We start from the raw sequence: 50,851 nt of genomic DNA, 5'->3' as shown, positions 1-50,851 counted from the left end.
TAGACAGGTTCAGCTCGCCACACGCGTTGACAGGCGCGTGAAACGCGCTGTCGATCGCTATTGCGAGGGCCACGGCGTGAAACTCGGCCGTTTTGTCGAAGACGCACTGCTCGACCGACTCGAAGAGTTGGAAGATATCGAGGATCTCAAGGCGCTGCGAGCCGAGACCACCCGACCACTCGAAGATATCCTGCGCGAGCTCAAGCTGGATGGGCTGCTATAGCGTCGAGCTCTCGCGCTCGGCCGAAAAGGCGCTTCGTAAGCTACCCCGCGATGACCTGCGGCGCATCGCTGCAGCGCTCAAACAACTCGAGTCAGACCCGCGACCACAGGGCAGCCGGAAGCTCTCGGGCTACGATGACGTGCTGCGCATTCGCGTCGGCCGCTACCGAATCATCTACAACATCATCGAAGAGCGAGTCCTCGTCATCGTCCTCAAGATCGGTCACCGGCAAGACGTTTATCGCTAGCCTGAACTTCGTTGCAGGTCGAGTGCTCGCAACGCGAGCGTGCGGCGCAACAGCGCCGCACGTCAAGCGCGCCCGGCCTACTTCGCCAGGATTCTGCCATCCGCATCAAGCGTTGTGACCTTGCCGGCACCGATGGGGACGCTGCGGGCAAGCTCCTTGAGCGAGGCCAGCAGCGTAACCGGCTTGCCCGCAGCATCGAGCAGCGGCACATCCTTGCCGTCCTGGTTGCGCTGGATCATGGGGGCCTTCGCGTCGCCCACCACGAGCACCAAGGCCGCCTCGGGCCTGAGGTGGGCACTTGCCGACGCCGCCGCCTGCTCCAACGTCACCTCGCGCACATGGCCCACGTAGTTGTTCCAGTAGTCGAGCGGCAGGCCGAAGTACACGAGCTCGCGGTACATCCACAGGGCCTGCGGCGCCGTGGCAAAGCGAGCCGGCAAGCCGAGGATGGCGCCGTTCTGCTCCCGGGTCAGCTCGGCCTGCGTGATGGGCTTGCCGGCTGACTGAAGGCCCTTGATCTCGTCCATGAGCTCGATCACGGACTGGTAGGTCGCGTCACTGCGCACCGACGAGCCGGCAACGAACGTGCCGTGGTTGCGCTTGTACTGGAACGTTCCGAACGCTCCATACGAGTAGCCCTTGTCTTCGCGCAGGTTCATGTTGACGCGCCCGCTGAAGCCGCCGCCCAGCACCGACGACATCATGCTGTTAGCAAAGTAGTCGCGGGCGTTGCGTGTGGGGCCGAAGTGCATGATCCGAATCGCGGACTGAGCCGATCCGGCCACGTTGACGAAGTAGAGCTTGCTGCCCCGCGACTTCGGGGTCCGTGCGCTCGCACGCCCCTTGGGCTTGCCATTCCAGCCTGCGAGCCCCGTGTCGAACTTGGCCCGCACCTGGCCCTGGGTCATATCGCCCACCACGAACAACGTGGCGCCCCTGGGTCTGACGGTGCTGCGGTGATAGCGCTTGCAGTCGCCCACGCGCAGTCGTTTCAGCGTCTTGTCGGTGACGATGCGACCCAGGGGGTGCCGAGCACCGTACAGGACGTGATCGGCAAGTCGTCTCGCCACCGAGGTGGCCGAGCCCTTCTCCTGCTTCAAACGCTCGAGCCGCTGCCGGACGACGCGGTCGAAGTCTACCTTGCGCATCCCGGGATTGCGCACCGTATCTGCGAACAGCTCGAAAGTTCTATCGAGGTGTTTGCTGAGGGTGCGAAAGGAGACCTCCTGCGTGTCGCTGCGCGCGTGGCTGCTCACGTCCGAGGCGATGTCGGCCAAGGCCTCGTTGAACGCCATCCGGTCGAGCTTCTTCGTGCCCTCGGACATCATGTCCATGCACACACTCGCCAGTCCTATCTTGTTGCTCGGGTCGTTGATCTCGCCGGCGTCGAACGACAGGCTGCCCGATATGATGGGCAGGTCGTGCTTTTCGACCAGATACACCTCGATGCCGTTCTTCAACTGGAAGTTCTGCACCGCCGGAAGCTGGAAAGGGCGCGGAACGGCGGCTGCCGGCTGGCTACGCCGAAACGCCTCCTGGGGAAAGGCTTGCTGCTTGGGGGCAGCCGGAACGGTGGGGGCCGCAGCGGCTTGCACGGCAGAGGCCGAGCCCGCTCGAGCCGCGCTGCTGGCCGGAGGCGGCGCGGCCCCCGCACATCCTGCCAGGGTCAACAGCAAGGCGGACAAGGCGGCGGGGACCGGCGCCGATAGGCTGAAAGCGGCCGCCCGCACCGATGGGCTGAAAGCGGCGGAGACCGCCGATGGGTTGCTGGTGCTGGCTTTCATGATGGTTAGGCTCCGCCACAAAGTAACCACAAAGTAAATGGATGAGTTGTTCTTCCGCGGGCCCTTAGCTCGTGCTTGCAGCGGCGGTGGGCAGCGTGAGGATCTCGATCCGTTTGTCCTTGGTCAGATGCTTGGCGGCAAACGATTGGACCTTCGACGGCGAAGACTTGCGGAAGCGGTCGAGGTCTCGCGTGATCGACCCGGGATCGCCGAGGTAGTGGTTGTAGCCGTGAAGCGTCTCGGCCCGGGCGATAAGCGATTCGAGCCGCCATACGAAACGCGCTTCGTAGCCCACCACCGCGCGGTCGAACTCGCGCTGGCTGACCGGTTGGGCGACTACCTTGCCGATTTCTTCTTTCATGATGCGCTCGACGAGACCGAGATCGGCGCCGGATTTGACCAGAGCGGAAACCTGAAAGTACGACCCTAGCTGTTGCGAGGTCTGACGGGCGCTGACCCGCTGGGCCAACTGCCTGTCTTGCACCAGGATCTTCTCAAGCCGTCCGGTGCGACTCGCCAGCACGTCGGCCAGTATGTCGAATTCGGCATCGCCCTCCCGGTAGGCCGCGGGGGTGTGCCAGGCGTACGTGATCTGGCGCAGCTTGGCGAACGCGTCGGGGACCTGCTTGCGCGTCCGCGTTACCTCTGGGACCGCCGCGCTGCGATGGGCGGGCTTGGAGGTTAGAGGAAAGCTGCCAAACCACTTCTGGACTGCGAGCCTGACGGCGGTGGTCTCGAAGTCCCCCGCGATTACCAGCGTCGCGTTGGCCGGCGCGTACCACGTCTCGTAGAAACCCACCACATCGGCCACGGTCGCGCTCGCGAGATCCTCGTGCTTGCCGATCACCGAATGGTGGTACGGGTGGCCTTCTGGATAGAGCGCGGCGTAGAGCTCCATGTAGCTCGACCCGTAGGGCACGTTGTCGATGCGCTGTCGTTTCTCGTTGCGCACCACATCGATCTGGTTGTCGAGGCTCTTGCGGTTGAGTATGGGAAGCAGGTAGCCCATGCGATCGCTCTCGAGCCAAAGAGCCGTCTCGAGCTGGTGCGACGGCACGACCTCGAAGTAGTTCGTGCGGTCGGTGTTGGTGCTGCCGTTGACGCCGCTCGCCCCTACGGTCTTGAGCACCTCGAAATGGCGATCCTCCCCCACGTGCTGCGAACCCTGGAACAACATGTGCTCGAAGAGGTGAGCAAAGCCGCTCTTGCCTGCCACTTCATCGCCCGAGCCAACATGGTACCACACGTCGACCGCGACGATCGGCACGCTGTTGTCCCGGTGCAGGATGACCTCGAGCCCGTTGTCGAGCCGGTAGCGCTCGAACGAAAGCTCGGGATCCTTGGCACGTGCGTCGCCCACCTGCGCTAGCCACAACGCCATTACCAGACTCGACCACGCAACCGAGCTCGAGCGCGTGGCAAGCCTCGAAGCGTGCGTCTGGCACGCTACCGGCACCTTCATGGAAGCCTCCTCGCTTTTCCGTCGCACGGACTCCATGCCAGCGACCCGCAAAACCGATGCGTAACTCTGGAGCACCGGTATCGTCAAGCCCTACTCTGGATCAAGCTTCCGGCACAGGGTACCGGGCAGCGCCAAGCCCTGGTGCTCCGGTAATCCAAGGGCCAGGTTGAGGTTCTGCAACGCCTGGGTTGCAGCGCCCTTGAGCAGATTATCGATGATCGCTACGACGACGGCTCTGCGCTCATCGGCCGCGAGGCCGCCCACGGCAACGTGGTGTTCGCCCACGATCTCCCGCACGCGAGGCACTTGCTGCTGGACGCGCACGAGAGGTTCGTTCTCGTAGCGTCGCTCGAGCCGCTGTCTCAGGACCTCGAGCGCCATGGGCCGCTTCAAGCGAAAGGCCAGCGTCAGGTGGATGCCGCGAAACCACGAAGCAACGTGGGGCGTGAAGTGTACCTCGTGGCCAAGCTGCTCGGCTGCCTCTCGCTCGTGCGTATGCCCCACCAGATGGTAGGCGAGAAGGTTGTCACGCAGCAGCTCGGGATCGTTCCTTGGCGAGGGGCTGGTGCCAGCGCCGCTAAAGCCGGAAACACCAAACACCTGCAAGGGTCCATCAAGCACCTCCAAGAACGGATCGGCGGCGAGCTGGATCCCCGTAGCGTAGCAGCCCGGGTTGGCGATGCGCCAAGCTCCACGCAGCTTGTCCCGGCAGCGCTCGGGCAGCCCGTAGACGAACCCCGCGTGCCTCCCTGCTGCGAAACGCTGGTCGCTCGACAGATCGACAATAACGCAGCCGGAGTCCCGGCTCTCGAGCGCTGCGATCCAGTCAGCGCTTCGGCCGTTGGGTAGTGCCAAGACCACGGCATCGACATCGCGGCTTTGGACGTCAGAGGGTGAAAGCGCCTCGAAGCACAGTGCTGGCTCGGTATCGAAGACAGGACGCCCCTCAAGCTCCCGTGATGAGGCGTAGGCCAACCGCAACGACGGGTGCGCGCGCAGCAATCCAAGCAGCTCCCGACCGACGTAGCCCCGTCCACCGACCAAGCCGACGCGCTTCACGCTCGTCCCCCTCGGCTGCCTCGCCGGATCGTGGGCGGCACAGCCAATGCCTGTTGGGCGCAACGTTTCATCTCGTCAAAACCCTCGAGCCCGTACCAAAAAATCACCCATTCGGCACTGCGGTACATGCCGTCGGCGCGTGCGAAATACCAGGCGTTGGTGGGGTTTCCGGCACGGGCGCGCCAGAAGAGCTTGGTGTTGTCTCGTCGCATGCGCTGCCAGATGCTGCCGCCCACGCCTCGACCTTGAGCCTCGTCGGTCACAGCGAACTTGTCGAGGTATGGGATTCCGCCCTGCCGAGTCACTATGGCCGAGCCGTGGTAGCTGTCGGCAAGATAGACGCGGCAGCAACGCCGGGTCTCGAAGTAGTCCGGAGCAAGCTCAGCATCGAAGCACGCTTCGAGCAGAACGCGCAGTCGTACACAGTCGACCCCCGAGAGACCGTCGAAGCGGCGCACCCGTTCTCCGATCCGCAGCAGGGTGCCCGCCCCGGTATGCGTGAACAACTCGCGAGCGAGGTGTTGTGGGGAAGTGATCGACACGGAGGACATGAGCGGCAGCTTGTCGAGCAGTTCCTTGATCTGCTGCAGCTTGAGCCGCATGCCCGCCTTCACCCACTCCTGAGCCATCAATTCGTCGTAGTCTTCCGCGAAATTGACGGCGCCCAAGATGCGTTTCTTATCATCCAACAACCCGCCCGTGTCCGTAAGAAACACGATCTTGTGTGGCTCGAGCGCCCAAGCCAGCTCCCGCGCCGCTACATCGGCATTGAGGTTGAGGATCTGCCCCTGTGCCGACTCACCGAGCGGAGCGATGATGGGCAGCTGACCGGCCTCGATACACCATTTCAGCGGCGCGAGCGCCACGCCCTGGACCTCGCCGACCAGCCCGAGGCGCCGATCGGGAGAGGTGCGCGCTTGAAAGACCCCGGACGTAAGCGGACGCGCGCGAGTGCCCATGCGTTCGAGCGCCATGACGATACGGTTGTTTTCGAGCTGGAATACCCGCCGCGCCACATCGAGGACTTCAGGAGTCGTGACGCGCAGCCCGTCGATCCGCTCGCTGGCGATGCCCGCCTCCTCCAGCGCTCGATTGAGCTGTGCTCCGGCCCCGTGCACGACGACCGGATACAGCCCAACCTCGTACAGGAAGCTCAAGGAAGAGGTCAGGGCATCCAGTTGCTCATCCAGGATCCGCCCTCCCACCTTGATGACCGCGAACTTCTGTGCCTCCGCGCCGGCGTAGGTCTTCAGATACTGTTCGACCTCCTTGCGGCTGCCCAGGTTCGTGAGCAGGCGCGCGATGACGTGCCGGGTCCGCGCCTCCGCGTTCACCCCATGTGCTCCGCATTGAGCAAAGTTACGCGCGACCGGCGGTCCCCTTCCCGTTCCACGAGCCCGGAGGCTCCGGGAGCGGTCGGGGCAGAGCCAAAGACGGGATCCCGAACAGCCGGAAGGAAGTGCTTGGCCAGGTCGTTCACGTAACGCTCTCCGATGCCCACTCGACACAGGGCCGCACAGCCCCGGACGCGACTCTGTGGCCTCCCCGGCACGGCGCGTCAACTCGAACGACGGTAGCGATAACCCGTGCGGACCGCAGAGGACCGGGCGTAGCTGGCATGGCACGACGAGCAGGAATACCGGGCACATGGTATCGCAAATGATTTCGGGCATCGAATATGAACCCAATGCCCCTAAACTGCGCCCTCCCCAGATAAATCGTATCCTCGATGTACAGGCCGCTCACTTGCACGCAGGCGACCCAACCGGGAAGAACCAGTAAGGAAAGGGAAAAAAGGAGGAGCGTGATCCATGACCTCGAGCGATACAGGACTTGTCGGCAGGCTGATGGAGCTGCCGATATTCGAAGCGGAATGGGTGCTTTGGCTGCTGTTTGCCCTCTCGCTTCTCTCCGTAGCCGTCATGCTGGAGCGGGCTTGGTTCTACCGTAGTCATGCGGTGGATGCCGACGCGCTGCGTGCTCGGCTCAGCCAGCTGCTGTCGCAGGGCGATATGGCGGCGGCGTCGCGCTTTCTTCAGGGCTACGACAGCCTGGAAACCAACACCGTGCTGTTCGGCCTGCGCGAGCACCACATGGGAGCCGATTCGGTCCAGGACCTCGTGGAGGGTGCCACCGCCACGGAAACGGAACGCTACCAGGCGCGGCTCGGGTTTCTGGCCACCGTCGGCAGCAACGCGCCCTTCATCGGGCTCTTCGGGACGGTCCTGGGCATCATCCAGGCCTTCTCCCAGCTTCAGTACGACCTCACCTCGGCCGGCCCCGGGCTCATGGGGGCCATCTCGGAAGCGCTGGTGGCTACGGGAGTGGGGTTGTTCGTCGCCATTCCCGCCGTGATCGCCTACAACTGGTTCGGGGGACAGGTTCAGTCACGCCTGGCCTCGAGCCAGCTGCTGGCCCGCACCCTGCTTTCTCACCTCAAGGCGGAACACGCAAACGGGCGGCAATCCCTGTCCGTGGAGCGCTGACATGGCCGGCCCCCTGGGTTCCCGAGGCCGCTTCATGGCCGACATCAACGTGACGCCCTTCGTGGACGTTGTGCTGGTACTGCTCGTGGTATTGATGGTCACTGCCGTGCAGATTGTGCGTGCCTCGATCGTGGTCGAGCTACCCAAGGCGGCGAGCGCCGGCAGCGCCGTCGCGTCGACCCTCAACATCGTGATCGAGGCCGACGGGCAGCTGCTCATCGACGGTCGCCAGGTAGATGGGCGCACGCTGGCGGACGAGGTACGGCGCCTCAAGGCCGCCGACCCCAAGCTGCAGGCGGTGATCGCCGCTGACAAACGCGTTGCCTACCAGCACGTCATGTCGGCCATCGACGTCGTCAAGAGCAACGGTGTGGCGAGCTTCGCCCTGGACATCCAGCGCAAGGCGAAAGGCCCCACTGTCCAGCAGCCGTAATCGCCTGCGGTCCCAAGCACGTGGTCACCGCTGCAGGACAGCAACCCATGTCAACCCATCGGCATCGTCTCGAAATGCGTAAGGCACGCCGCAAACGAACCGGGCGCGCCCTCAGCCCCGCTGATCGGGGTCCCGATCCGCTGCTGTCCGGAAAGCGGAAAAGCCGCATGCGCTCCGCGGGCGTAGCCGTCCTGCTGGCCGTTGCGCTCGGTGTCCACGTCGCGGTCGCGCTCGCGATCGCAGGCGTCAACCGCCTGCTGGACGACGGCGCCAAGCAGCTGCGCGAAGAGCGCATCAAGGTCGCGATAGTAGAACAAAAACCCCCTCCCCCTCCTCCCCCTGAGCCGAAGCCGAAACCAAAGCCAAAACCGGAGCAGCCAACACCCAAGCCGAAGCGCCGCCCCAAACCCAAGCCCCTGGTGCGCGAGCGACCCAGGCCACCACCACAGCCGACCCCGCCGGCGCCCTCACCTCCCCGGCGCATCGTCGGGCTGCGCTTCGAGTCCACCGTGCAGGCAGGCAAGGGACCGGGGTTCGCGGTTGGCAACACCCTGCTCGGCCAGACCGCAGGCACGGCCAGCGATCCGAAGCTGGCGAGAGCGGTACCGCCACCTGCACCGCGCGCAGCAGCTACGAACCGCCGGGCCAGCTATGTGGCGCAAAAGGGGGACAGCATCGAGCTTCCACGCTGGATCGGTCGCGTCAAACCCGAGTACCCCGAGCTGCTGCGCGCCCAGAACATCGAAGGGCAGGTGGTGCTCGAGGTGCGCATCGACAGGCGAGGTAGGGTCGTCGCCGTCAAGATCGTAAAGGCATCACCGCACGCCGAGTTCAACGCCAACGCGGTTGAAGCCGCCTACCGCCAGCGCTACACACCGGCACGCAAGAACGGAAAGCCTTTCGTCTATACGCTGGCGTACCCTGTGAAGTATCGACTCAACGACAAGGGCTAGGGCCAGGGACCCACGACACCAGGTGAACCATGCGCACGGGAGCACGACATTTAGGGGCGGTTGCGGCCATCTGCTTGGGCGTGTGGTGTGCCGGCTGCGAGCCGGATTTTGCGCCCTACAACGAGGTGCAAGGCCTGCGCGTCTTGGGGCTGCGGGCCGACCCGCCGGAGCTGCTGCCAGCTCGGTCTGCGGACCCAGGGACTGCTGCTCCCGAGGTCACGCAGCGGCCCGGACAAGCGAGCGTCGCAGTTAGCACCCTGACCGCGTTGGTCAGCGACGACCAAGCGTCCTACCGCTGGAGCTGGTGCCCGCTTGCGACTCCTGCCGGCAGCGACAGCGACTGCCCGATCGGTTCCGCCGAGCTCGACGCCTTGCGGGACGCACTGGGGCTCGATCAGGCCGCCCTGCCGCCGCTTGTGCTCGGCAACGAGCCGAGCGCGCAGTTCGCCTACGGTCTGGCGGAAGGTCAGCTGCAATGGATATGCGTACTGCTGCGGTCAGGGCTGCAGGCGTCGCTGGGCGGGAGCTCGCAGAACCTGCCCATTCCCGACTGTTCGGGCCGCGCGCTAAACGTCCGTATTCGACTGGAGGTCGAAAGCGCCACCGAGCGGGTCCGAGCCATCCGCGACCTTGCTCTGCTCTTCAGCCGCGACAGCGCTCCCAACCAGAACCCGAGGTTGATGCAGCTCCAGGTCGACCAAGGCGGGCGGCTCATGCCGCTCACCGGTGAGCCCGCCGTGGAGCTCGAACGCGGCGCCGAGCACCGGCTCGAGTTCGAGCTCGCACCCGAGAGCGTCGAGACCTACATCGGCGACAACGGTGACCCGCAACGCGAGGACCTCACAGCCACCTGGTTCACGGAGGGGGGCGAGTACGACCAAACGCGGACTTCGTTTCGGGAAGGCGAAACGAGCCTGGACAACCTGCGTTCCAACTCCTGGATCGCGCCCATGACGGCGGACTACCCGCGCGATACAGCCCGGCTGTGGGTCGTGCTGCGCGACGGGCGAGGTGGCGTGGACTGGCAGGAGCGCAGGGTCAGGTTGATCGCGCCATGATGGGGCTGCACACGGGCTCCACTGCGGCAGCAGGCCGAACGAGTTGGCGAGCCACGACGAAGCGAAGCGCAACGGGCTCGCTTGTCGTGGCAGCCGCCCTGGCGCTCGCGCTACCGGCTGCGCATGGACAGACTGCGCGCGGACAGACCGGACAAGCTGCGCAGCCGGAAACGGGCACTGCGGCGGCGGAACAGTCCGCCCAGCAGCCGCTGCTCGAGCCTCCGGTGCTGAAACGCGCCGCCGATGCGGTCTATCCCGAGAGGGCGCTGGCGGAGCGTGTTCAGGGCCGGGTGGTGCTCGAGCTCGAGATCGACGCCTCGGGCAGCGCCAGCGTGGTCGGCGTATCGCAGAGCTTGGCCGCGACCGAACAAGGCGTGGCCCTGCCCAAGGACAGCGACTACGGCTTCGAGCAGGCGGCACGCGAGGCAGCCGGCCGATTGCACTTCGAGCCCGCGCGCGAGAACGGAGTGCCCGTACCGGTTCGGATCGAGTACTCGTTCAACTTCGCCCTTCCGCCCCTGGCCGCCCCGCCGGCGGCCAGCGGCTCCGCCACGGCTGCCCCCGCGCGCTCGCCCGAGCCCCCACCCCCGAGGGCTCCGGTGGTCAACTTCGCGGGCGAGCTGCTCGAACGCGGAACGCGCAGCAAGCTCGTGGGTGTCCTGGTCAGCGTCACGCGAAAGGGAAGCCGGCCGCCCGAAGCCTACGAAGCCACTACGGACGCAAGCGGCCGTTTCAGATTCCGCGACCTAGCCCCTGGCATCTGGAAACTCCGCCTCGACGCCCAAGGCTACTACGCCCTCGACACCGAGGAACGCGTGAGCGCGGGCGAGCGCGTGGATGTGCGCTACTACGTGGAGCGCGGCTCCTACAACCCTTTCGAGGTGCTCGTGGAAGCCCCGCGCGCTCGCAAGGAGGTCAATCGTCGTAGCCTGTCGCGCGAGGAGATTCTCCGCGTACCGGGCACCCTGGGCGACCCTGTGCTCGTGGTCGAAAACCTTCCGGGGGTCGCGCGAGCGTTCGACGGGACCGGCGAGATCATCGTTCGGGGATCGGCTCCTGAAGACACGCGTATCTTCGTGGAGGGCATCGAGCTGCCGCTCGTGTACCACTTCGGCGGGCTCAAGAGCGTGCTGCCCGCCAGCATGCTCGAGAGCATCGACTTCTATCCCGGCAACTTCGGAGTGCAGTACGGGCGCGCACTCGGCGGTATCTTCGACGCACGGCTCAAGCGCCTCGAGCCCGACGGGGTGCACGGATCCCTGGACATCAGTTTGCTCGACACCGCGCTGTTCCTCGAAATGCCTCTGGGCGACAAGGCCGCCATCGCGCTGGGCGCACGCCGCAGCTACATCGACTTCGTGCTGAACGCGGCGATTCCGGACGATGCCCCCATCGGACTGATCACCGCGCCCCGCTACTACGACTACCAGGTGCTGGCGGTGTATCGCCCGGCACCGGCGCACGACCTGCGCTTCTTGTTCCTCGGATCGGACGACAGGCTCGAGTTGTTGTTCGCGGACGCCGCGGATGTCGTACCCCTCGCACAGAGCAATGGCGCGTCCTTCGCGACTCGTTTCAACCGAGCCATGCTGGAGTACCGCTACACGCCGGATCGGACGTTCTCGAATCATCTGCGCGTCGCGCTGGGCAAGGATGTCATCGACGTCCAAGGGCTTGGCATCTTCAAGCTCGATATTCGTCCCACCACGCTTCAGGTGCGCAACACCGCTGCCTTCACCTTGAGCCCCGCCGTGCGCGTCAATCTGGGCTTGGACGCGATCGCGAGCGTGACCGACGTCTTCGTGCTTGCCCCGAGCCCGCCGAGCGAAGGCTCGGGACCGCAGGACTTCGATCCTCGAACATCCAGGACCGCAAGCGAAGACAACGATATCGGCTTCAGCCTGGCTCCGTTTATCGAGGCCGAGCTGCAGGTGGGCCGCTTTCGACTCGTCCCTGGTCTGCGGCTCGATTACTTCGAGGCGGCCAGCGAGTTCAGCTTCGATCCGCGTCTTTTGGTTCGCTACGATTGGGATCGGTTTGCGCTCAAAGCCGGGGTAGCGGTCGTGCACCAAGAGCCTCAACCCTGGGAGTACTCACCCGAGTTCGGCAATCCCGACCTCAGACTGCAGGCGGGAGCTCAGTATTCGGTGGGCGTCGAAGCACGGCCCGTGGAGTACCTGCGCGCAGACTTCACGTTGTTCTACAAGTCCCTCTACCGGCTGGTGGGTCCCACAGACGCCGTCCGGGCCAGCAACGAGCAGCTCGTACCGCTCTACTTCGACAACAACCGCACCGGCCGCGTGTACGGTGCGGAGACGTTCATCGAGCACAAGTTTGCCAACAACTTCCGCGGCTGGCTCTCCTACACGCTGATGCGAGCCGAACGACTGGACGCCGGCTCGAACGACTACCGGCCGTTCGATTTCGATCAGACCCACATCTTCGCACTGGTCGCGTCCTACCGATTGCCCCGCAACTGGGAGCTCGGCCTGCGCTGGCGTATCGTCTCCGGCAATCCGTACACGCCGGTCGCTTATGGTGTGTACGTCCACGAGCGCGACGAATACGTGGCGGTTCCCGGAGCGCTCAACTCGGCCCGAGCGCCAAGCTTCCATCAAATGGACCTGCGCGTCGACAAGACCTGGGTCTACGACGTCTGGCGACTCTCGGCATACCTGAGCGTGATCAACGCCTACAACCGCAAGAACCCTCAAGGCATCGTCTACAACTACGATTTCAGCGACAGCGACGTGCAGGGCGGCTTGCCCATCATCCCCATCATCGGAGTCAAGGGCGAGTGGTAAGGGTTCGGGGCGCTGCCGGCTATGTTGCGCCTCCTCGAAATATCCCCAATATTCCTCGTCGTTGCGCCTTGCCAGCGGCGCCCGGCCCCCGGCGATACAGGCGAGTTATTCTTCCGCGGACCCCAAGGCTTGCATGCACGACATTGCACGCTGGAGCCTGATCGAGCTCTGCGAGCAGCTCAGCCGGCGCAAGCTCTCCGCCGTCGAGCTCATGCAAGCGGTGCTCGGCTGCATCGAGACCAAGAACGCCGAGGTCAACGCGCTCGTCGCCATGCGAGACCCGGATGCGCTTCTAAGCGAGGCGCGCCGGGCAGACACGCGCCTCACGAGCGGGCGCGCGCGCCCGCTCGAGGGGATTCCCTGCGGGGTCAAGGATCTCGAGGACGCGACAGGCTTGGTCACCTCGCACGGATCCAGGCTGTTCGGCAACGCGGTAGCACAACGAGACGAGATCCATGTGGCGCGGCTGCGCGCTGCCGGAGCGATTGTCGTCGGTAAGACGAACGTGCCCGAGTTCGGCACCAGCGCGCTCACGAAGAACCTGTTGCACGGAGTCACCCGCAGTCCCTGGAACCCGGAGCGAACACCCGGCGGCTCGAGCGGGGGCTCTGCCGCCGCCCTGGTGTCCGGCATGCTGCCGCTGGTCACGGCGAGCGACGCTGGCGGTTCGATTCGAATCCCGGCCGCCTGGTCCGGCGCTTTCGGTCTCAAGCCTTCACGCGGTCGCGTTCCCGTGGCCTCGCCCCGGATCTGGGACGCGAGTCAGGTGCTCGTCTGCGGCCCGTTGACCAAGACGGTGCAAGACGCTGCCCTGCTTGTCGACTTGCTGACCGGTCCTGCCCCCGAGGACCCGTCGTCGCTACCGCAGAGCGGCTATTCCTTTCTGGAGCGCACCCGCAACTGCGCGTTGCCGAAGCTGACGATCGGACTTTCCCTCGACCTCGGGCACGCGCAGGTGCAGGCCGAAATCGGCGCCGCGGTAGAGGCAAGCGCGCGCGTGTACGAGAGCCTTGGCCACGAAATCCGCACCATCACCGGGGGGCCGCCACCCGCGGGGGATGCCTGGATGAGCCTGGTCGCCTGGGAGCTGGCCGCCAAATTGCGCCGGCAGCTGCCTGCGGCGCGACCCCTGCTCGCCCGCTATCTGCAGCAGGCTCTGCGCCAGGCTCGGGAAATGGGCCCAACACGGTGGGGCGAAATCCAGGAGCGCCGGGCTGCGGTGCTCGCGTGGTGCGCCCGGACCTTTGCGGATGTGGACCTGCTCCTAACCCCCACCACCCCCTACGAGGCTCCCGCCGCAGGCGGTCCTTTCCCGGGCGAGCTCGACAGCTGGGCCCGCGATCCAAACGCCGCCGGCCTGTTCACGATTCCCTTCAGCCTGACCTGGAACCCAGGCGCGAGCGTGCGAGCAGGCATGACCGGGTCGGGCCTGCCCATTGGCATGCAGATCGTGGGACCGTTTCGCCGCGACGACGTGGTGTTGCAAGCCGCGCGCGCTTTCGAGCGCGAGCGCCCATGGCACCCCGACTGGCCGATCAGCTAGTTCGTGTCCGGTCCAAAACTCGCTCCCGTCGCCTGGCTTGCGGCGCGAAGCCGTCTGCCGCGCCGGCTCACGCTCGACCCTGCTCGATTCCAACCGCATGCGCTGCATTTCCTCGGTTCGCCAACACGCCATCCGACCCCGCGGCGCTGCGCCATGCTCGGTCCGGAGTTTCGGGACGGGCACTAGCTCATCCATGTCTGGCCGACACCTCAGCTCCTTTCCAGAATCGATGCCAGGGAGAGGACTTTTTTCGAGGACGTAAGCCGCCCTGGCGCGATTCTGGACAGGAACGGCTAGGTTCGGCGCGCGAGCACACGGTAGATCGGCAACCCATCCTGCTCGGCACGTCGCTCCCGGTTCGAGCGCGCTCCGTACGGGTTGACGTCAGGAGGCTGCTGTTGCAGGCAAAACCCAGGATGCACCCGCAGCCGTGCCGCGAGCTCGACGGCGCGTTCTTGTACGTCGGTCTGCACGAAGAGCTCGCCCGCGGGCTCCAGCAGCCTGGCCAGCTCTTGAACCAGGGTGTCGCCGAGCAGACGTCGCTTCAGGTGCCGCTTCTTCCACCACGGGTCGGGAAAGTGAACGAATGCGCGCCGGATGCACGCATCCGGTTCGAAGCGCGGCAACAGCTCCCTCGCGTCCCCGTGGAAAACGCGCACATTGTGCAGACGCTGCTCCCGCAAGCGGCAGGCTGCCACGCAGACCCACTTGGCTTTGAGCTCGATTCCGATCAGACCCCTGCTTCGGCACGCGCGCGCACGCTCCAGCAGGAAGCCTCCACGCCCGAAGCCAAGCTCGAGCTCGAGCTCCCTCACACCGCCAAGCAAGTCCGGAGCGCAGATCGCTCCCAAAGGCGCCTGCGGGGCGAGCGCAACGTAATTGGGGCGCCGCTGGCCAGCTTCGGACACGTGCGGGCTGGTAATCCCGCACGCCAGCCCAGTCAACTCCGCGCCGAACATCGAATCGCTCCAGGATCAGCGCCAATCCCTGGATTTTCTTGACCTTGGCGTGTAGCTTACGTATCCGGACCCTGAACATTCGGCTGTTTCTCTTCACTTGAGGAGGCCTCAGTGCCGGTCACGATTTTGGTGGCAGACGACAGCGCCACGATGCGTCGTGTGCTCGAGATGACATTCGCGGGCGAGGGCGATCGCGTTGTCACCGTTGAAAACGGCGCCGGTGCACTTACCAAGGCGCGCGAGCTGCAGCCCGACATCGTGCTCGCGGACGCTACCATGGATGGAATGGACGGCTATGAAGTTTCGCGGGCCATCAAGGCGGAGCTTGGCACTACGCCCGTCGTGGTGATGGCAAGCCAAAAGCGCCCCTTTGACCAGTCCAAGGGCAAGGAGTGCGCCGTGGATGGGCACATCGTCAAGCCCTTCGATACCCAATCGGTGATCGATCGGGTTCGCCAGCTGGCAGCCGCGGGGAGCACCGACGCCGTTGCAGCAACGCCGGCGGCAGCTGCGGCGCCCAAGCCTCCACCGTCCACAGCGGTGCGAGCTCGCACGGCAACCTTGGCGTACGCGCCTGGCCCGCCAGGCCCCCCGCCAACTCCGGGCGCGCGCCCGGCTCCCCCGCCACCCGCAGCGGCCGCCACGCCTCCTCCGACACCTTCGATTCGCAAGCCGGCGCCACCGAGCGCCGCCGAGGCTGCCTCGGCCGCCAGCGCAAACCTGGCGGAGCGGCTGAAGGCACTGGATCTGACCGCACACCAGATCCAGGCGGTGCTTGCGCTTTCGCGCGAAGTGGTCGAGCAGGTCGTATGGGAGGTGGTTCCGGACCTGGCCGAAACCATCATCCGCGAAGAAATCCGTCGTCTGACCAGCGGCTAGTACCCCAATCAAGCCCCCGTGCCGAGCCTGGGCGCGCATCGGTCACCGATTTCGAGCCGAACCACCCTGAATAGGCCGGCACCTGTCCCGTCCAAGAGCCGAGGAGGCCTCGTGGTCAGGTTCAACCAACGGCAAGTGGTACTGGCTCACAGCGTCGTCGCCGCGCTGCTGCTCCTGTCGCAGCTGCTGCTCGATCCCGCATCCGCACAGCAGGCGGGCGCCACCGAGTTCGTAAAGACCCGTCACGCGAGCTTGCAGAAGCTGCTGCGGGAAACGGGCAAGAGCGCAGCCGCTCGGGAAACACGAACGAAACGCCTCAACCGGGAGTTGCGGGAGCTGTTGGACTTCGAGGGCCTTTCGCGGCGCGCATTGGCCGATCATTGGGAAGGATTGAGCTCGGCACGCCGCAAGGGATTTGTCGCGCTGCTGCGGCGGCTCGTAGAGCGCAGCTACCAGAAGAGCCTGGAGGATACCCTGGACTATCGCGTGAGCTACACGGGAGAGGCCCGCGGGAGCGATGGCGTGGTGGTGCGTACCGTGGCGCGTTCCAAAACGAACCCGCGGGCTCCCGCCCTGGAGATCGAGTACTCACTAGCAACAAAGGCCGGCGCCTGGAGAGTGTTCGACATCACCACCGATGGCGTGAGCCTGGTGCGCAACTACCGCAGCCAGTTCAATCGGATCATTCGCAAAGACGGTTGGGACACCTTGGTAAAACGCATGCGCAAGCGTCTGGGCTCGACGGCGCCTTAGCTCCTTCCCGTTAGGCCTCGTGACTTGCTCGCAGCTCTCGCAGGCACTAGTACAACGGCCCAGCGCAGCTCTCAGGAACTCGCTCGAGACCAAGGAACGTAGCTGATGCGTCTGTACCGTGGCAAAGTCGAGCCAATAGCGCAGGAAACAATTCACAGCCTAGCCGAGGCGGGCCAGATCGAAGTAGACGACGAGGGCGAAGCCGTGCTCGATGTGGAGGCTGTATTGAAGGAGTATTTGCGTCTCGACCGCCAGATCGTCGAGGAGGCCAAGAACCGCATGGAAGTACGGGGTCTCGGTTACGGTCACCTGGGCAAGGTCAAGAACCAAGTGGCCAAGGAACGCGGCGCCCCCGGTCACGAAGAGATCCTGCCCTACCTGCTGGAGCAGATTCTGAACATCCTGTTCCATAGCGCGAACGTCGCCGAGATCTATGGAACCGACCCGGAGCTGCGTACCACGATCAAGACGATACTCAGCAAGCACATGGATGTAGAAACCGATCTCGATCGTGAGGTGCGTTCGAAAATCAAGAACCTCGAGGAGGGTACGGCCAGCTTCGAGGTGGAGTACGCGCGTGTCATGCAGCAAATCAAGAAGAGGAAACGGCTACAGTAGGACCGCGAAACCCGAGCTGTTGCCCCGTGGAAGCGACGAGTTGCCTCGTGACAGGCGGACTCGGGCCCGTTGCCGGCGACAACGATGCTGAGCATGACGGGATTTGGCAGCGGCTGCGCTGCGTCGGAGCAGGGCATGCTGGTTGTCGAGGCCAGGGCTGTCAACCACCGCTTTCTGGACGTGCGCGTACACGTGGGGGATGAGCTCGGAGCCTTCGCCGGTACGGCGGACGAAGTGGTCCGCCGCCACCTGGTTCGCGGCCGCATCGAGCTCAACGCCTCCCTCCAGGGCCCGAAAGTCGGGCGGCCGGCATTGCAGCGCGAGCACGCACGTGCTGCCTTCGGCGCGCTTTGCGAGCTACGAGACGAGCTGAGCCCGGATGAGCCGGTGCCGCTCTCGCTGCTCGCTGCGGTGCCCGGGTTGTTCGTTGTCCGCACCGTTGGTGATCCCGAGTCGGTCAGGCAGGCGCTGAGCCTTGCAACCGAGCGGGCATGCGGTGAATTGGTGGCGATGCGAATCAGGGAAGGCGGCCACCTGGCCGCGGAGCTTGAACGCCTTGCGCTACAAGCGCTTGCGTGTCTGCGCGCGATCGAGAGCCTGGCGGCCGGTCGCAGCGACGACTACCTGCAGGCCCTGCGAGCACGAGTGGCTCGCCTCCTTCAGGGAACTGACGTCGCGTTGGATCCCGCCCGCCTGGAACACGAAATCGTGCTCTTTGCCGACCGCAGCGACGTGACCGAGGAATTGGCTCGCTTTGCCAGTCACTGCAAGCAGTTTCGTGCGCTGCTTGGACCCGGGGACACACCTGTAGGCAAGCGTCTGGAATTCCTGCTTCAGGAGATGGTGCGCGAGATCAACACGGCCGGCGCCAAGCTAGCCAGCGCACAAGCCAGGGGACAGGTCGTGGAGCTCAAGCAAGCCCTGGAACGCATGCGCGAGCAGGTGCAGAACGTTCTTTGATCCCGTACAATTCGGCGCTTCATGAACGATCTACTGCTGCTCATCATCTCCTCGCCGTCGGGCGCGGGCAAGACCACGCTGACCAGGAACCTGCTCGACCATTTCCCCGAGCTTGGCTTTTCCGTCTCCTACACGACACGAAAGCCCCGCAGCCACGAGGTGGATGGCCAAGACTACCGTTTCGTGGACCCGGGGGAATTCCAGAGAATGATCGACGGCAACGAGTTCGCAGAGTGGGCGCAGGTGCACGGCTACCTGTATGGCACCAGCCTCGCGGAGATCGCGCGCTGCAGCGGGGCAGGCAAACGCGGCATCGTCTTTGACATCGACTACCAAGGGGCCAGACAGATCCGGGCCGCGCGACCCGATGCGGTGAGCGTGTTTGTGCTGCCGCCTTCGATGCCCGAGTTGAAGCGGCGGCTGCGCGACCGGGCGTCGGACGACGCCGCCACGATCGAGAGGCGCTTCCGCAATGCAGCCCGTGAGGTCGAGTACTACGGTCTGTTCGACTATCTCGTGGTCAACGACGACCTGGAAGCAGCCAAACAGACCTTGCGAAGCATCGTCACGGCCGAGCAGGCGCGTCGTTGGCGAATGGCGGCGCGTGCCGAACGCCTGCTGCAGACCGCATCCTAGACGGATGAGTAGCCTCTGCGTTCGGCGCTACGATCTCCTCCGGCGAACAACCACCCTTGCGTTGGCTGCGTCGTTGCTGATCGTTGGCGCGTCTAGGGCCGTTGCTCAGCCCAGCTCGGGTCGCCGCATCGACGTCAAGGGCGCGGTGCTCAGCATTTTGAACGCACGCAACCAGCCTATCGACCCCGCCCGAGGCGCCGTGGGCATCTCGCACCAAGTGGCCAACGCTCCCACGCTGGCGCGGGATTTCGCCTACGACAGCCACAGCCCGGATGCCGACAACCTGCGCATGCAGGTCCTCGATCCTGCGGCGAGGGGCCTTCGAGCCGAGGCCAAGCTGCAGAGCATCGATTCGAACGGTCGCGTTCGGGATGAGCTGATGCTCGTACTCAGGCGCCCGCGTCCCGGATCAGCCTTTCGCTCCAAATTCGTGCGACTGGTCGCAGATCGAATAGACAGGGAAGCCTCTGGCGTGGACCGCCAGCTCTTGCTGGTCGGATTGCGCGACCGGATCCGGCTCAGCTACCGCACGCACTCCCGCACGCTGTCTCACGAGGTTCGGGTTGGCCGCCCAGGGCACGACCACGGTCCGCTGGCAGCGCGGATGGTCCCGCTGCGGGTTCGCATCTTGCGCGCGGGAGCCGACGGTAGACCCGTTGTGGGCGGCAGCGAGTCTACGGGACTTGACATCGCACGCGAACAAATCGCGATCGCAAACGAGATTTGGCTGCAGTGCTTCGTCACGTTCGGAGCGCCGGAACTCGCCGATGTCCAGGTCGTAGACCCACCGCCGCCGGCGTTGCTTGCGGTGAGCAACGGCAACGGCCTGCCGGCGGCAGGCGGAGGACTCGTTCGTTTCACTGTGGCGGGCCGTCCGCTGCCTGCTGTCACCTCGGTGGCGGGGGCGACACCCACCCAGAGCGCGCTGCAGATCGCACGAGCCCTGCGCCTCATGGGTTTCCGGCCCAGGGTGACCGTCAATGCCCGCACCGAATTCGGAGCCGGGCCCACGGCCGACATCGTGGTGCGCCATGCGTCAAACCAACTTGCTCCAATAGCGCCCATGGCGGGCGTTGCCCTGACGACCGACGCACGCCAGTCGCTGACGATCGGAGCCGTGGATCTGAGCGATGGGCTCGACGAGTTCAACAACATGACCGCGGCAAGCGGCACCCTCGAGGAGCGCACGCTCATCAAGTTGCTCGCGGACGATGATCCGAGCACGATCGACGTGCTGATTGTAAACCGCTTCAGTCACGGCACGCGGCAAGGCGAGGCCTTTATCGAGGCCAGTCAAAGCTCGCTCGTCAACGTGGTCCTGCTGGACCGCAACGGCTTACGTCAACAGCGAACCGCGTGGACCCTGGCACATGAGCTCGGGCATGTGCTCTTGAACCAGCCGTTTCACCCGGACGACGTCGGACCCGACAGACCGTGGTTGCTCATGGACTCTGACAACAACCGCGGCAGCGTGGCCGGCCCAAAACGGATCCCACACCGGGAATGCCGGCGCGCCCTGGTAGAAAGCGGACCCGAGGCGCTGCCCGCGCTGATGAAGCCCTACTTCGAGCGCGCCCCGCACCCCTCCCGCCAAAACGCCAAGGCCCGCAGCGAGTGAAGACAGCGCTCGGCTCAGGGTTGCTCCAGCAGCAGCGATCGTGTGCCCGGGGCCACGTCCACCCGCTGATCCTGGACCTCACCCGGCCAACGCACGACAAAATGCGACAGGGTTGTATGAGCCGGCACCCCGAAGTGCAGCGGCAACAAGCTCTGCGAGTAGCGGGTCGAGTAGGCAGAGCCGTAGCGCTGCCGGTGTTTGCGACCGTCGGCGTAGTGGGCTGTCACCAGGGCACCCACTGGAGGCGTCCGGCCACTCGAGCGGATGGACACCATCACACCGCGCGCGGGCCGCAGATTTCGCGCGAACAAGCGTTGCCCGGGACCGGCCATGACGAGGTCCTGGCTACCGTTCTGGTCGAAGTCCGCAACGCACACGCCCGTGAAGCGACCGATCGCGAAGTCTTGATCCACGCGTTTGAAGCGTTTGCCGTCTTGGTTCAGCAACAGAAAGGACTCGATGCCCACGTGCAGGAGGTCGACGAAGCTATCTGCGTTAGCGTCCAGCGGCACCAAGCGGGCATGCCACATGTGATCGAGCTCCCAGGTTTGGGTCAGGTCGCGAAAGCTGCCGGAATCTTGCATGTAGAGCACGCTGGCTGCGCCGTTGACGAGCAGATCGAGCTCGCCGTTGTTGTCGAAGTCAACCAGGTGCATCGAATAGTCGATATAGTTTCCTTCCACTCGAACGTCCGGCATGGGGAACTCCAACCCCAGGTCCGTCCCGGGTACGCGCTCGAAGCGCTCGCCAGCGCGATTCCAATAGACTTGCAGCTGGCTCTGCTTCCACTTGTCTATGGCGATCATGTCCTCGAAGCCATCTCGGTCGAGGTCGAGCCAAGCGAACGATTCAGCGCCATGGCCGTCTAGCCCGAGAGCACCCGCTGCTTGAACGAAGCGCATCCGTCCCGCGGGATTCGGCTCGAGCTTCCACAGGTCGTTGGGCGTCGACTCGTTGCTGACGTAGAGCTCCAACCCGCCGTCGGCTTCGAGGTCGACCCAAGCCACCTGCCGGCCGCGCCCGATGCTTCCCGGCGAAGGGAAGCCCAACTCGAACAGGTGCGGCGTGCCGGTGTAGGTGAAGAAACGATCGTACTTGTTGCTGGTGCCCTGCATGGCCCCGCGAGTCAGGTAGAGCTCCGGCTCGGGGGAGCCCTCGATTTGGACCCATGCCATGCCATGTGGGTCGGGTTTGGTGAGCACTACGTGTCCCGACGCCACCTCGACTCGCTGTGGACCGACAAAAACCGGCAACGGGCTTCTCGTGCCGCCCGCGGTTGCCGCCCCAGGGCTCGTGCCCGAGGCACGGATCTCGAGGCGCGGCTCCGGTTTCAGCGTGCGCAGCCGGACGTCGCGCGTGCCCGGAAGTTCCAACTCGACCAGTAGCTCGGTCGGCTTCGTCAGGACGTATTCCCGTGCCTCGAGGCCTGAGGCCACGGTGAGCGGCGAGTTCGCAGTGATTTCGATGCGAATTCTCGACCCGCGCAGTCCCGTACCCGAGCCGCCAGCAGCAGGCGGAACGAAGTACAGATGCCAGTGCCCTCTGGCGCGATCGATGTCGTGCCACACATACAGACCCGAAACGTCGCCATTGATGGTCTTGGGCAGCTCCCCTTCATGCGCGAAGAATTCCGAAACGTGCACGCTGTCCCAAAGACCGGTCCGATCGTTGCCGCGCGGATTTGTCAGCACAAAGCGCCCGTCGACGTTTTCGAATAGCTCCATGCGCACCAGTTGATGCCAGTTGATCAGGAGATCGGGATCCCCGTCCAAATCCATGTCGGTCGCCAGCACCTCGAAAGGTAGGGGTTCCGGCGCCGGCGGTGCCTCGAACACGTCCCCCAGGTACTCGAAGTACGCCCCCGCGCCCGCAGTAGGCGGCGGGCAGGAATCCGGCATCCCCATCACACCCCGGACAGCGTCGCCTGGCGAGCACGGTTCGAACAGCGCCGAATTGTCGACGCACGAAACGCACGCAAACACTACGGCAAGGGAAAGGGTCCGCTTCATAGGCGCCTGCACCCGGCGGAATAATCGCACGGCGTCTCCCAATGGGCAAAACGCTCGCCCTGGCGCCCGTCTATGGCGGCGGTGCAAGCACAGGCCGTAGCCGCCGTGCGCAGGACATGCACGCGGTGCGCGGACCCGACCCGCATGATAGGCTTCGACTGCTCGCGGCAGCGGCCCTTCGGAGCCTGCGCAAGGTGAGACCATGAACGATCCCTTTTGTCCCGCATCCAGAAGGGCCTGGCTGACCCCGGTGATCGCGGCCACGGCCGTGCTGGTCGCCGCTGTCCTGGGCCTGTACGCCTCGGACTTGAAGTCTCAGCTAGCACTGACGACGAGCGAGCACACCAGGATTCGAGCCGAGCTTGTCAGCGCACGCAGACAGAACACCGAAGTGCAAGAGCGGCTCAGCCGGCTCGATGCACAGCTCGAGCAGGAAAAGAGCGCGCACGACGCCGCGGAGATGCGCGCGAGCGAAAGCGAGCTGAAGCTCAAGGACCAGGAAACCGAGCTTTCGGAGCTGCGCGAAGATCGCCACGAGGTGATGAAACAGCTCGCGGAGTTCAAGGCGCTAACGCGCCAGTTTCAGCGTATGATCGACAGCGGCAAGCTCGAGGTTGTTTTTCGGCGCGGCCGAATGGTCGTGAAGATGCCGGCCGCGGTGTTGTTCCCATCTGGAAGCGACGAGCTTTCCAAAGACGGGCGACAGGCCGTGCGACAGGTCGCGCGCGTGCTGCGACGCGACAAGACTCGGCGCTTCACGGTCGGCGGCCACACCGACACGGTCCCGATTCGCAACGAAGAATTCAAGAGCAACTGGGAGCTATCTACGGCCCGTGCGGTCACGGTCACCGAGGTCCTGATAGATTCCGGTATGCGTGCCCCCAACCTGGTGGCTGCAGGTTTCGCGCAATACGATCCTGTCGCCTCCAACAAGACCAAACGAGGACGTCACAGGAACCGCCGGATCGAGATCGTGCTGGAGCCCTACCTGAGAAAGCTCAGAGCCGTTGACAAACAGGACCGCACAAGCCGACATCGTGGCCGCCACGCGAAAAAGCGCCGTACGTAGTGCCCAGGGCACTAGATGGCGCTGACTGCCTTGGCAAGCTCTTTCGGTATGCTCACGGAGAGCTTGGCCACCGATCCGCTCATGGCGTCATTCGTACCATGGTAGGAATAGCGCGGCTAGCCGCGATCAACGCTCAGCTCTCAAGAGGCTTCCATTGTCGAAGCGGTAGCGCACAGGCCCATCCCGCCATGGAAGTAAGATGGGCAAGACTCCATCGCTGCCGTCTGGAGAATAGACGAAGCTCTGCTCGGACCAGCCGCGGGCCCGCCCCGGCGTTACCCGGATCTCGCAGCCTCGGCCGGTCGTTAGAAAGCGCACCTGGTTCTCGATCGATCGCATGCCCTGGCGATAGCGGAGTGGCAGGGCCATGAACCGCGCAGGTGACCGCCCATCGATGCGGTAGCCGACGAGTACATCGCGCTGCAGTTCGCCAAGGTGCTGGCGCACTCGCACCAGCACGTCTGCACGAGCGTCACCCGTCACGTCCCGTGCCGTCACGGCGAGCACATCCTCGGGCCGGTCCACTGGGAGCTCGATGTACACGTAACTGCGACCGCCACGAAAACCGGGCCCCGCCACCAAGAGCAGCGTGCCGAGCACTTGCACTTGCTCGGCGCGGGCATCCTCAGCCACGTTAGCCTGGATTGCGAAGCGCGGGGCCACTTCGGGTCCAAGGCCTCGCGTGCGCCGGAACAGCGCGACAACGGCGTCCAACTGTGCTGCCGGAGCACTCGCGCTCGCAGGCGCTTTGGGGCGTGGCGGCTGCTCGGGCCCGGCCGGACGCGCCGGCGCCTGGACGACGTTGTTCGCAATCTCGCGCCGTACGCTAAAGCGCGTCCGGTCCCACTGGTAGTCCCGCTGAATCACGAGACCCCAGGCCACCAGCACGGGTGCGTCGTCGCTCACGCGATCGAGGGGAACCAGCCGCGGGTCCGGACCCTGTGCGCGGCCTGCCCGCACGCGCACGATGGGTGGACGACGCCTGCCGCTGCCAAGGACCTCTACCGTCGCTTCGACGCGGCTGCTCGCACTGCGACGCATGGTCTCGAGGCTCAGAAGGGCTTGCGGGCCGGCCTCGGTGAAGCCTATACCCCGCCAAACCTCGCGCGAGCCAAAATCGGTCCGATGCCTGAAACGCAGCAAGAGCTCGCTGCGCCCGTCGCCGGTCAGGTCGCGAAGGCGAGCGGTTCGCACGTCGCTCTCCACTGCGATCGGCAGCTGCACATAGTCGTAGCTCTCGCCGTCCTTGTAGCCCTCCCCCGTGACCACCAGGTAGCGATCTACGACGATCACCCGCTCCGCTCGACCATCGCCGAACACATCGCCCCGCAGGTCGAATCTTGGCAGCGCAACAGGCCTCCCGATGCTCTCCAAAAACCCCTTGAGGTGCTGCTCGCTGCCGCCGCTCGGTAAGAGCCGAGGCAAGCGCCCCAGCTCCGTGCGTCGTTTGCGGGCTCTGACCCGCGACGACAAGCGGGCCGGCCCGCGGGGGTCGTCGATGTCGTGTAGCCTGACCTCTGCCCTGCTGCGCTGCCAGGTCGCTGACCGGGGAATCCTACGCCACGGGATCTGGGCCTCGAGCGTATAGCCCGATCCGTGTGAACGCTCCGCCTCGACGATCTTTACACCGTCAAGCGGCTTCGGTTGGCTACCTGGCCGTCCCAGGAAAGCCAGCGATGCCTGCCTCCCTGGGATGCCCGCGAACAACCACAGCTCGTAAGCGATATGGCCCTTTCGGTCGCCGGGGAATGCGAGCGTGATCACCACCGCATCCTCGCGTGGTCCGGGTCGGCGCGTTCGCACAAAGACATCGTCGGTGACCTCCAGCCCGACGTACAGCGCCCCGGCGTCGTAGCCCAGCGCATAGCGCAGCCAGCCGGCGCGGCGGTCGTTGCCCGACTCGGCAAACCCGTTCCGCTCCCAGTCTCGCAGCAGACCGTCGATCCTGAGCTGGCCGGGCTGGATTTCCGCTACCGGCAGCCCAACCCCTTCGTAGGCCGCCGCCTGAGACGACAGCACGAGCGCGGCGGCCGCGACGAGGATGGAAGCAGGTCTGGGGCTGGGCAAGAAGGACACTAACCCTCGAGCGGATGCTGTGCCTGCAAGGCCCTTGGCGAGGTGAGGCGCTGCAGCTCCGGGCGCAGGGCGAGTTGGCCGCACGCCGCAGCAACGCGATCCCCTCGCCGGCGCCGCACGAAAACGCGTAAACCGGCACTGCGCAGCTCGTTCTGGAAGCGTGCGATGCTGCCCTGATCAGGCGCACGCAGGCGGCTGCCCTCGACTGGGTTCATGGGTATTAGATTCACCCGCACCCGCATTCCGCGCAGCAGCCGGGCCAGGCGACGTGCATCCGACAGCGACGCGTTGGTCCCTTTGATGAGGGTGTACTCCACGGTCAGGTGACCACGCCTTGGCACCGGGTAAGAACGCATGGCCTCCACCAGCACCTCGATCGGATAGCGGCGATTGAGCGGCACCAGCCGAGAGCGTGTCTCATCGTCGGCTGCATGCAGGGAGACAGCCAACTGCACCCTGCCCTCGAAATCGCGCCCGAGACGCCTGATCTCCGGGGCCAAACCACTCGTGGATACGGTCATGGCGCGAAAGGGAAACGCCATCCCCTCGGGATGCGTCAGCAGCAGCAGGGCGCGAGCCAGGTTGCCGTAGTTGTGCAGCGGTTCTCCCATTCCCATGAAGACGAGCCCTCTAGGGCGGCGGGGCAAGACAACTTCGCCGCTTCGATTCCGATCCATCCCGCCCGACCCTGCACCCCGACGCCTGAGCCGCCCGCCTGACGCCCCTGCCGCCGGTGCACACAACACCTGTCCGAGGATCTCGGCTGCTGCAAGTTGCCGCTTGAGCCCAGACAAACCCGAAGCGCAGAAGACGCAGCCCATGGCGCAACCTACCTGCGATGACACGCACAGCGTCACTGCACCCGGACTGCCCGAAGCCGCGTGGGGCATCAGTACGCTTTCGATCGCTTGCCCGTCGTCGAGCCGAAACAGCAGCTTGCTCGTTTCGTCCTCACCGGCATGCGCGCGCTCAAGCGATAGCGGTGACTTGAGCCCCTGCTCGCGAAGCCGCTCGCGCACAGGCGGGGGCAAGTTGCTCATACGGTCGGGCTCGAAGATGCCCTTTCGATGAAGCCAGCCAAAGATCTGTTTGGCCCTGTATGCAGGCTGACCCCACTCGTGCATGAGGCGCTCCCACTCCTCGGGAAGGTACTCCAGCAACGAAGCGGGCGCCGGCAACGCGGATGCGACGAGCATGGCAATATCCTGTGCTACCACGTCGGCGCTGGCAAAACGCCCCGGCGCCGAGCGCGTCCTTGCAAAGCGCCTGGCCGCCAGTTAACGTCAACTGGCAGCATGTTCAGCAACGCTTCGAAGACCTCGGAGGCTGGCCCATGACCTCGCTTTCGGCAGTCGCAGCGGCTAACGCCGCGCATGAACCGGTTAGGGTCGTGACCGCGGCATCGCTTTTCGACGGCCACGACGCCGCGATCAATATCATGCGCCGCCTGCTGCAGTCCTCGGGCGCCGAGGTTATCCATCTCGGTCACGATCGCTCCGTGGACGATGTGGTCGAGGCGGCGATCGAGGAAGACGCACATGCCGTGGCCGTGTCGTCGTACCAGGGCGGCCACATGGAGTTCTTTCGCTACCTCGTAGATCGACTGCGCGATCAGCAGGCCGGCCACATTCGCGTGTACGGCGGCGGCGGTGGCACCATCCTGCCGAGTGAAATCGAGGAGCTTCAAGCTTACGGCGTCGCCCGCATATTCAGCCCGGAAGACGGCCGCACCATGGGCCTCAAGGGAATGATCCGGTCGATCCTCGATGACTGCGCCTCGAACCCCCGACCCGACCCCGCACCCGGCGCCGAGCCATCGGCAGCCGAGCCCCTGATCGTTGGTCGCCTGATCAGCTGGCTGGAGGCCCGAAGGGGACCCAACAAGGAGCTCGCCAAGCTGCGCGAACGCCTGCAGCGCCGAGCCGGCGCTCGACCTGCGCCCGTGGTTGGCCTCACTGGGCCTGGCGGCGCTGGAAAATCGAGCCTGCTCGATGAGCTCGTGCTGCGCTTCCGGCGCGACCTGCCCGATCGGAAGCTCGCGATCGTGCTCATCGACCCCAGTCGTCGCCGCTCGGGCGGAGCATTGCTTGGCGACCGGTTGCGCATGAATGCGATCCACGGGCGCCACGTGTACGTGCGCTCGCTCGCCACCCGCCAGGCACACCTTGCGCTCTCCGACGCCGCCCGCGATGCCGTGCTCGTGTTGCAGGCTTCCGGCTACGATCTGGTCGTGGTGGAAACCGCAGGTATCGGCCAAAGCGATTCCGAGATCATCGATCAGGCGGACCTGTCCCTGTACGTGATGACCCCCGAATACGGCGCTCCATCCCAACTCGAGAAGATCGACATGCTGGAGCTTGCCGACATGGTTGTCGTGAACAAGTGCGACCGGCAGGGAGCCGAGGACGCCCTGCGCGACGTTCGCAAACAGTGGAAGCGCAACCACGGGCAGCCGTCGCCGCCGGACGGCTCGATTCCGGTCTTCGGCTGCGTGGCGAGCCACTGGAACGACGCCGGCTTGGAGCGGATCTACAGCGCGCTCCGGCAGCGTCTGGCCGAGGCAGGATGGACCGGGTTCCGCCCGCCCGCGCTGCGCAGCGAGAGCGTGTCGCGGCCGGCCCCGAAGCTGATTCCCGACGACCGGGTGCGCTACCTGGCGGAGATCGCGGCCAGCGTGCGCGATTACCGGAAAAGGACTCGCGAACAGGCGGAGCACGCCTCGCAGGCGTACGGGCTGGAGCGCGCCATTTCGGCACTTGAACGCCTGGACACGGAGCCACCCATGGACGCGGAGCCACCCATGGACGCGGAGCCACCCATGGACGCGGAGCTCTTGCAGGCGCAGCGCACGCTCCGGCGCCCAGAGTCGAAGGGCGCGCCGCCCCGAACCGGGGACGCGGGCGGGAGCAAGGGTACCGCGTGCACGAATGCCGAGGCGACCGCGTTGCTGCGTCGCCGCTACGACTCCGCCTGCCGCAGGCTCGATAAAGACGTCCTCGAGCAGCTGCAAGACTGGCCGCAAACGCTGGAGCGCTATCAGACCGACGAGCAGACGTACAGGGTACGGAAGCGCACCCTCCGTGTGTCGAACAACGTCGAAACGCTGTCGCACTCCCAGCTGCCCAAGGTAGCGCTTCCACAGACCCGCGAATGGGGTGAGCTCGTGCGCTTCCTGCGCATGGAGAACCTGCCTGGACGCTTCCCTTTCACGGCGGGGGTCTTCCCTTTCAAGCGCGAAGGCGAGGAACCGGCCCGCATGTTTGCCGGCGAGGGAGGTCCCGAGCGCACGAACCGCCGCTTTCATTACCTTGCCCGGGGCCAGTCCGCCGCGCGCCTTTCCACCGCCTTCGACAGCGTGACCTTATACGGGTGCGATCCCCACCTGCGGCCGGACATCTACGGCAAGGTTGGCAACTCCGGCGTGTCGGTGTGTACCCTCGACGACGCCAAGAGGCTCTACTCCGGCTTTGATCTGTGCGACCCCAAGACCTCCGTGTCCATGACGATCAACGGTCCCGCACCGATGCTGCTGGCCTTCTTTCTCAACGCGGCCATCGACCAGCAGGTAGAAAGGCACCTGCGCAGCCAGGGCAAGCTGGAAGAGGCCCGCTCCCGCGCCGCGCAGGGCGCGAGCTTGCCGTCGTACCGGGGCGAGCTGCCGAAGCAGCACACCGGTCTCGGCCTTGGTCTTTTGGGCATAAGCGGGGATCAGGTGGTCGACCGGGAGACCTACGGGCGCATCAAGGCCGACGTGCTCAAACAAGTACGTGGCACCGTGCAAGCCGACATCCTCAAGGAAGATCAGGCGCAGAACACCTGCATCTTCTCCACCGATTTCGCGCTCAAGCTCATGGGCGACATGCAGGCCCACTTCGTCGAGCAAGGAGTCCGCAACTTCTACTCGGTCTCGGTCTCCGGCTACCACATCGCCGAAGCCGGAGCCAATCCGATCACCCAGCTCGCGCTCACCCTAGCCAACGGCTTCACCTACTGTGAGTACTACCTGGCCCGTGGAATGCCGGTCGATGGCTTCGCTCCCAACTTCTCGTTCTTCTTCAGCAACGGGCTCGACGCCGAGTACAACGTCATCGGCAGGGTGGCACGGCGCATCTGGTCCATCGCGATGCGCGACCGCTACGCCGCCTCCGAGCGCAGCCAGAAGCTCAAGTACCACGTGCAGACTTCGGGTCGTTCGCTGCACGCCCAGGAGATGGCCTTCAACGACATTCGAACCACGCTGCAAGCGCTGATGGCGCTGCAAGACCACTGCAACAGCCTGCACACGAACGCCTACGACGAAGCCGTGACCACGCCGACCGAGGAATCGGTGCGGCGCGCCCTCGCCATCCAGCTCATCATCCAGCGTGAGCTAGGGCTCGGCAAATGCGAAAACCCGTTGCAGGGCTCGTACGTGATCGAGCGGCTGACCGATACCGTGGAGGAGGCCGTGCTCGACGAGTTCGAACGGCTTTCCGCCCGAGGGGGGGTGCTCGGTGCGATGGAGACCCTGTACCAGCGCAGCAGGATCCAAGAGGAGAGCCTCTACTACGAGTCGCTCAAGCACAGCGGCGAGCTGCCGGTGATCGGAGTCAATACCTTCGAGGCCAAGAGCACGAGCACCGCACCTGCACGCCCCCGGGAGATCATGCGCTCGAGCGACGAGGAGAAACAGGCTCAGCTCGAGAACCTGAAGGCCTTTCACGGGCGGCACAGGAGCACCAGCGGCCCGGCGCTTGAGCGCCTGAAGTCCGTTGGGCGCACGGGCGACAACGTCTTTGGCGAACTGATGGAGACGGTCAAGCACGCCAGCCTGGGCCAGATCTCCGACGCGCTTTTCCAGATTGGCGGTCGCTATCGGCGCGCCATGTAGCCTGGGCCATTACGGCCGCCCGCCGAGACCAGCCGACAAGCCAGACCGAGGGCCTCGCCAGTCGACCCGGCTCCAGGGCGCCGAACCACCAGGGCGCCGAAGCGCGGAGACCGGTGTCTGATGGGCCCAAGTCTGATGGGCCCAAGCCAGGCAAAAAACTGTGCAAATTCAGGGCACCAAGACCTCCTGCCGTGTACGAATGCTTGCGATTGCGCGAGTTTCAGCCCATATTTCTATTGATACTAGATATATCCATGGAGGCTGTGGCCATGAGGGCTGGATTGCTCAGAACGCTGATCGTGCTCGGCTCGCTGGCGGCGTTGGCGGGCTGCTCCAACAACAAGTCGCGTTCGGCCGCCTCTGGCGTCGTGCCGGGCCCCCACATCACGCCCCCCGGTTCGGGCTGCGCGCCAGGTGATCCCCACTGCGGAACGCAGTGCGGAGGCATGTCGGCGACCCGCTGCGCTGCGGGTCTGTATTGCGGCCACGATGGCACGTGCACCAAGGACTGCCAGCAGGGCGCATCGTGTCTTGACGGGCAGCTGTGCCTGAGCAACGGCCGCTGCCCCGCACCGCTGCCCGGTACGGGTACCGGACACGTGGGAACCGGCACCGGGCAGGCCGTGGGCTTCGATGGCGGCGTGGTGGGCAGCCACGCACCGGCTGGGCCACCCGGCCAATGCCATGCGGTCGCCGTCAATGCAGAGCCGGTCACGCCGATCGTCGTCGCGATCGTGGACCAGAGCGGAAGCATGAGGGATCCGCTCGACGAGAACCTCGAGAATTCGGGGTCGCGCTGGGACATCCTGCGCAAGGAGCTCGTGGGCCCGTTGGCGTTGAACCCCAATCCGACCAACCACAGTCTCTTCAACGAGTTTCAGTATAACATCGAGTTCGCGCTGCAGATCTACACCGACGACTCGTCCTCGCCCCACTGCCCCGACTTGACCTGGATGCCGCCTGCCACGGGCCAGTACTTCGCTCTTCACAGCGAATACACCAGACACCAGCCGAGCGGTTCCACGCCGACCCGAGAGGCCATCACCGATTCCATCGACAAGATGCTCCAGCTTGGCCACGTGGGGCACGCGATCGGTCCCGACAGCCTCAAGCACCCCGTGATCTTCTTGCTGGCCACGGATGGCAAGCCACATCCCTGCCTGCGCCGGGCACCCACCTGCAACACGGCACCGGCCCTGGGACAGCTACCGGTACTACCCTTGCCGGGGGCTCCGTGCAAGTGCGGCCATCGGCCCGAGCAGATGCCACCCGGCTGCGCCAACGTCCAGGACCCCGATTTCGACGGCGTCGAGGCCGAGATCGAGCGTGCCTACTCGCTGGGCATTCAGACCTTTGTGATCGAGCTTGCAGGTCCCGGTGACCAGCAGCGCACCCAGCACCTGAAGCGTGTTGCGAACATCGGCTCCGGGCTACCGTCCGACTCGCCGATGCCGCTCAATTACTTCAACCCGCTGCGCGACGCCGCTTTGCACGCGGCCCTGCGTGCCATCATCGGAGGCGCGGTCACCTGTGAGATCAAGCTCGACGGCCAGGTCGTGTCGCCGAATCCCTGCGAAGGTACCGTGATACTCAACGGCCAGACGCTGCTGTGCAACGACCCGAACGGCTGGACCCTCACGACCCCGAGCACCGTGACAGTTCACGGCGCCGCTTGCGACACCCTGCAGCGAGGTGGTGCCCTTGTCGACGTCGAGTTCCCCTGCGGTGGAGTGATTCTGTTGTAGCGAGACTGTTCGCGGCACGGATCGGCTGCCGTGGCCGGTGATTGGCCCGCCACGGGCTCACAAGAGGCTTCAGGAGTTTCCGGGTCAGACGTCGAGCTCCGCGGCCTGTACGGCTGGCGCATGCTCCATGATAAAGCGGTAACGCTCCGAGGCATCGCGACCCATGAGCGCGTTGACTGCCCGGTCGGCCTCCAGCTCGCTTTCGATGGTGACCCGAAGAGCGCGCCGCCGGCCCGGGTCCAGCGTCGTCTGTTTCAGCTCGGCCGCCGACATCTCTCCAAGCCCCTTGAAGCGACTGATATCGATCTTCGCGCCTTCGCCCAGCTGTGACAGCAGCCGATCCTTCTCCTCGTCGTCCAGGATCCAGTGCGTCTCCTTGCCCACGTCGATCCGATAGAGCGGTGGCAGCGCGAGATACACGTAACCACGCCGAATCAGCTCCGGCAGGTGCCTGAAGAAGAACGTCAAGAGCAGCGTCGAGATGTGATAGCCATCGGAATCCGCATCCATCAAAAGAAAGATCCTACCGTAGCGGAGGCGTGTAAGGTCGAAGCTCTTGCCGACGCCACACCCCAAGACAGAAACCACATCCTGAAGCTCGCGGTTGCCAAGCACGGCTGCAGTGCTGGCCCGCTCGGCGTTCAGCACTTTGCCTCGCAGAGGCAGGATCGCTTGCGTCGTCCGATCCCGGCCCTGCTTCGCATTGCCACCGGCGCTGTCGCCCTCCACCAGAAAGAGCTCGCTGACGCTGGGATCGGTGCTCGAGCAGTCGGCAAGTTTACCCGGGAGGTTCAGTCGATGACTGACGGCCGTCTTGCGCTGCACCTGCTGGCTGGCGGCTCGACTGGCTTCGCGCGCCCGGGCCGCCGCGATGATGCGGGCCACGATGGCCTCCGCCAGGCTGCTGTTGTCGTGAAGCCACTGCTCGAGCGCCGTTCGTAGTGTGCCCTCGACCTGCGACGACACTTCAGGGTTGTTCAAGCGGTCCTTGGTCTGACCCTGAAACTGCGGTTCGTGCACATATACGCTCAGGATGACCACCAGCCCCTCCCGAATGTCCTCGGCCGTGACACTGACGCCTTTGGGAGACAGCTTGTGGGTCAACATGTAGTTGCGGATGGCCTTGCCGATACCCTGCTTGAGGCCGTTCTCGTGCGTCCCCCCCGAAGGCGTCGGAATGCCGTTGGCGTACGACCTCACAACGTCGTCTGTCGCTTCCGTCCACTGCAGCGCCAATTCAATGCGGGTGTCCCCGTTGCGTTCCAGGGTGAACGCAGCGGGATGGATGGCGGCCTTGCCGCGCTCCGCCACAAGCTTGCCCAAGAAATCCACGATGCCGCCGGGGTGAAAAAACTGCTCGCGCTTGTTCGTGGCTCCATCGACGAAGACTAGCTTCAGTCCTTTGTGCAAATAGGCCTTGGCCTCGAGCCGGTCGCGCACCCTTGCAACGTCGAAGGCCATCTTCTTGCCGAAGATTTCCGGATCCGGTCGGAAGTCGATCCTCGTGCCGCGCTGCTTCGTCGCCGCAAGCTTCTTCAGCTTCGAGGTCGGCGCGCCCCGAGAGAAGCTCTGCCGGTATTCGTGACCCTGGCGGCGAACGTTTACGTCCATCCCTTGCGAAAGCGCGTTGACGACCGACGATCCCACTCCGTGCAGTCCACCGGCCACTTGATAGCTCGCATTCCGAAACTTGCCACCCGCGTGAAGCGTGCAGAGGATCAGCTCGAGCGCTGGCTTCTTGAACTTGGGGTGCTTGTCGATGGGAATGCCGCGCCCGTCGTCGCCGACCGTTGCGCCCTTGTGATCCGGATGCAGCTGCACCTCGATCTTCTTCGCATGCCCGTTGATGGCCTCATCCACCGCATTGTCCAAGAGTTCCCACAGCAGCTGATGGTAGCCCCGCGCATCGACCCCGCCGATGTACATGGCCGGACGCTTGCGCACCGGCTCCAACCCCTCGAGCACTTCGATGTCTTTTGCTGTGTACGCGGCCGGTGCGGTCACGCCGGTTCCTCCAGTTGTGGCACGACGAGCTCCGGTGCTTGCACTGCCACAAAGCTACCGCGCTTGAACAGCACGTATCCCTTGCCGGCGCGCGCGGCGGTCTGATAGCGCCGCGTCGTTATCTTGTAGGCCTTGCCGCCCTCACGCAGCGCAACCAAGGCAGCGTCCTCTTGCCCCAACACTCTGGCCCCGATCACCGCGTCGTTTTCCTGCAGGCGGATCAGAATCACCCCCTTACCCGGACCCGACAGCAGCGCGATCTCATCCGAGTCGCAGATCACCGCCCTGCCCTGCTGCGTAACGCACGCAACCGGATCGCCCGGATCGCAGACCCCGACGTAGAGCACTTCATCGTTCTTGCCGACTCGCATGAACTTGCGGCCGCTGCGAGTGCTGGGGTCGCGATGACCGCGCAAGGAAAAGCGCAACGTCAACCCCCGTCGTGTCACCGCCAAAGCAAAGGGTGCCTCCGGCTCGGTCGCTTCCTCCGAAGCCTCTGGCACATCCAGAACGCGCGAGTCGAGACCGAGCATCGCGACGATTCGCTCACCGTCCCCCAACTTGAACAGCTTCTGCACCGGGACGCCGTAACCGCTGGTCGCGGGAATGTCGATGACGCGACATACGTAGCAGCTGCCCTGATTCGAAAACAGGGCGACACAGGCTTTGGTGGAGCCAGCTGCCACATCCAACAGGCTGTCGCCATCACGCATCCGGGTCGCCTTGAGATCCTTGACCTCGCGCTGGCGCTTGATCCAGCCCTGTTGTGTCAACAGCGCGACGGCATCCTCCTGCACGATGTACGCTTCCGCGTCGTATTCGGGTTCGTCAACCTCTGCACGAACCCGGGTGCGCCGCGGATCGCGATACGTGTCGGCCAGCTCCAACAGCTCGGCTCGGATCAGCTTCCAGCGCGCGGCGGGACTCTCGAGCAGCTGCGCAATGCGGGCGGCATCCTTGCGCTTGTCCTTGAGCTCTTTGCGGATCATCAAGATCTCGAGTTGTGCCAGCCTGTACAAACGTAGCTCCAGGATCGCATCCACCTGCGCCTGATCCAGATCGAAGCGCTTCATCAACCTGCCGGCGGCGTCCTGCCTGCCTTCCGCGCGGCGGATGATGCGAATAGCTTCATCGAGCGCGTCGAAGACGATTTCCAGGCCCTCGAGAACATGGATGCGCTTGAGCAATTCGTCGAGCTCGTACTGGAGCCGCTTCGTGACGACCTCCATGCGAAACGCGAGGAAATGGCGCAGCAGCGTGAGCAGATCGACCCGCGACGGTGCCGCGATGTCGGGATTGGCTGTGGGGACGAGACAGGTGAGGTTGACCTGCACGTTGCTCGCGAGCGGGGTGTGCTTGTAGAGGTAGGCCATGACCAGCTGCGGGTCGGCGTCCTTCTTGAGCTCGATCACGATGCGGCACTCCTCGGTGCTCTCGTCGCGGACATCCACCGCGCCCGGTAGCTTGCGCGCCACTATCACGTCGGCGACCCGCTTGACGATCGTGCCGCGTTCCACTCCATAGGGAATGGTATCGATCACGATGGAGCCCCCGCGACGCGACTCCACCCCACGCCAGGTCGCGCGCAGCTTCAGCGTGCCCTGGCCGCAGGCGTAGATCGCTGCGAGCTCCCCTTTGGTGCCGAGGAGCTCTCCCCCGGTTGGGAAATCCGGCCCGCGAATGGACCGGAGCAGCTGGCGCAGGCTGAGCTCTGGGTCGTCGATCAGCGCCACGCAGGCTTTGACGACCTCGCCGAGGTTGTGAGGCGGAATCGAGGTGGCCATGCCCACGGCGATGCCCTGGGAGCCATTGACCAGCAGGTTCGGAAAGCGTGCCGGCAAGACCACAGGCTCGAAGCGCATTGCGTCGTAGCTGGGCCGGTACGCGACCGTTTGCTGTCCGAGCTCGCGAAGCAGCTCATCAGCGAGCGCCTGCAATCGCGCCTCGGTGTAGCGCATGGCTGCGGCGGCGTCTCCGTCCGGCGACCCGAAATTGCCGTGGCCTTCGACCAGCGGCGCGCGCATCACAAAGGGCTGGGCAAGCCGCACCAGGGCGTCGTAGAGCGCCGTGTCTCCATGCGGATGGTACTTACCCATGACGTCCCCCACTATGGCCGCGCACTTGCGCGGCTTGGCGTCGTGCCGCAGCCGCAGTTCCCTGTACATCGTGAAGAGAATGCGGCGCTGGACAGGCTTGAGCCCGTCCCGCACGTCGGGCAGTGCGCGCGAGGTGATGACGCTGAGCGCGTAATGCAGGTAACGGCGTCGCGCCTCCTGCACCAGAGGCGCGTCGTCGATCACCGGTGGTCCCGCCGCACCCGCACCTCCCTCGAACAGCTTGAGCTGATTCTGTCTTCGCCGTGCCACGTCATCTCCTAAGGCGTGAGAGCCGCATCCACTGAACAAGCATGTAGCAGCGCAGACCGCTCGAACGCAAGAAACATGCACATGCCCGAGAAGCCAGCCGCGAGGGTCGGCACGCTGGAGGGCTGCACCAGGGCGGCGGCGAGTCACGACCGGCCCGGGCTGGCGCAGGATCCCAAAACGGGCTAGCACCGAAACACCATGCGAACCTACATATCGATCGACATGGAGGGCGTGGCCGGAGTCGTGCACGCCGATCATTGCCGGCGTGGCGCCGCTGACTTCGAGCTCGCACGGCACTGGATGACCGCCGAAGCCAACGCGGCCGCACTCGGAGCTTTCGACGCAGGCGCAGCCCACGTGCTTGTCAACGACTCGCACGGGGACATGCGCAATCTGCTGCTCGACGAGCTCGACGAACGCGTCGAAATCTTGTCCGGCTCGCTCAAACCGCACTCGATGGTGGCTGGAGTCGACGCGGGCTTCGACGTTGCCTTGTTCGTCGGCTATCACGCCGGCGCCGGCACGGCCCTGGCCATCCTGGATCACACCTATGCCGGTCGAGTCGCAGCCAGCGTCCGCATCAACGGTCGCCCTTTCAACGAGGCGGGCCTCAACGCGCTCGTCTGTGGCCAGCACCAAACGCCCGTCGGTCTCGTCACCGGCGACGAAACCACCTGTATTCAGTCTGCCGAGCTGATCGACGGAATCGAAACGGTAGCCGTCAAGCGCGCGCTGTCCCGCTATTCGGCGCAATCCCAGCACCCGAAGACCGCCCGGGCACGGATTCGAGCGGCAGCCACCCGGGTCTGCCGCAGAGCCGGAGAACTGCGACCGTTCGTTGTCGACGGGCCGCTCTTGCTGGAAACCGATTGTGTCACCAGCGCGATGGCCGACGCCTGCGAGCTCCTTCCCAAAACCGTCCGTGCTTCTGCAAGAACGCTCCGCTACCAGGCACCGGATCCCGCCACCCTGCTGAGCGTCCTGCGAGCCTGGATGCTGCTGGGCGCGAGCACGATTCCGGCGTAGTTCCAAGTCAGCGCCTTGTGCAAAGCCGCTCGGAACGCTGCCCGAGCCGTCGTCGCCGCGAACAACTCGGTCAACGGTTACGGCGAGCCGGTGCTGAGCTCGACAAGGTCGTATTCGTTGTCGCCATGATTGTGAATGTGAAAGAGGACCTGCGCACCCGCGGCGATATCCTGGGGGGCGATCCAGGTCTTGCTGATCAACCCGCTTTTGCGCGGGATCGGCAAGTGCTTGTCCAGCACCACGTGATCCCCGATCCACAGAGCGCTGTGGACCCGGGCGCCTGGCGGTGCAGTGAGGCGGAAGTGCCAGAGCCGCAGCTTGATTCGATCGCCCTTGCGGATATCGACGATCGTGGATTGACGCGCCGCCATGTAGTTGCACTTGTCGGTCTTCACGAAGAAGGCTTCTTCGCCCGCCAAGATCTCACGTCCGTAGGACCTGCGATCGCACGCGATGGAGCTCGGCCTGTGGCTGGAAGGATCCTCCGCCGAGCTTGCGGGACGCCAGAGGCGATGACTCACGAGCATCCGGCGCTGCCGCAAGGGTCCGGCTCCGCCATCGGCCCCGGGGGCATCCGGCGCCGCGGCGTCCGTCACGAGGGCGTCACGGCCAGCGTCTGCTCCTGCAGGCAGCGGCACGGCGCCGGTGGAGGCATCGCCGCCCGAGCAGCCCGCGAGCAGCCAAAGCAGCACCGCTCGCCCGAGGCGCGGACAGGAGTCGAGACACGAGGTCAGCGTTTCGCGCCTTGCGCGATCCATTGCTCGATCATACGAATCTTGTGCTCGCAGAGCATGCCGTTCGGAGGCGGCGGCATGGCGGTGGCAGGGATGCCTGTGCTGCCCCGGGCGGCGATGTCCATTCCGCTCAGTTTGTTGAGCAGGTAGCTCTTGCCAGGATCACCGGGCTCGATGATTGCGACGGCCGGCCGCTGGCGAGAGGGCTGCCGAACGGCGGTGTCGAATACGTCCGACACCGTCGCCATCCTCAACCCCTCTTTCGCCGAGCCGCCGGCGTGGCAGGAGGTACTGAGCCCGCAGCTCGTCTTGAAGATGCTCTTGTGCAGCGACTGGATGTCCGGAGTGATCGGATCGATGCAGCGCTTTCCGCAGCGTGTCTGGCCTGCACCACAAGCGCCGGCGTCGCTTCCGGGCTCGCCTGGCGGGGCGTCGCTTGCAGCGTCGGAGCCACGCCCGCCCGCGCCCCCTCCGGCATCCAATCCAGGCTCCGAGCCGGCGTCGGCTGGAACCTGAGCTTGTTCCGAGTCGCAGCCGGCCACGACCAGCAATCCCAGTCCCAGGGCAAGCAGCGCCGCAGCCTCCGGCGCCGGCCGACTCACTTGCAGGTGGCTCCAAGCAATCCGCTGGTTTCGGTCCCGCAAGGCCCCGAGCTGAGGCAATCGATGGTGCAGGTGCCGATGGCCTGCGGCAGGCACTCGGCGAAGCACTCCTTGACGCAGCTCTCGGCCACGGCCTGCACCTGCTCCCCGAGGCAGCGCAGGCTGCGCACGTTGCGGCAGCTTGTGTTGGTCTGGACGAAATCCACGCTGCCCAGGCAAGCGCTGCAAGCCATCGCATCCGGCACATCGCAGACCTCGGCACAGCCCCCGGCCGCCTGCGGCAATCCGCGACAGACCTGGTCGAGGGCCTGTTGGCGGGTAGCCTGCCGGCAGCGTGCTTCAGCCTCGTGCAAGCTTTCAGCTGAGGTGGCGCAGGTACCGTCGGAGCCATCGCTGCCGAACTTCTCGGCGCAGCCGCCCTCCGCCACTGCCGTGATCGCACACAAGGTCTGGTACTCGCTGGCGGCCGCAGTGCACTGCCGTTGGCAGGTGTCCAGGTTGTCGCCGGCGCAATCCAAATAGGCTCGGCTGAACTGCCCGACGGCCTCGCAGCTCTGGGTGAAACAGGCTTGGGTCGCGTAGCGGTCCTCGGGCGACCTGCAGCGCTTGGAGCCACAGGTTTCGAAGTCGAGCGGACCGTTCCACAGGCACTCCAGGAAACCGGCTCCCGACAGCGCCCCGTCTCCGATGTTGTAGCCCGCATTGACGATGCCCTCGTCCCGTTCCATGGCGCAATTCGAGAGCGCATCGTTTTTGGGCCAGTACAAGCCGATGAACATGCACATCTCATCGCTCGTATCGAGCCCCTGCGCAACGTCACGTTGCTCTGGGTTTTCGTACTGACACTCGTAGTCTATCCACTGTCCCGTCTTCAGCTCCAGCGGCGTTTCGAACACCCTCGGCTCCGGCGCCTCCCACTCCGTGGTCTCGTAGAGCATCTGAATCGTCGAGCTGCTGGGGTCGTAGGGGCTCGCATCGAGCCAACGGGCGCTGTAGCCCACGCCCCGGGCGTGCATGTGCGAGACCGCGCTCCCAAGCTGAATGTCCTGCGTCATGGGACATGCCATCCGGGCCCGAGCCATCCCTTGTGCCGGAACGCTAATGAAGGGATTATAGAAGAACAGCACCCCAGCCTCCTGCTGAACTTCGGCCCTGGGAATGCCCTTGAGCCCGATCTTCATGCAGGCGCTCAGGTCCTCGTCCGTTGCGTTCAGCAGATGGTAGTTCATGACCACGAGGGAGTTCGCTGGGATCCTCAAGGCCACGCCTTCGGGGATTTGCCCGTCGGCCGTGAGGTTGCCCGTACCTTGGCTGCCCGAGAGCACCGAGGTCACGTCGAATCGGGAATTCGGCGCATCCTCGCAGGGGACGACCTTGCCCAGCTCGACCGGCTCCCCCTTCAGGTCCTTGGCGGGCACCTCCGTGTAGCCGGTGAGAAACAGCAAGCCATGGTGCGAGCCCTTGTTCATGATCACCTCGGACTCGCTCATGAACAGATCCTCTGGCCCCGTCCGATGGAGGGAACACACCTCGCGTTCCTCGCCAGAAGCGATGAATTGTCCGATCTCGAAGACCTCATCCCACTCCTGGGCGCTTAGCGTGAGGCCGCGACAGCCGCCGAGGACGTTGTCGATCACACCTGCTATCTGTGCCTCGCTCGGTGCCGGCCCCGGATCGCCCGCAGGACCCGCAGGACCCGCTTCACCCGGCGCCCCCGGCTCGCCGGCAGGACCCGCATCACCGGCGCAGCCGATCAACAACACAAACAACAACGCAAACAACAAGGCCTTGGTCTCAACCACCAGAGGGGTGTTCCCTATCTCACGCATTAGCCGCTCCTCCTGATTATCGTCCGTTGACCAACATGCACCGCTCGGGCGCTCGCTTGCCCCAGCTCCTGCGCGTTCCGTTGCCTGGCACGTGCTGCAACCGGTACTGGCCTCCCTCTGCCACGATGGAAGCCCAACCTAGCCGGCCGGCAAGCCGATTTCAAGCCGCCTGGTACCAACCCGTTCAGCGCTCTGGTCGTTGTACCTCTAGTGGCCGAGGCGGGCGTTGGCAGCGTCCACGGTGTTGCTGAGCAGCATCGCAATGGTCATGGGTCCGACCCCACCTGGAACCGGCGTGATCCAGCTGGCTCGCTCCCTTGCAGCCTCGAAATCCACGTCTCCTCGGAGTCGGCCTTCCGCGTCTCTGTTAATTCCCACGTCGATCACGACGGCCCCCGGCTTGATCCAGGCACCCCGCACCAGTCCCGCTCGACCGGCAGCGGCTACCACGATGTCGCCCTGTTGCACCACGTCAGCGAGCGACTTGGTTCGGGAATGCGCAACCGTGACCGTTGCGTTGCGCTGCAGCAGCAAGTGCGCCAACGGTTTGCCCACGAGCTTGCTACGACCCACGATAACGGCGTGCTTCCCCTGTGGATCACAGCCTGCCTCCGCCAGCAGCCGCATGCACCCGAGCGGCGTACAGGGTCTCAAACCAGGCTGGTCGCACACCAGTCGAGCCACGCTTTCGTTCGTCAGCCCGTCTACGTCCTTCCCAGCGCGAATCTGGCTGAGCATGGCATCGGGATCGAGCTGCCCTGGCAGCGGCATCTGAAGCAGGATGCCGTCCACCAGCGGATCGGCATCCAAACGGGTAAGCAGCTCGCCGAGCCGCCCGGCCGTGGTGTCCGCGGGGAGGTGGTGAACGTTGCTTCGAATCCCGACCTTGCCGCTCGCGCGCTCCTTGTTTCGGACGTACACCTGCGAAGCGGCGTCGTCACCCACCAGCACGACTTCGAGCCCAGGGGGGCGTCCGTGGCGTGCCGCAAAAGCATCGGCCCGTCCACGGACCTGCTCGCGAACCGCCGCAGCAACAGACTTGCCATCGATAAGCTGCCCAGGCATTTTCGCCCGATCCCTGGTTCCTGGTTCCTGGTCTAGCGTGCTCCCGGACACTAACAGCCGCGCTCGCGGCACGCTACCCGGAGCCCTCTACCACACGTAGCTTTTTCAGGTTGGTGCTCGTCGAGACAACCGGTGCCACAGCGGCAGCACGCACAGAAGCAAGCCAACACTGACCAGCTGCGACGTGGACCATCCCGCAATCGATCCGCGATCGTCGGCGCGCAGAAACTCCAGCGCAAAGCGGAGTGCGGCGTAGAGCCCGACCGACAGGCAAAACACCTCTCCGTCAAAACGCTTCCTGGGATGACCCCACAGGCCCAGGTAGATGGCGATCAGCAGGCTGCCCAAAGCCTCGTAGAGCTGGCTGGGATGTACCGGCAGCGACGCAAGCGCCTTACTCTCGAGGAGCTGCAATTCGAACTGCTTGCGGCTCGCGGCAGACCCTGGTGGAAAGGACAGGCCAATGGCCGAGTCCGTGGTCACGCCAAAACAGCAGCCCGCAAAGAAGCAGCCCAGCCTGCCAAAGAAGATACCAAGCGGCGTAACCAGGCCGGCAAGATCCACGACGCGCCACAGCGGCAGCCCCTCTCGAACAACGAACCACGAGCCGGCCGCTACAGCCCCGGCCAGCCCGCCATAGTAGGTCAGTCCACCGTTCCAGAACTTCGCCCAAGCGAAACAGTCGCGGCCCGGAGGATGGCATGTGTGCGCGCCCCCGTTCCATCGCCCGCCCAGCTGGTCGCACTCCAGCTGCGTGGCGACCGTGCGCCAAACCACCTGGGTGGGGTCCGTGCACAAGTGGACGTAGTCCCAGAAATAGCCGTCCGCCAGGACGTGCAAGATACGCGCGCCAGCGACCCCAGCCACAAGGCAAATAAGGGCGAGATCGATCAACAGATCCTGATCGATATCCAGCCTTCGAGCGCAGCGCACAGCCAGGAACACTGCCGCTGCGAACCCCGCCACGAGCATGACGAAGTACGCGGGAATCGGTTCCCCGAGCAGATGGCCGAACGTAGGGTGCACTAGTCCAGTTCTAGTACTAGAACACGGACACCAGTGCTGCACTGACAGCGATTTCGTCCTTGAAATCGCTGAAATCGTAGAACTCTCCCTGCAGCTTCAGTCGGAGCGTGTGGTCGAAGACCACGTTCACCGCGGGCGTGTAGCGCAACACCAGCGAGTCCTTGCGCAGCGGGCTGGTGGCAAGCACGTTGCCAAGGCGCCGGATTCCGTCGAAACGAGCCACGAGCTCCAGTCGGGGAGTCACCTCCATGTTGGCCTGGGCATAAAACCCATCCTTGAGGAAGTAGCTCGACCAGAAGTCCCCCCCGTTCTTCTTGACCGGAAGATAGGCGAAACGGTTGAACGGATCGGTACCAACTCGGACCTCGGTGCGCCTGCGCAGGTACTCCGCTCGAAGATCGACTTTGCCCAGCCGCGCGTAGAAATCCGCTCCGGCAAGTGTGTATCCGAGACGATTGTCCGGATCGTAGGTTCCATGCATGGCCGAGCCGCCCAGTGTAACCGTGGCGGCGGATCCAAGATCCAACGTCAGCGCGAGGCGCCCACCAAGGGCTGGCCTCGAGTTGTTGTCGACGTAGTAGAACGAACCCGAACGCGACTGGATATAGTCGAGTCCGGAACCGTCCCTGCTCCCTTTGAAGCCGCTGACAACGTACATGGCATAGTCCACCTGCAGCGACTCACCAAACCAGTGCGTTCCATTGACCTCGACTCCGTTGTCGACATACGGCGAGGGCATCACGCTCATGTTGTACTCACGCAAGCGCAGCATCCGCCCCATGTCGTACGGCAGGGGCTTATTGATCGTGCGATGGTTCGCTGGGTCGTGGCGCAGGGGGAAATCACCAAAGGCAGGGTTGAAACGGCCCACACGAAAGTTGATCTCGTCGGCCGCCCAAAAATCCATGAACGCCATGTCGAATTCGACACCGTGACACCCGTAGCAGAGCTTGACCTGCGCTGACACACGCTCCGTGAAGTCCACGGCCAATTTGATCGTCACCTCCGTGATGAAACCGTCGAAAGTCTGTTTACGAGCATTCGAGTTGGTGGGAACAAACACGTAACTCCCCTGGGCCGAGCCGGCGAGGTTACGGTCCTGGCTGCTTGCTCCGGGTGGTTGCAGGCTCCCGGCGACGAACGCGGTGGCCAAGCCCGCGCCGATCAGCAGAAGCGGCTTGATACGGTCTCGTTGGCCTGGTGACATGCTAGCCTTCCTCTAGGGCTGCTGGGATGGATCGAGGGGTTGGTGAGGCGGTTGAGCTTGTTGCCGCGGGTTCGGTGCGTGCTGCTCGGAAGGGGCTTGCTCGGACGGCTGCGCGGCGGCAGGCACCGGCCGGACCCCCGGGTTCGGGGCGATGAGGTCCGCCCCCGTCGGCTCCGAAGACGCCTGCGGCTCATCCTGAAGGGGTTTCAGCCCCTTGATCTCCAGGGTGTAGTAGTGCAGGAACGTGAGGATCACCTTGGCTTCGCGCGGGTTGATGCCACTACCGGGTTGACGCATCATGCGATGGACGTACCTGTTCCAGTGCTCGACTCGCCGAACGTAAGCGTTCAGTGGACGCGCGATAGTGTGACAGCGGCTGCAGTGGGAAGCGAAAACGTGGTACGCCGTCCGGACCTCGGATGGCAGTTTCTCCAGGTCGATCCTCGAGTCGACGCCTCCCGTGCGCTGCATTCCGCCACAGCCGGCGGCAAGTGTCGCGGCCAACGCGACACTTGCAAGGCGTCGGGTCAGGAGAGGCGCCGGTCGATCAGTTCTCAAGGGCTCCCTCAGCGATCCAGTCCTTGATGAGCTGGATTTCGCTATCCGAGAGAAAGGGGGGGCCCGTGCGAGGCATTCTGGTTCCGAACGGTGGCGATTCACCGACCTTCTGCACGAGCAGGCTCTCGCAGGGCTTTCCGGGAGCCACGATCGGAATCGCCGCGCCTGTCCCGCCCGCCATCAGCGTACTGAACGTTGACAGATCCAATCCGGTCGACATGAGCCCTACCGGGTTAGGGGAAGTCGGCAGATGACAGCCGCACCCCGGCGCTGGCGGCGGCCGCAGAAAGAGCGGGAGGATCTGATTCGAGAACGACACATCCCGGTCGGGATCGCTGTCACCGATTGGACTGCATCGATATGGGCTGACAGCTCCCACTTCGGGCTCGGCGAGGTGTTCCGCCAGACACCCACCGGACACCACGCAGCAGAGGCATGCCAACCACGCGGTCGTTCTCACTCCAGTCCCGCTTCCCATTGGATCGCGTTATTCACGTAGTTGTCGGTGACTTCGTGCCTAACTATCGCTGCGCTGCCTCGCTGCGTGTAAACGAGCTCACCGCCTGGTGCCCTATTGAACATCTCTGCTTCTGACATGAAACACTGCGCTGAGTCAATCAAGGTCACGCGCACCTCACGCCAGAGCGGACTGTACTCCGGCACCTTGCAACCTCCCATCTGCGGCGGCAATCGCCGGGGAAACTGAAACACACGCGGACACGACGGCCCGCCTGTCTCACGTTCGAACATGTACACGAGCCCAGTCGCAACGAGCCCTGCGGTGTCGAGCTTGTACACACCCGAAGGCGGCCCCATCGGGTTGCACGGATCCGGATCCATGCGCCCGAGGTGGTAGTAATAGACCTTGTGGCCTTTGTAGAATCCCCCGTGGGGCGGCACCGGGGGCGCGCCCAAGCCCACATCGAGCCGGGCAAGCGGCGATACAACCGGGCAGTTTGCCCACATCCCCATGTCCATCGGCTCGGCAGCCATGCCAACCTGCACCGCATGACTGATGGCCTGGAAACTCGCCAGGATAGGTCGGCCACGGAATTCGTAGTCGGCTTCGTTAATGCACACAGCCGACATCGACCAGAACGGGCTGTACGACGAGTCGCCCGGAACCACATCGATCAGGTTGGGGTGCGTCATGAACACAGGAGCTGCCGGGTTTTGATTGTCGATCGGCTCGCGCAGCGGCAGCTGCCCTTCATCGCCCATCAGAGGCTTGCCGTCCAATCCGCAGCGCCTAAAAAGCCACACCGGTACGGCAAAACGGGGCGCCACGCCGAAATCCCAAAACATGACCTCCTGGCCTCCCGCGTAGGCCTTCTGTCTGGGAATGTAGAGCGAGTCGATACCATCGAACTTGTCGATTTGTTGCATCAAACGTGGATTGGACGTGCACTCGGGAACAGGCACATCGAACGGTAGCCACTCGGGGCTATCGACGACGTCGTCCGAGGCGCGGGGACCCAGGCAGGCAAGTGTGCCGAAAGCGCTCGCAATCACCAGAATGCGGGCGGAAGGTGGAAGTTGCATGCTTGCTCTCCTTAGGGCCCGTTCAAGAATGGCTTTCCCGTTTCGCCGGCTCCGACCGCCCTTGGGCCCAGCCAAGCATAACTCGATCGGCCGCGGCCGTGCAGGGCGACGCGCTCGCGGCTCACGTCGATCAAGAAAAGCCCTCGAAAACAGCGCCGACACCGAGTTGTTGTCGAGTGGGCCCTTAGGGCCCGCAGAAGAATAACTCATCCATCTCACCGGTTCCGACCACCGCTGGCTAGGTTGCGCCTCCTCGAAATATCCCCAATACCCCTCGTCGTTGCGCCTTGCCAACGGCGCCCGGCCCTCGGCGATACAGACGAGCTATTCTTCCGTGGGCCCTTAGCGTGGCTTGCGGAACTGAACCACGAAGGCTGCCCTGGCTTCTCCCAGATCCGGCTTGCGCCGCGACACCACGCGAGCGATCACTCCCCGCACGCAGCGATCCAGACCCGGCAAGCCACCGCCGGAAGTCTCGACCGCGGAAGCGCGCCCGGTCGTGGTTATCCGAAACGCAACCCGCACCTCACCAAAGCCATCCTTCCCGACCCGCCGGGCCGCCGAAGTGTAGCAGCGATCGATATCGCCCTCAAGCCGCTGGACCGCCCGCCGGAGCACCGACGAGGGCAAGGGCCCTTGGACTTGCCACCGAGCTATTTGCGTCGTTGCATCAAGGACCGGAGGAGCTGCCGGGCGAGGCGCCGGGGGAGGCTGCGATGGTGCCGCGGCAGGCGGCATGGCTTGACCGGCTGGCGGAGGCTGCGGAGTCGCTCCGGACGGCGCCGCTGAGGGTGGCGGCGCTGGGACCGCTACCAGGGCTTGCGGTGACGTTTTCCGCGTGTCTTGTCTTTGCGTCGCAACGGCCGGGGACGCTTCCACCTTCTTGGCCTTCGCGGTTGGGCGGCGCGACGCGGTTCGAGCCGATCGCTTCTTCTTCTGCTTCTTGATTGCTGGGCGTTTTGGTGTCCAACCCCGCTTCGGCGGTTTGGCCTTGGGAGCCGGCCGGAAGGCAGGAGCCTCCTCGCCTTTCGTGCGCAGTGGCGCCGGGGGTATCGCAACCATATCCTCGAGCTCGTTGGGGGAGATCGGGGGAGCGATGCCATCCGGCGGAACGACGTCGTCCGGCGGAGCGATGGGGCGCTGTTCGACTGCAATCTCGCGCTCGACCGGAGGGGGGAACCTTTCGGGTACTTCGTTCATGGCAGCGGGAGTGGACGCTACGGCGACGACTTCGCCGGGGGCGACCAGAGCTGCGGAGCGCGTCTTCTTGACCAAGCCGTAAATGCCCACCCCGGCGGCCGACAAGAACATCGCGCCGGCGAGTAGCATGATCCGGCTGCCGGATCGGCTCTTGGCACTGGGCACGTCCAAGGGCCGCGAACCCCCCTTCTTTCGGCCATCTGGACGTGTATCCCTCTCGGAGCTCACCACACCCGACGCGTCGCCTTCGGTGTCCGAAGACCGAAGCGTGGGTAAGGGACCGCTGTGAGGAATGGGACCCAGCTGGAGACGGTCGGCCAGCTGCAGCAGGTCCCCGCGCATCTGACGTATCTCTTGATAGCGATCGTCGGGCTTCTTCTCCAGCGCCCTTAACACGATGGCATCAAAATGCGAGGACAGTTTGGGGTTGCACTGCGAGGGCGGGATCGGCGCCTCGTTGACCTGCTTGAGCACGGTCCCGACAGCGCTCTCCGAGGTAAACGGCACTCTCCCGGTGAGCAGCACGTACAGCAGGCAGCCGCAGGAGTACACGTCGCTGCGTTCGTCGAGCGGTTTGCCGCTGCACTGCTCCGGTGACATGAACTCCGGTGTGCCGGTGGCCATCTCCACGGTCTGGGCCATCACGCCCCCGGCCGCGCCGCGGGACTTGATCTTGGCGATGCCGAAGTCGAGGATCTTCACGACTTCGAGTTGCTGGCCGTCGTCGCCCTCTTTGGAGACCACGACGACGTTCTCAGGCTTCAGATCGCGGTGGACGATCCCCTTGGCGTGCGCAGCCGCGACCGCCGACAGAATCTGCGCCATGAGGTAGGTGGCCCGGCTTTGCGTCAACCCCTGTTCCTCGATCAAGAGACGGAGATTCGTGCCCTCCAAGAACTCCATGACGATATAGAGGGTGCCGTCTTGCTCCTGGCCGAAGTCGATTATCTCTACAACGTTCGGATGATGAATCAGGCTCGCCGCCTGTGCTTCGCGGTGAAAACGAGCCACCATCCGAGCTTCGTTCTGGTACGAGCCGTGCAGTATCTTGACGGCCACGGTGCGCCCCAAACCTGTGTGGGTCGCACGATAGACCTTGCCCATCGATCCCGTGCCGAGCACTTCACCCAGCTCGTACTTTGCGGCGATGACCCGACCGGTCAGCGGATCGCCGCCCGATGCTGCAGCTCTGGTCCCACTCATGGTCCCTGCCCTCCACCTCTCAGTCGCCCCGAACGCGTGCTCCCAAGCGCCATGCGACACCAACGCGCTGCGAGCATCACCTGTACGCCCTCGCAGCTCGCGTGCAGGCCATACCCGGACCCTTGTCGAGCACCGTGCACCGGTAGATCAGTATAGCCATCCCTGTCCCCACGAACCACAACCCGACATGGGCCGCCCCCCAGCCGCGGATCGTTCAACTCCGCACACAGCGCTGCGATCTGGCTCGCCAGGCTCCATGTTGCGTGTTGTATGTGTAGCATACTCTCTCACACCAGCCCTACGCCAGTCAATTGTACACCCAATCAGAGAAACTGGTCTAACCTCATTCGGCCTCGTGCAACGTCGTTCTAACATAAGCGAGCAGGGTCGGCGGGGCCCCGCACCTTCTCCAGGGCCCGCGGCAACGCTTGAGCGACTTCCCTGGCCAACATGCCTCGGTCGGAAACCGCCGCAAGCTCGGCAGCCCGCGCGTGCAGCACCGCTGCCGCGGAGGCGGCCTCCAAGGCTGGCAAGCCGGCCAATAGGGTTGCCACTACCCCGGACAGCACGTCACCGCTTCCCGCAGTGGCAAGGGCGGGCGTGCCCCGGCGACAGACACGCAGCCGTCCGCCGGGATCCGCCACCACCGTGCCCGCGCCTTTCAGGATCACGACAGCCCCCGACTCCGTTGCGATCCGGACAGCGGCTGCATAGCGATCGGCTTGGATCTGGCCGCTCGTGACGCCCAGCAGCCGAGCAGCCTCTCCGGGGTGCGGTGTGAGAACCCGAGGCGCCGGCGCACGCTTCAGAACCGGCAGCTCGCCGCTCAGCAGGGTCAAGGCGTCGGCGTCGAGCACGGTCGGCACGGGCGCCTGCTCGGCAAGCGCAAACACGAGCGAACGCGCCTCCTTTTCCAGGCCAAGGCCCGGTCCAACCACCACGGCGCTCTTGTCCGACGCCTCGCGCAGAGCGACCGGTACAGCTACCTCGAGTGAGTCGGAAAGCTCGATGGTCATGAGCTCGACCACCTTGCCGTCCAGGGAGCGCCGCGCAGCAGGCCGACAGGCAAGCGTCACCAGGCCCGCCCCTGAGCGCAGAGCACCCATGCCCGCAAGCATCGCCGCACCGGTGCGGCCCGGCGATCCAGCCACGACCAGGACATGACCCGCGCTGCCCTTATGGACATCGGGTTCACGCCTTGCCAGCCAGGCGCCCACGTCCGCAGGCTCCACAATCCGGGCCAACACTTCATCGGAAGCCGGCACACCGATAGGGATGCGGACGATCTTGCCGGCCAGCTCGGCTCCAGGGTATTGGTGCAGGCCTCGCTTGTGGGCTGCAAACGTTGTTGTCAACTGCGCTCGCACGGCCCTGCCGAGCACGCGCCCCGTGTCCGCGTCGACCCCGCTCGGAAGGTCCAGGGCCATCCGCGCGGCCCGACAGGAGTTGATACGCTCGATCGCTTCAGCGAAGTGCCCGGTCACGGGTCGATCGAGGCCCGTGCCGAACAGCCCTTCGACCACCAACGTCGCATCCGCCAGAGCGTCGCCCAGTGCTGAAAGCCCCGAGCCGGAACCGACCTCCGTCAGCGGAATCCCCAGATTGGCGAGCGCGTCCAGGTTGACCCGTGCGTCGCCGCGTACCGTCGATGCCTCCCCCAGCAACACGCACCGCGGACGATGACCTCGGACGCGTAGCTGCCGGGCCACCACCCACGCGTCGCCTCCGTTCTGACCGGTTCCGCCCACGATCACGATCCGCGCGAGCGAACGAGAGAAGTGCTCGAGCAGCGCGAGCGTGGCTCCCAAGCCGGCGTTCTCCATCAGAGCCAGGCTTGGAACGCCGAGTCGGTCCACGGCATCCCGGTCCAGGGCGCGCACCTCATCCCGGGTCCACAGGCCGATCATGCGCGCGCCTGCAAGCGTGCCGTTCGGCGCGCGCAAGTGAAGCACAGCGGCGGCGGTCCAACCAAAGCTAGTGTCCTGCATCCCAGATTTCGCACATGATTCATCGGCCCTTGACGCCGCTCGAGCCAGCGACCGTCCTGTTGACTATCTCCTTGAAATAGCGCCGCACTGCATCGAATGGAATCGCAGCCGGCGTCGATTCGCCGGCGCGAGCGACGCCAATCGCTCGCAGACTTGTGTACGAAACCAGGGATCCAGGACACTGGCATCGAGGGACAGTGTAACGCGGCTCGCGTTGCGGAGCCTCCTTAGGGCCCACGGAAGAACAACTCATCCAT

At 64.8% G+C, this 50,851-nt stretch carries 39 protein-coding genes; 18 read left to right on the top strand and 21 right to left on the bottom strand.

Going from position 1 to position 50,851, the window contains the following annotated elements; translation table 11 throughout:
- The coding region (locus MJD61_12175) for a hypothetical protein (protein ID MCG8556026.1) at positions 1–223 on the top strand (223 nt) is incomplete at its 5' end.
- Positions 210–470 carry a type II toxin-antitoxin system RelE/ParE family toxin gene (locus MJD61_12170; GenBank protein ID MCG8556025.1) on the top strand — a complete coding sequence of 87 codons (261 nt, stop codon included), beginning with the start codon at positions 210–212 and terminating at the stop codon, positions 468–470. The genes MJD61_12175 and MJD61_12170, both read left to right, overlap by 14 nt.
- A gap of 77 nt (positions 471–547) precedes the next feature.
- Here the strand turns inward: MJD61_12170 and MJD61_12165 are convergent, their stop codons facing one another.
- The 4 genes from MJD61_12165 to MJD61_12150 all read right to left on the bottom strand — a co-directional run bounded on the left by MJD61_12165 (position 548) and on the right by MJD61_12150 (position 6,109).
- Entirely contained in the window at positions 548–2,254 is a 1,707-nt protein-coding gene (locus tag MJD61_12165; GenBank protein ID MCG8556024.1) for an insulinase family protein, read from the bottom strand.
- Positions 2,255–2,318: 64 nt separating this feature from the next.
- A complete protein-coding gene (locus tag MJD61_12160; GenBank protein MCG8556023.1) occupies positions 2,319–3,716 on the bottom strand; it encodes an insulinase family protein in 1,398 nt (465 codons plus the stop codon).
- 90 nt (positions 3,717–3,806) lie between these two features.
- On the bottom strand, positions 3,807–4,775 hold the full coding sequence (gene argC, locus MJD61_12155) for an N-acetyl-gamma-glutamyl-phosphate reductase (GenBank protein ID MCG8556022.1): 969 nt from the start codon (positions 4,773–4,775) through the stop codon (positions 3,807–3,809).
- Positions 4,772–6,109, bottom strand: a complete 1,338-nt coding sequence (locus MJD61_12150) for an acetylglutamate kinase (protein ID MCG8556021.1) — start codon at positions 6,107–6,109, stop codon at positions 4,772–4,774. Before MJD61_12150 ends, argC begins: the two co-directional genes overlap by 4 nt.
- A 477-nt stretch (positions 6,110–6,586) precedes the next feature.
- Here MJD61_12150 and MJD61_12145 point away from each other — a divergent pair, with 477 nt between their 5' ends.
- The 6 genes from MJD61_12145 (at position 6,587) to MJD61_12120 (ending at position 14,052) form a co-directional block, all read left to right on the top strand.
- The gene (locus MJD61_12145) at positions 6,587–7,261 is read left to right on the top strand and encodes a MotA/TolQ/ExbB proton channel family protein (GenBank protein ID MCG8556020.1); all 675 of its coding nucleotides are present in this window, start codon (positions 6,587–6,589) and stop codon (positions 7,259–7,261) included.
- Position 7,262: 1 nt separating this feature from the next.
- Positions 7,263–7,694, top strand: coding sequence for a biopolymer transporter ExbD (locus MJD61_12140; protein ID MCG8556019.1), 432 nt, complete (start codon positions 7,263–7,265; stop codon positions 7,692–7,694).
- A gap of 47 nt (positions 7,695–7,741) precedes the next feature.
- Positions 7,742–8,647 (top strand): energy transducer TonB, encoded by a 906-nt coding sequence (locus tag MJD61_12135; protein MCG8556018.1) that lies wholly within the window; start codon positions 7,742–7,744, stop codon positions 8,645–8,647.
- Between the two features lie 29 nt (positions 8,648–8,676).
- Positions 8,677–9,705: a hypothetical protein gene (locus MJD61_12130; GenBank protein ID MCG8556017.1), complete on the top strand. Its 1,029-nt coding sequence runs from the start codon at positions 8,677–8,679 to the stop codon at positions 9,703–9,705.
- Complete coding sequence (locus MJD61_12125; GenBank protein MCG8556016.1) at positions 9,702–12,509, top strand: TonB family protein; 2,808 nt, start codon at positions 9,702–9,704, stop codon at positions 12,507–12,509. The genes MJD61_12130 and MJD61_12125 overlap by 4 nt, the downstream gene beginning before the upstream one ends.
- Positions 12,510–12,642: 133 nt before the next feature.
- Positions 12,643–14,052: an amidase gene (locus MJD61_12120; GenBank protein MCG8556015.1), complete on the top strand. Its 1,410-nt coding sequence runs from the start codon at positions 12,643–12,645 to the stop codon at positions 14,050–14,052.
- Between the two features lie 293 nt (positions 14,053–14,345).
- Here MJD61_12120 and trmB read toward each other — a convergent pair whose 3' ends face one another.
- A complete protein-coding gene (gene trmB / locus MJD61_12115; GenBank protein MCG8556014.1) occupies positions 14,346–15,011 on the bottom strand; it encodes a tRNA (guanosine(46)-N7)-methyltransferase TrmB in 666 nt (221 codons plus the stop codon).
- 111 nt (positions 15,012–15,122) lie between these two features.
- Between trmB and MJD61_12110 the strand changes: the two genes are divergently transcribed.
- The 6 genes from MJD61_12110 (at position 15,123) to MJD61_12085 (ending at position 20,475) form a co-directional block, all read left to right on the top strand.
- The gene (locus MJD61_12110; GenBank protein MCG8556013.1) at positions 15,123–15,890 is read left to right on the top strand and encodes a response regulator; all 768 of its coding nucleotides are present in this window, start codon (positions 15,123–15,125) and stop codon (positions 15,888–15,890) included.
- Between the two features lie 111 nt (positions 15,891–16,001).
- A complete protein-coding gene (locus MJD61_12105; GenBank protein MCG8556012.1) occupies positions 16,002–16,643 on the top strand; it encodes an ABC transporter substrate-binding protein in 642 nt (213 codons plus the stop codon).
- Positions 16,644–16,748: 105 nt separating this feature from the next.
- Complete coding sequence (locus MJD61_12100) at positions 16,749–17,261, top strand: DUF507 family protein (GenBank protein MCG8556011.1); 513 nt, start codon at positions 16,749–16,751, stop codon at positions 17,259–17,261.
- A gap of 93 nt (positions 17,262–17,354) precedes the next feature.
- Positions 17,355–18,221 (top strand): DUF1732 domain-containing protein, encoded by an 867-nt coding sequence (locus MJD61_12095; protein MCG8556010.1) that lies wholly within the window; start codon positions 17,355–17,357, stop codon positions 18,219–18,221.
- Between the two features lie 21 nt (positions 18,222–18,242).
- Positions 18,243–18,857, top strand: coding sequence for a guanylate kinase (gmk, locus tag MJD61_12090; GenBank protein ID MCG8556009.1), 615 nt, complete (start codon positions 18,243–18,245; stop codon positions 18,855–18,857).
- A 4-nt stretch (positions 18,858–18,861) separates the two neighbouring features.
- Positions 18,862–20,475 carry a hypothetical protein gene (locus MJD61_12085; GenBank protein MCG8556008.1) on the top strand — a complete coding sequence of 538 codons (1,614 nt, stop codon included), beginning with the start codon at positions 18,862–18,864 and terminating at the stop codon, positions 20,473–20,475.
- A 14-nt stretch (positions 20,476–20,489) separates the two neighbouring features.
- Here MJD61_12085 and MJD61_12080 read toward each other — a convergent pair whose 3' ends face one another.
- The gene (locus MJD61_12080) at positions 20,490–22,484 is read right to left on the bottom strand and encodes a CRTAC1 family protein (GenBank protein ID MCG8556007.1); all 1,995 of its coding nucleotides are present in this window, start codon (positions 22,482–22,484) and stop codon (positions 20,490–20,492) included.
- 202 nt (positions 22,485–22,686) lie between these two features.
- Between MJD61_12080 and MJD61_12075 the strand changes: the two genes are divergently transcribed.
- Positions 22,687–23,553, top strand: a complete 867-nt coding sequence (locus MJD61_12075; GenBank protein ID MCG8556006.1) for an OmpA family protein — start codon at positions 22,687–22,689, stop codon at positions 23,551–23,553.
- A 126-nt stretch (positions 23,554–23,679) separates the two neighbouring features.
- Here the strand turns inward: MJD61_12075 and MJD61_12070 are convergent, their stop codons facing one another.
- The gene (locus MJD61_12070; protein MCG8556005.1) at positions 23,680–25,620 is read right to left on the bottom strand and encodes a hypothetical protein; all 1,941 of its coding nucleotides are present in this window, start codon (positions 25,618–25,620) and stop codon (positions 23,680–23,682) included.
- Positions 25,621–25,628: 8 nt separating this feature from the next.
- Complete coding sequence (rlmN, locus tag MJD61_12065; protein MCG8556004.1) at positions 25,629–26,825, bottom strand: 23S rRNA (adenine(2503)-C(2))-methyltransferase RlmN; 1,197 nt, start codon at positions 26,823–26,825, stop codon at positions 25,629–25,631.
- Positions 26,826–26,962: 137 nt separating this feature from the next.
- On the opposite strand from rlmN, the gene MJD61_12060 reads away from it, so the two are divergent.
- Together MJD61_12060 and MJD61_12055 are read left to right on the top strand one after the other, a co-directional pair.
- The gene (locus MJD61_12060; GenBank protein ID MCG8556003.1) at positions 26,963–30,499 is read left to right on the top strand and encodes a methylmalonyl-CoA mutase family protein; all 3,537 of its coding nucleotides are present in this window, start codon (positions 26,963–26,965) and stop codon (positions 30,497–30,499) included.
- A 269-nt stretch (positions 30,500–30,768) separates the two neighbouring features.
- On the top strand, positions 30,769–32,244 hold the full coding sequence (locus MJD61_12055; GenBank protein ID MCG8556002.1) for a hypothetical protein: 1,476 nt from the start codon (positions 30,769–30,771) through the stop codon (positions 32,242–32,244).
- An 84-nt stretch (positions 32,245–32,328) separates the two neighbouring features.
- Here the strand turns inward: MJD61_12055 and MJD61_12050 are convergent, their stop codons facing one another.
- Together MJD61_12050 and MJD61_12045 are read right to left on the bottom strand one after the other, a co-directional pair.
- Complete coding sequence (locus MJD61_12050) at positions 32,329–34,248, bottom strand: type IIA DNA topoisomerase subunit B (GenBank protein MCG8556001.1); 1,920 nt, start codon at positions 34,246–34,248, stop codon at positions 32,329–32,331.
- Positions 34,245–36,614: a DNA topoisomerase 4 subunit A gene (locus tag MJD61_12045; protein ID MCG8556000.1), complete on the bottom strand. Its 2,370-nt coding sequence runs from the start codon at positions 36,612–36,614 to the stop codon at positions 34,245–34,247. Before MJD61_12045 ends, MJD61_12050 begins: the two co-directional genes overlap by 4 nt.
- 198 nt (positions 36,615–36,812) lie before the next feature.
- On the opposite strand from MJD61_12045, the gene MJD61_12040 reads away from it, so the two are divergent.
- Entirely contained in the window at positions 36,813–37,640 is an 828-nt protein-coding gene (locus tag MJD61_12040; protein MCG8555999.1) for a M55 family metallopeptidase, read from the top strand.
- A 77-nt stretch (positions 37,641–37,717) separates the two neighbouring features.
- On the opposite strand, the gene MJD61_12035 is transcribed toward MJD61_12040, so the two are convergent.
- The 11 genes from MJD61_12035 to MJD61_11985 form a co-directional block, all read right to left on the bottom strand.
- Positions 37,718–38,398: a hypothetical protein gene (locus tag MJD61_12035; protein ID MCG8555998.1), complete on the bottom strand. Its 681-nt coding sequence runs from the start codon at positions 38,396–38,398 to the stop codon at positions 37,718–37,720.
- Positions 38,371–38,976, bottom strand: coding sequence for a hypothetical protein (locus MJD61_12030; protein ID MCG8555997.1), 606 nt, complete (start codon positions 38,974–38,976; stop codon positions 38,371–38,373). Before MJD61_12030 ends, MJD61_12035 begins: the two co-directional genes overlap by 28 nt.
- Positions 38,973–40,805: a collagen-like protein gene (locus MJD61_12025; GenBank protein MCG8555996.1), complete on the bottom strand. Its 1,833-nt coding sequence runs from the start codon at positions 40,803–40,805 to the stop codon at positions 38,973–38,975. The genes MJD61_12030 and MJD61_12025 overlap by 4 nt, the downstream gene beginning before the upstream one ends.
- Positions 40,806–41,012: 207 nt before the next feature.
- Positions 41,013–41,870, bottom strand: a complete 858-nt coding sequence (gene folD / locus MJD61_12020; GenBank protein ID MCG8555995.1) for a bifunctional methylenetetrahydrofolate dehydrogenase/methenyltetrahydrofolate cyclohydrolase FolD — start codon at positions 41,868–41,870, stop codon at positions 41,013–41,015.
- A gap of 105 nt (positions 41,871–41,975) precedes the next feature.
- Positions 41,976–42,896, bottom strand: a complete 921-nt coding sequence (locus tag MJD61_12015; protein ID MCG8555994.1) for a prolipoprotein diacylglyceryl transferase — start codon at positions 42,894–42,896, stop codon at positions 41,976–41,978.
- Positions 42,897–42,912: 16 nt separating this feature from the next.
- Positions 42,913–44,103: a hypothetical protein gene (locus MJD61_12010; protein MCG8555993.1), complete on the bottom strand. Its 1,191-nt coding sequence runs from the start codon at positions 44,101–44,103 to the stop codon at positions 42,913–42,915.
- Between the two features lie 12 nt (positions 44,104–44,115).
- The gene (locus MJD61_12005; protein ID MCG8555992.1) at positions 44,116–44,661 is read right to left on the bottom strand and encodes a hypothetical protein; all 546 of its coding nucleotides are present in this window, start codon (positions 44,659–44,661) and stop codon (positions 44,116–44,118) included.
- Positions 44,651–44,881, bottom strand: a complete 231-nt coding sequence (locus MJD61_12000) for a hypothetical protein (protein ID MCG8555991.1) — start codon at positions 44,879–44,881, stop codon at positions 44,651–44,653. The genes MJD61_12005 and MJD61_12000 overlap by 11 nt, the downstream gene beginning before the upstream one ends.
- A 236-nt stretch (positions 44,882–45,117) precedes the next feature.
- The gene (locus tag MJD61_11995; GenBank protein MCG8555990.1) at positions 45,118–46,203 is read right to left on the bottom strand and encodes a hypothetical protein; all 1,086 of its coding nucleotides are present in this window, start codon (positions 46,201–46,203) and stop codon (positions 45,118–45,120) included.
- A gap of 342 nt (positions 46,204–46,545) precedes the next feature.
- Positions 46,546–48,606 (bottom strand): protein kinase, encoded by a 2,061-nt coding sequence (locus MJD61_11990; GenBank protein MCG8555989.1) that lies wholly within the window; start codon positions 48,604–48,606, stop codon positions 46,546–46,548.
- A 368-nt stretch (positions 48,607–48,974) separates the two neighbouring features.
- Positions 48,975–50,594, bottom strand: a complete 1,620-nt coding sequence (locus MJD61_11985) for an NAD(P)H-hydrate dehydratase (GenBank protein ID MCG8555988.1) — start codon at positions 50,592–50,594, stop codon at positions 48,975–48,977.
- Positions 50,595–50,851: the final 257 nt, after the last annotated feature.

The organism is Pseudomonadota bacterium (assembly GCA_022361155.1).
GTDB lineage: Bacteria > Myxococcota_A > Polyangia > Polyangiales > JAKSBK01 > JAKSBK01.
This window is presented reverse-complemented; position numbering and strand designations above follow the sequence as displayed.

Bases quoted from the DNA above. Each gene is read 5' to 3' on its own strand.
- MJD61_12170 (MCG8556025.1), top strand. From the start codon at position 210: ATGGGCTGCTATAGCGTCGAGCTCTCGCGCTCGGCCGAAAAGGCGCTT.
- MJD61_12165 (MCG8556024.1), bottom strand. From the start codon at position 2,254: ATGAAAGCCAGCACCAGCAACCCATCGGCGGTCTCCGCCGCTTTCAGC.
- MJD61_12160 (MCG8556023.1), bottom strand. From the start codon at position 3,716: ATGAAGGTGCCGGTAGCGTGCCAGACGCACGCTTCGAGGCTTGCCACG.
- MJD61_12145 (MCG8556020.1), top strand. From the start codon at position 6,587: ATGACCTCGAGCGATACAGGACTTGTCGGCAGGCTGATGGAGCTGCCG.
- MJD61_12140 (MCG8556019.1), top strand. From the start codon at position 7,263: ATGGCCGGCCCCCTGGGTTCCCGAGGCCGCTTCATGGCCGACATCAAC.
- MJD61_12135 (MCG8556018.1), top strand. From the start codon at position 7,742: ATGTCAACCCATCGGCATCGTCTCGAAATGCGTAAGGCACGCCGCAAA.
- MJD61_12130 (MCG8556017.1), top strand. From the start codon at position 8,677: ATGCGCACGGGAGCACGACATTTAGGGGCGGTTGCGGCCATCTGCTTG.
- MJD61_12125 (MCG8556016.1), top strand. From the start codon at position 9,702: ATGATGGGGCTGCACACGGGCTCCACTGCGGCAGCAGGCCGAACGAGT.
- MJD61_12120 (MCG8556015.1), top strand. From the start codon at position 12,643: ATGCACGACATTGCACGCTGGAGCCTGATCGAGCTCTGCGAGCAGCTC.
- trmB (MCG8556014.1), bottom strand. From the start codon at position 15,011: ATGTTCGGCGCGGAGTTGACTGGGCTGGCGTGCGGGATTACCAGCCCG.
- MJD61_12100 (MCG8556011.1), top strand. From the start codon at position 16,749: ATGCGTCTGTACCGTGGCAAAGTCGAGCCAATAGCGCAGGAAACAATT.
- MJD61_12095 (MCG8556010.1), top strand. From the start codon at position 17,355: ATGACGGGATTTGGCAGCGGCTGCGCTGCGTCGGAGCAGGGCATGCTG.
- gmk (MCG8556009.1), top strand. From the start codon at position 18,243: ATGAACGATCTACTGCTGCTCATCATCTCCTCGCCGTCGGGCGCGGGC.
- MJD61_12085 (MCG8556008.1), top strand. From the start codon at position 18,862: ATGAGTAGCCTCTGCGTTCGGCGCTACGATCTCCTCCGGCGAACAACC.
- MJD61_12080 (MCG8556007.1), bottom strand. From the start codon at position 22,484: ATGAAGCGGACCCTTTCCCTTGCCGTAGTGTTTGCGTGCGTTTCGTGC.
- MJD61_12075 (MCG8556006.1), top strand. From the start codon at position 22,687: ATGAACGATCCCTTTTGTCCCGCATCCAGAAGGGCCTGGCTGACCCCG.
- rlmN (MCG8556004.1), bottom strand. From the start codon at position 26,825: ATGCTCGTCGCATCCGCGTTGCCGGCGCCCGCTTCGTTGCTGGAGTAC.
- MJD61_12060 (MCG8556003.1), top strand. From the start codon at position 26,963: ATGACCTCGCTTTCGGCAGTCGCAGCGGCTAACGCCGCGCATGAACCG.
- MJD61_12055 (MCG8556002.1), top strand. From the start codon at position 30,769: ATGAGGGCTGGATTGCTCAGAACGCTGATCGTGCTCGGCTCGCTGGCG.
- MJD61_12040 (MCG8555999.1), top strand. From the start codon at position 36,813: ATGCGAACCTACATATCGATCGACATGGAGGGCGTGGCCGGAGTCGTG.
- MJD61_12035 (MCG8555998.1), bottom strand. From the start codon at position 38,398: ATGGATCGCGCAAGGCGCGAAACGCTGACCTCGTGTCTCGACTCCTGT.
- MJD61_12025 (MCG8555996.1), bottom strand. From the start codon at position 40,805: ATGCGTGAGATAGGGAACACCCCTCTGGTGGTTGAGACCAAGGCCTTG.
- folD (MCG8555995.1), bottom strand. From the start codon at position 41,870: ATGCCTGGGCAGCTTATCGATGGCAAGTCTGTTGCTGCGGCGGTTCGC.
- MJD61_12010 (MCG8555993.1), bottom strand. From the start codon at position 44,103: ATGTCACCAGGCCAACGAGACCGTATCAAGCCGCTTCTGCTGATCGGC.
- MJD61_12000 (MCG8555991.1), bottom strand. From the start codon at position 44,881: ATGTCGACCGGATTGGATCTGTCAACGTTCAGTACGCTGATGGCGGGC.
- MJD61_11995 (MCG8555990.1), bottom strand. From the start codon at position 46,203: ATGCAACTTCCACCTTCCGCCCGCATTCTGGTGATTGCGAGCGCTTTC.
- MJD61_11990 (MCG8555989.1), bottom strand. From the start codon at position 48,606: ATGAGTGGGACCAGAGCTGCAGCATCGGGCGGCGATCCGCTGACCGGT.
- MJD61_11985 (MCG8555988.1), bottom strand. From the start codon at position 50,594: ATGCAGGACACTAGCTTTGGTTGGACCGCCGCCGCTGTGCTTCACTTG.